The sequence below is a fragment of the Streptomyces megasporus genome, assembly GCF_000718985.1.
Classification (GTDB): Bacteria; Actinomycetota; Actinomycetes; order Streptomycetales; family Streptomycetaceae; genus Streptomyces; species Streptomyces megasporus.
In genome coordinates this window covers 227,717-272,818 of the sequence record NZ_JODL01000003.1, presented here as the reverse complement: position 1 = coordinate 272,818, position 45,102 = coordinate 227,717, and the positions used below count along the sequence as shown (strand labels likewise).

General features: G+C 72.8%; 37 protein-coding genes and 2 pseudogenes (1 of these 39 running past the window's edge). 16 read left to right on the top strand and 23 right to left on the bottom strand.

Annotation, left to right across the window (positions count from 1 at the left end; translation table 11 throughout):
- Positions 1 to 233: 233 nt before the first annotated feature.
- Both IF47_RS0104735 and thpD read left to right on the top strand, forming a co-directional pair.
- On the top strand, positions 234 to 638 hold the full coding sequence (locus tag IF47_RS0104735) for an ectoine synthase (RefSeq protein ID WP_031506871.1): 405 nt from the start codon (positions 234 to 236) through the stop codon (positions 636 to 638).
- Positions 639 to 783: 145 nt separating this feature from the next.
- Positions 784 to 1,683 (top strand): ectoine hydroxylase, encoded by a 900-nt coding sequence (gene thpD, locus IF47_RS0104730; RefSeq protein ID WP_031506869.1) that lies wholly within the window; start codon positions 784 to 786, stop codon positions 1,681 to 1,683.
- A gap of 114 nt (positions 1,684 to 1,797) precedes the next feature.
- Here thpD and IF47_RS0104725 read toward each other — a convergent pair.
- Positions 1,798 to 2,823 (bottom strand): annotated as a pseudogene (locus tag IF47_RS0104725) (glycoside hydrolase family 53 protein); the annotation flags it as partial.
- A 225-nt stretch (positions 2,824 to 3,048) separates the two neighbouring features.
- Entirely contained in the window at positions 3,049 to 5,064 is a 2,016-nt protein-coding gene (locus IF47_RS0104720) for a beta-galactosidase (protein WP_031506867.1), read from the bottom strand.
- A gap of 144 nt (positions 5,065 to 5,208) precedes the next feature.
- Between IF47_RS0104720 and IF47_RS0104715 the strand changes: the two genes are divergently transcribed.
- From IF47_RS0104715 to IF47_RS0104700, 4 genes are all read left to right on the top strand, one after another.
- A complete protein-coding gene (locus IF47_RS0104715) occupies positions 5,209 to 6,501 on the top strand; it encodes an ABC transporter substrate-binding protein (RefSeq protein WP_031506865.1) in 1,293 nt (430 codons plus the stop codon).
- An 86-nt stretch (positions 6,502 to 6,587) separates the two neighbouring features.
- The gene (locus IF47_RS0104710; protein WP_031506863.1) at positions 6,588 to 7,457 is read left to right on the top strand and encodes a carbohydrate ABC transporter permease; all 870 of its coding nucleotides are present in this window, start codon (positions 6,588 to 6,590) and stop codon (positions 7,455 to 7,457) included.
- Entirely contained in the window at positions 7,454 to 8,347 is an 894-nt protein-coding gene (locus IF47_RS0104705; RefSeq protein ID WP_031506862.1) for a carbohydrate ABC transporter permease, read from the top strand. Before IF47_RS0104710 ends, IF47_RS0104705 begins: the two co-directional genes overlap by 4 nt.
- Before the next feature lie 64 nt (positions 8,348 to 8,411).
- A complete protein-coding gene (locus tag IF47_RS0104700) occupies positions 8,412 to 9,443 on the top strand; it encodes a LacI family DNA-binding transcriptional regulator (RefSeq protein WP_031506861.1) in 1,032 nt (343 codons plus the stop codon).
- Positions 9,444 to 9,637: 194 nt separating this feature from the next.
- Here IF47_RS0104700 and IF47_RS0104695 read toward each other — a convergent pair whose 3' ends face one another.
- Together IF47_RS0104695 and IF47_RS0104690 are read right to left on the bottom strand one after the other, a co-directional pair.
- Positions 9,638 to 10,687 (bottom strand): aminotransferase class V-fold PLP-dependent enzyme, encoded by a 1,050-nt coding sequence (locus IF47_RS0104695; protein WP_031506860.1) that lies wholly within the window; start codon positions 10,685 to 10,687, stop codon positions 9,638 to 9,640.
- Positions 10,688 to 10,850: 163 nt separating this feature from the next.
- Positions 10,851 to 12,380 carry an aldehyde dehydrogenase (NADP(+)) gene (locus tag IF47_RS0104690; protein ID WP_245640994.1) on the bottom strand — a complete coding sequence of 510 codons (1,530 nt, stop codon included), beginning with the start codon at positions 12,378 to 12,380 and terminating at the stop codon, positions 10,851 to 10,853.
- Between the two features lie 230 nt (positions 12,381 to 12,610).
- Here IF47_RS0104690 and IF47_RS0104685 point away from each other — a divergent pair.
- From IF47_RS0104685 to IF47_RS0104670, 4 genes and pseudogenes are all read left to right on the top strand, one after another.
- Positions 12,611 to 13,385: pseudogene (locus tag IF47_RS0104685) on the top strand (IclR family transcriptional regulator); the annotation flags it as partial.
- Between the two features lie 97 nt (positions 13,386 to 13,482).
- On the top strand, positions 13,483 to 14,526 hold the full coding sequence (locus IF47_RS0104680) for a hypothetical protein (protein WP_051716976.1): 1,044 nt from the start codon (positions 13,483 to 13,485) through the stop codon (positions 14,524 to 14,526).
- A 5-nt stretch (positions 14,527 to 14,531) separates the two neighbouring features.
- Entirely contained in the window at positions 14,532 to 15,839 is a 1,308-nt protein-coding gene (locus IF47_RS0104675; RefSeq protein ID WP_031506854.1) for a sensor histidine kinase, read from the top strand.
- Positions 15,836 to 16,519 (top strand): response regulator transcription factor, encoded by a 684-nt coding sequence (locus tag IF47_RS0104670; RefSeq protein ID WP_342667218.1) that lies wholly within the window; start codon positions 15,836 to 15,838, stop codon positions 16,517 to 16,519. Before IF47_RS0104675 ends, IF47_RS0104670 begins: the two co-directional genes overlap by 4 nt.
- On the opposite strand, the gene IF47_RS0104665 is transcribed toward IF47_RS0104670, so the two are convergent.
- The 15 genes from IF47_RS0104665 to IF47_RS0104595 form a co-directional block, all read right to left on the bottom strand.
- Positions 16,483 to 17,103: a carboxymuconolactone decarboxylase family protein gene (locus IF47_RS0104665; RefSeq protein WP_245640993.1), complete on the bottom strand. Its 621-nt coding sequence runs from the start codon at positions 17,101 to 17,103 to the stop codon at positions 16,483 to 16,485. The genes IF47_RS0104670 and IF47_RS0104665 overlap by 37 nt on opposite strands.
- A 108-nt stretch (positions 17,104 to 17,211) precedes the next feature.
- Entirely contained in the window at positions 17,212 to 18,633 is a 1,422-nt protein-coding gene (locus IF47_RS0104660; RefSeq protein ID WP_031506850.1) for an NCS2 family permease, read from the bottom strand.
- A 224-nt stretch (positions 18,634 to 18,857) separates the two neighbouring features.
- Entirely contained in the window at positions 18,858 to 19,946 is a 1,089-nt protein-coding gene (locus IF47_RS0104655; RefSeq protein WP_031506848.1) for a pectinesterase family protein, read from the bottom strand.
- Positions 19,943 to 21,301: a pectate lyase family protein gene (locus IF47_RS0104650; protein ID WP_031506847.1), complete on the bottom strand. Its 1,359-nt coding sequence runs from the start codon at positions 21,299 to 21,301 to the stop codon at positions 19,943 to 19,945. Before IF47_RS0104650 ends, IF47_RS0104655 begins: the two co-directional genes overlap by 4 nt.
- Positions 21,302 to 21,371: 70 nt before the next feature.
- Positions 21,372 to 22,217 carry a rhamnogalacturonan acetylesterase gene (locus IF47_RS0104645; protein WP_031506845.1) on the bottom strand — a complete coding sequence of 282 codons (846 nt, stop codon included), beginning with the start codon at positions 22,215 to 22,217 and terminating at the stop codon, positions 21,372 to 21,374.
- Positions 22,218 to 22,440: 223 nt separating this feature from the next.
- Entirely contained in the window at positions 22,441 to 23,787 is a 1,347-nt protein-coding gene (locus tag IF47_RS0104640) for an ABC transporter substrate-binding protein (RefSeq protein WP_031506844.1), read from the bottom strand.
- Between the two features lie 141 nt (positions 23,788 to 23,928).
- A complete protein-coding gene (locus tag IF47_RS0104635; protein ID WP_031506842.1) occupies positions 23,929 to 25,467 on the bottom strand; it encodes a glycoside hydrolase family 43 protein in 1,539 nt (512 codons plus the stop codon).
- A gap of 53 nt (positions 25,468 to 25,520) precedes the next feature.
- The gene (locus IF47_RS0104630) at positions 25,521 to 26,456 is read right to left on the bottom strand and encodes a DUF6807 domain-containing protein (RefSeq protein WP_078591565.1); all 936 of its coding nucleotides are present in this window, start codon (positions 26,454 to 26,456) and stop codon (positions 25,521 to 25,523) included.
- Positions 26,453 to 27,781, bottom strand: coding sequence for a Gfo/Idh/MocA family protein (locus tag IF47_RS0104625; protein WP_078591564.1), 1,329 nt, complete (start codon positions 27,779 to 27,781; stop codon positions 26,453 to 26,455). Before IF47_RS0104625 ends, IF47_RS0104630 begins: the two co-directional genes overlap by 4 nt.
- Positions 27,781 to 28,689 carry a carbohydrate ABC transporter permease gene (locus IF47_RS0104620; RefSeq protein WP_031506839.1) on the bottom strand — a complete coding sequence of 303 codons (909 nt, stop codon included), beginning with the start codon at positions 28,687 to 28,689 and terminating at the stop codon, positions 27,781 to 27,783. The genes IF47_RS0104625 and IF47_RS0104620 overlap by 1 nt, the downstream gene beginning before the upstream one ends.
- Positions 28,686 to 29,633, bottom strand: coding sequence for a carbohydrate ABC transporter permease (locus IF47_RS0104615; protein ID WP_031506838.1), 948 nt, complete (start codon positions 29,631 to 29,633; stop codon positions 28,686 to 28,688). The genes IF47_RS0104620 and IF47_RS0104615 overlap by 4 nt, the downstream gene beginning before the upstream one ends.
- 118 nt (positions 29,634 to 29,751) lie before the next feature.
- Positions 29,752 to 31,497, bottom strand: coding sequence for an L-arabinonate dehydratase (gene araD / locus IF47_RS0104610; protein ID WP_031506836.1), 1,746 nt, complete (start codon positions 31,495 to 31,497; stop codon positions 29,752 to 29,754).
- Complete coding sequence (locus tag IF47_RS0104605) at positions 31,494 to 32,435, bottom strand: dihydrodipicolinate synthase family protein (protein WP_031506835.1); 942 nt, start codon at positions 32,433 to 32,435, stop codon at positions 31,494 to 31,496. Before IF47_RS0104605 ends, araD begins: the two co-directional genes overlap by 4 nt.
- Complete coding sequence (locus IF47_RS0104600; RefSeq protein WP_031506834.1) at positions 32,432 to 33,103, bottom strand: GntR family transcriptional regulator; 672 nt, start codon at positions 33,101 to 33,103, stop codon at positions 32,432 to 32,434. The genes IF47_RS0104605 and IF47_RS0104600 overlap by 4 nt, the downstream gene beginning before the upstream one ends.
- Before the next feature lie 233 nt (positions 33,104 to 33,336).
- Positions 33,337 to 34,548, bottom strand: coding sequence for a hypothetical protein (locus tag IF47_RS0104595; protein ID WP_031506833.1), 1,212 nt, complete (start codon positions 34,546 to 34,548; stop codon positions 33,337 to 33,339).
- 500 nt (positions 34,549 to 35,048) lie between these two features.
- On the opposite strand from IF47_RS0104595, the gene IF47_RS0104590 reads away from it, so the two are divergent.
- The 3 genes from IF47_RS0104590 to IF47_RS0104580 all read left to right on the top strand — a co-directional run bounded on the left by IF47_RS0104590 (position 35,049) and on the right by IF47_RS0104580 (position 37,050).
- Complete coding sequence (locus IF47_RS0104590) at positions 35,049 to 35,321, top strand: GlsB/YeaQ/YmgE family stress response membrane protein (protein ID WP_031506832.1); 273 nt, start codon at positions 35,049 to 35,051, stop codon at positions 35,319 to 35,321.
- Positions 35,322 to 35,414: 93 nt separating this feature from the next.
- Positions 35,415 to 36,605, top strand: a complete 1,191-nt coding sequence (locus tag IF47_RS0104585) for a TerD family protein (protein WP_031506830.1) — start codon at positions 35,415 to 35,417, stop codon at positions 36,603 to 36,605.
- A 253-nt stretch (positions 36,606 to 36,858) separates the two neighbouring features.
- A complete protein-coding gene (locus IF47_RS0104580) occupies positions 36,859 to 37,050 on the top strand; it encodes a hypothetical protein (RefSeq protein WP_031506829.1) in 192 nt (63 codons plus the stop codon).
- Between the two features lie 195 nt (positions 37,051 to 37,245).
- On the opposite strand, the gene IF47_RS0104575 is transcribed toward IF47_RS0104580, so the two are convergent.
- Both IF47_RS0104575 and IF47_RS0104570 read right to left on the bottom strand, forming a co-directional pair.
- Positions 37,246 to 38,718 (bottom strand): alkaline phosphatase PhoX, encoded by a 1,473-nt coding sequence (locus tag IF47_RS0104575; RefSeq protein ID WP_031506827.1) that lies wholly within the window; start codon positions 38,716 to 38,718, stop codon positions 37,246 to 37,248.
- Between the two features lie 85 nt (positions 38,719 to 38,803).
- On the bottom strand, positions 38,804 to 40,207 hold the full coding sequence (locus IF47_RS0104570) for a hypothetical protein (protein WP_031506826.1): 1,404 nt from the start codon (positions 40,205 to 40,207) through the stop codon (positions 38,804 to 38,806).
- 290 nt (positions 40,208 to 40,497) lie between these two features.
- Between IF47_RS0104570 and IF47_RS0104565 the strand changes: the two genes are divergently transcribed.
- The 3 genes from IF47_RS0104565 (at position 40,498) to dapA (ending at position 44,074) form a co-directional block, all read left to right on the top strand.
- Positions 40,498 to 42,324 carry an endonuclease/exonuclease/phosphatase family protein gene (locus tag IF47_RS0104565; RefSeq protein ID WP_031506824.1) on the top strand — a complete coding sequence of 609 codons (1,827 nt, stop codon included), beginning with the start codon at positions 40,498 to 40,500 and terminating at the stop codon, positions 42,322 to 42,324.
- 153 nt (positions 42,325 to 42,477) lie between these two features.
- Complete coding sequence (locus tag IF47_RS0104560) at positions 42,478 to 43,095, top strand: Uma2 family endonuclease (RefSeq protein ID WP_031506823.1); 618 nt, start codon at positions 42,478 to 42,480, stop codon at positions 43,093 to 43,095.
- Positions 43,096 to 43,183: 88 nt separating this feature from the next.
- Entirely contained in the window at positions 43,184 to 44,074 is an 891-nt protein-coding gene (gene dapA, locus IF47_RS0104555; RefSeq protein WP_031506822.1) for a 4-hydroxy-tetrahydrodipicolinate synthase, read from the top strand.
- 23 nt (positions 44,075 to 44,097) lie between these two features.
- Here dapA and IF47_RS0104550 read toward each other — a convergent pair whose 3' ends face one another.
- Positions 44,098 to 44,919 carry an EI24 domain-containing protein gene (locus IF47_RS0104550; RefSeq protein WP_078591562.1) on the bottom strand — a complete coding sequence of 274 codons (822 nt, stop codon included), beginning with the start codon at positions 44,917 to 44,919 and terminating at the stop codon, positions 44,098 to 44,100.
- Positions 44,920 to 45,006: 87 nt separating this feature from the next.
- Positions 45,007 to 45,102, bottom strand: the 3' portion of a protein-coding gene (gene dapD, locus IF47_RS0104545; protein ID WP_031506820.1) for a 2,3,4,5-tetrahydropyridine-2,6-dicarboxylate N-succinyltransferase. It continues 903 nt past the right edge of the window; 96 of the gene's 999 nt are visible here — the last part of the coding sequence; the start codon falls outside the window, past its right edge — the gene reads right to left on this strand; the stop codon is at positions 45,007 to 45,009.

Below are 45,102 nucleotides of genomic sequence, written 5' to 3'. Positions count from 1 at the left end.
ACCTCCGGCCCGGAGAGCGAGGTCGTCAAGCTGCTCCCGGCACTGACCATCTCGCCCGAGGAGCTGGACGAGGGCCTGCGGATCCTGGCCCGCGCGGTCCGCGAGACCGCGTAAGGCGGCGCCGAGCGGCAACTCGGCATCCTCCCGGCACCGCCCGGGACACCACAGGCTTCACCCATTCGGCCCATCCCGGTCCTCCGGGATGGGCCGCCGGAAGAAAGGCACCCAACACCGTGATCGTCCGATCCCTGCAGGACATCGAAGGAACCGACCGCGACGTGCGGTCGGCCTCCGGGACCTGGCGCAGCAAGCGCCTGATCCTGGCCAAGGAGCGCGTGGGCTTCTCGCTGCACGAGACCGTCCTCTACGCCGGTACGGAGACCTCCATGTGGTACGCCAACCACATCGAGGCCGTCTACTGCGTGGAGGGCGAGGCCGAGCTCACCAACGACGAGACGGGCGAGAAGCACTGGATCACCCCCGGCACCGTGTACTTGCTGGACGGGCACGAGAAGCACACACTCCGTCCTAAGACGGACTTCCGTTGCGTCTGCGTCTTCAACCCGCCCGTCACCGGGCGCGAGGACCACGACGAGAACGGTGTCTACCCGCTGCTCACCGAACCGGAAGGGGTCTGAGGGGAGCGCGCCGGGGCCGCGCCCGAGAACGCGGCAGCCGTCACGGAATCCGCCGCCGGCTCCGGCGGCGGATTCACCGGCATCAGGCCGGCGCGGGAAACCCAGCGCAGCGAACAGGGCCTTACGAGAGGAGAGGAGCAACAGCATGACCACCGCACCCGAACGCACCATCGACCTGTACCCGACGCGGGGCGCCACCGAGGTGACCACCCCGCGCCAGGACCCAGTCGTGTGGTCCGAGCCGGGGGCTCCAGGGCCGATCGAGCCCTCCGATCTCGCCGCCTACGAGCGGGACGGCTTCCTGGCGATCGACCAGCTCATCACCCCTGACGAGGTGGAGGTCTACGCCCGGGAGCTGGAGAGGCTGATCTCCGACCCGGCGATCCGCGCCGACGAACGCTCGATCGTCGAACCGAAGTCGCAGGAGATCCGCTCCGTCTTCGAGGTCCACAAGATCAGCGAGGTCTTCGCCGGCCTGGTGCGAGACCCGCGCGTGGTGGGTCGCGCACGGCAGATCCTCGGCTCGGACGTCTACGTCCACCAGAGCCGGATCAACGTCAAGCCCGGCTTCGGCGCCTCGGGGTTCTACTGGCACTCCGACTTCGAGACCTGGCACGCCGAGGACGGCCTGCCGCGGATGAGGACGGTGTCCGTCTCGATCGCCCTGACCGAGAACCACGACACCAACGGCGGCCTGATGATCATGCCGGGATCGCACAAGACGTTCCTCGGCTGCGCGGGCGCCACCCCGAAGGACAACTACAAGAAATCGCTGCAGATGCAGGACGCGGGCACGCCGTCGGACGAGGCGCTGACGCGGCTGGCCGGCGAGTACGGCATCCGGCTGTTCACCGGCAAGCCGGGCTCGGCGACCTGGTTCGACTGCAACTGCATGCACGGTTCGGGGGACAACATCACCCCGTATCCGCGGAGCAACGTCTTCATCGTCTTCAACAGCGTGGAGAACGCCGCGGTGGAGCCGTTCGCGGCGCCCGTGCGGCGTCCGGAGTTCATCGGCGCGCGGGACTTCACCCCGGTGAGGTGAGCCGCGCGGCGTGCGGCCCCGAAGGGGTGTGACACGCCGGAAGGAGGAAGGGGCGGGACCGTCGCACGGCGGTCCCGCCCCTTCTCCTCTCCCGCTCGATGGCCGGGTCGGTCCTCAGCCCCGCCCCAACACCTCCAGCGCGGGGAGGGCGCGGTTGTCGTAGTCGAAGAGCGCCTGGTTCTCCCAGCCGTTGCCGGAGGCCGGATCGGCCGGGTCCCAGCCGTTGCCGGGCACGGCGGTCCAGGTGGGCTCCCAGTAGAACAGGCCCAGCCCGCGCCCCCTCGGGACGGCGGCCACCACCGCCGTGATGTCGCGCACCCAGGCGGCCTGCCCCTCGGGGGTGGCGGGATAGCCGGGGACGAGTTCCGACGGCAGGTCGACGATGTTCTCCAGGAAGTCCTTGCTGTCCAGCCGGAAGGGGTAGGCGGTCTCGGCGACGACGACGTCCTTGCGGTAACGGGCGGAGACGTCGTTCAGGTTGGCCTGGAGGTCGGCGAGCGTGCCGTTCCAGTAACCGTAGAAGGACAGGGCGATGACGTCGAAGGGGACGCCGTGCGCGACCGCGTGATCGAACCACCAGCGGGTGGCCTCGTTCCGTCCGCCCTCGGCGAGGTGGAGGGCGACCCGGACGCCCGGTGAGGCGGCGCGAGCGGCCTCGGCTCCCGCGGTGAGCAGGGCCGCGAGCCGGGGCCAGTCGTCGATGGAGCCGTCGGGCCACAGCATGCCGCCGTTGATCTCGTTGCCGATCTGGACCATGGACGCCGGTGTGCCCTGGGCACGCAGCGCGCCCAGGACGTCGGCTGTGTGCTCCCGTACGGCCTCCTCCAGCGCCGCCCCGTGGAGGTTCTCCCAGGCGGCGGGCTTGTACTGCTTGCCGGGATCGGCCCAGGTGTCGGAGTAGTGGAAGTCGACCAGCAGTTTCATGCCCCGCTCGTGCAGCCGTCGGGCCGTCCGCAGGACGTGCGGTGTGGTGTGGTAGCCGTCGGCCGGGTCCACCCAGACCTTCAGCCGGCCCCAGTTGACGCCGGCGCCCGCCAGGATGCGGACGGCGTCGTCGGTTCGCCCGTCGGCACGGCGGTAGGTTCCGCCCAGGTCCTCGCTCTTGGCCAGGGACGACACGTCGGCTCCGCGGATGCGGAGGCGCGGGGCGGCCACGGCCGTGCCGGGCACGGCCGTGGCCAGGGCGGGAGCGGTGAGAGCGGCTGCTCCCAGCCTCAGGAGGGAACGTCTGCGCATGGGCGGCCCTTTCTCAGGCGGTTTCTCGGGCGTTCTTCGGCGGTGTGCGACGCTCTTGGCGTCCTGTGACGCTCGATGACGTTCTTCGGGGCTCTTTCCGGGCCCTCGGGCCTCCCGGTCCCGCGGCCCTCAGGCGGTCCGGGCGTCGAGGCGGACCACGCGCACCCCGCCCGCCGGCACCGCGAGATGCCCGGTCACCCGCTCGCCGCCGAGGAGCTCCACCCCGGGGCCCTCCACCGGCACCTTGGCGTCGGCGTCGGTGTGGTTGAACGCGAAGAGCCAGGTGCCGCTCTCACCCGAACGGCGCACCACCTCCACGTCGCGCGGGAGGTCGTCGCGCGGTGCCAGGCCCGCGTCGGCGCACGCCGCGGCGAGGACGGTGTCGAGTCCGTCGCGGTCGAGCCGGGTCGAGACGTACCAGGCGGTTCCCTCGCCCAGCCGCCTCCGGGTGACGGCCGGTCCGCCGGCGGCCGGGCCGTCGGCGTACGTCCACACCGTCTCCGCCCCGCGCGTCACCACGGTCTCCGCCCACACGTCGCCCTCCAGCGTCGCGCCGTCGGCGGACTCGATCGTCACCCGCCGGCCGGCCCGCAGCGGCTGGAACTCCTCCACCGTCAGCCCCAGCACGTCCCGCAGCGCTCCCGGGTGCGGGCCTGCATGGACGGCGTCGTGCTCGTCGACGATGCCGGAGAAGTAGGAGACGACCAGGGTGCCGCCGCCCTCCACGTAGGCCCGCAGGTTCTCCCCGGCGGCCTTCGTGGTCAGGTAGAGGGCGGGCACCACGAGCAGCGGGTACTCCGCCAGGCGCGACGGGTCGGTCTCGGGGTGGACGAAGTCCGCGGTCAGGTGGCGGTCGAAGAGCGCGGCGTACCAGGCCTCGGCGCGTTCGCGGGTGTCGAGGTCCTCGCTGGGGCGCCACTCCAACTGCTGCGCCCACCACGACTGCCAGTCCCACGCCACCGCGACGTCCGCGACGGTGCGGGAGCCGCGGATCTCCTCCAACGCGCCCAGGTGAGAGCCGAGTTCGACCACCTCGCGCCAGACGCGGCTGTCGGTGCCGGCGTGGGGGACCATCGCCGAGTGGAACTTCTCCGCGCCGAAGCGGGAGGCGCGCCACTGGAAGAACATCGCGCCCTCGGAGCCCCGCGCGACGTGCGCCAGGGAGTTGCGGGCCATCTCGCCGGGACGCTTGGCGATGCCGCGCGGCTGCCAGTTGACGCCGCTGGTGGAGTGCTCCAGCAGCAGCCACGGCGCGCCGCCGGCGACCGAGCGGGTCAGGTCCGCGGCCATCGAGAGGTTGACGTGGTTGCGGTCCTCCTCGGCCACCAGGTAGTGGTCGTTGGTGACGATGTCGACCTCGCGGGCCCAGGCCCAGTAGTCGATGGTGTCGCACTGGGTGGGCGAGACCATGAAGTTGGTGGTGACGGGGACGCCCGGCGACAGCTCGTGGAGGATGTCGCGCTCGCGGCGGAAGTTCGCCAGGGCGCTGTCGCCCGCGAAGCGCCGGTGGTCCAGGCGCTGGGCGGGGTTGCAGACGGTGGGGGTGAGCCGGGGCGGCCGGATCTCCTCCCAGTCGTGGTAGGTCTGGCCCCAGAAGGCCGTTCCCCAGGCGGCGTTGAGGGCGTCCAGGGTGGTGTAGCGCTCCCGCAGCCACCGGCGGAAGGCCGCGGCGGAGGTCTCGCAGTAGCACTCCAGGACGGGGACGCCGTACTCGTTGTGGACGTGCCACATCGCCACCGCCGGGTGCCGCCCGTAGCGTTCGCCCAGCGCGCGGGTGACGCGGGCCGCCGCCTCGTGGTAGGCGGGCGCGTTGTGGCAGATCGCGCCGCGCGAGCCGAACTCCCAGCGCACCCCCTCCCGGCTGACGGGCAGCGCCTCGGGGTGGGCGCGGTAGAACCAGGCCGGCGGCACCACCGTGGGGGTGGCCAGGTCGACGCGGATGCCGTTCTCGTGGAGCAGGTCGACGATCCGGTCCAGCCGCTCGAAGTCGTACTCGCCCTCGCGGGGTTCGATCATCGCCCAGGAGAAGATTCCGACGCTGACCATCGTCACCCCGGCCTCGCGCATCAGCGCGACGTCCTCGTGCCAGACCTCCTCGGGCCACTGCTCGGGGTTGTAGTCGCCGCCATAGGCGAGGCGCACCATGCGAACTCCTGACGTCAATCTGGGAACGTTCACAGCCTTCAACGGACTGCTCTTCCCCAGGAAACCGTAGGACCGCAACCATTGACAAGGGTCGGTTCTGTTTCTCTACTGTGCACGTTCACAGAAACCCGCCAGGGAGGAACCATGAACAACCGCACCGTCGCGACGTGCGCCGCGGCCGTACTGGCGACCGCGGCCCTCACCGGCTGCGGCTCCTCGGGGGGCTCCGGCTCCTCCGGTCCGGTCGAGTTGACCTACTGGTCCTGGGCCCCGGGCATGGACAAGGTCGTCGCGCTCTGGAACGAGGAGCACCCGGACGTCAAGGTCACGGTCAAGAAGCAGGCCAGTGGCGACGACCTGGTGACCAAGACCATCACCGCGGCCAAGGCGGGCGAGGCGCCCGACCTGGTGCAGGCGGAGTACCAGGCGCTGCCCACCCTGGTCGGCAACGACGTCCTGGCCGACATATCCGGCGAGGTCGGCGACGCGGAGCGGGAGTTCGCCCCCGGCGTCTGGCAGCAGGTCACCCTCGGCACCGACGCCGTCTACGCCCTCCCCCAGGACTCGGGGCCGATGATGTTCTTCTACCGCGAGGACCTCTTCGAGGAGTACGGCCTGACCGTCCCCACCACCTGGGAGGAGTTCGCCGAGACCGCCCGCGCGCTCAAGGAGAAGGCCCCGGAGAAGGCCCTCACCACCTTCTCCAGCAACGACGCGGGCCTCTTCGCCGGCCTCGCCCAGCAGGCCGGCGCACGGTGGTGGACCACCGAGGGCCAGAAGTGGAAGGTCGCCATCGACGACGCCGCCACCCGGAAGGTCGCCGACTTCTGGGGCTCCCTGGTGAAGGAGGGGGCCATCGACAACCAGCCGATGTACACCCCGGCCTGGAACAAGGCCCTCAACACCGGCAAGCAGATCGCCTGGGTCAGCGCGGTGTGGGCCCCCGGCACGCTGACCACCGCCGCTCCCGACACCCAGGGCAAGTGGGCGATGGCGCCGCTCCCCCAGTGGGAGAAGGGCGCGAACGTCACCGGCAGTTGGGGCGGCTCCACCACGGCCGTCACGAACGACTCCGAACACAAGGAGGCCGCGGCCGAGTTCGCGACCTGGCTCAACACCGACCCCGAGGCGCTGGCCGCGCTGGTGCGGGAGAGCGGCGTCTACCCCGCCGCGCAGGCCGCCCAGACCGGTGACGCGCTGAAGGAGGCGCCGGAGTTCTTCTCCGGGCAGACCGACTTCCACGAGCGGGCCGCGAAGATCGCCGAGGGCACCGCGCCCGCCGCGTGGGGGCCCAACGTCAACGTCGCCTACAGCTCCTTCAAGGACGCCTTCGGCGCGGCGGCCAAGAAGCGGTCGGACTTCGGCGCGGCGCTGCGGACCGTGCACGAGACGACCGTCGCGGACCTGGAGAAGCAGGGCTTCGAGGTCGCCAAGTGACACGTCGGACCCCCGCGGCGTCCGCGCCGCGGGCGACCCGTGCGGCACGGAAGGGGCACGGCGAGCGGCGCGCGCCCCACCTCTTCCTGCTGCCGGCCGTCGCCCTGTTCCTCCTCTTCTTCGCCCTCCCCATCGGCTACGCCCTGTACCTCAGTCTGCGTTCGGTCCGAGTCCAGGGGCTCGGCCTGGGCAGCGGGGCCCGCCGGGAGGTGTGGGCCGGCCTGTCCAACTACGCCGACGCCCTCACCGACCCCGAACTGGCCTCCGGTGCGCTGCGGGTGCTGGGCTACGGACTGATCGTCGTCCCCGTCATGCTCGGCCTGGCCCTGGTCTTCGCCCTGATGCTGGACGCCGACCGGGTCCGGGGCCGCTCCGTCGCCCGGCTCGGGATCTTCCTCCCGTACGCCGTCCCCGGGGTGATCGCCGCGCTGCTGTGGGGCTTCCTCTACCTGCCGGACGTGAGCCCCTTCCACTTCGTGCTGGCCGAGGCGGGCCTGCCGCGACCGGACCTGCTCGACGGCGGACCGCTGTACGGCGCGCTCGCCAACATCGCCGTCTGGGGCGGCACCGGCTTCAACATGATCGTCATCTACACGTCGCTGCGCGCGATCCCTCCGGAGATCCACGAGGCCGCCCGGCTCGACGGCTGCTCGCAGGTGCAGATCGCGCTGCGGATCAAGATCCCGATGGTGGCGCCGTCCCTGGTGCTGACCTTCTTCTTCTCGGTCATCGCCACGCTCCAGGTGTTCAGCGAACCCACCACGCTCAAGCCGCTCACCAACGGCGTCTCCACCACCTGGAGCCCGCTGATGAAGGTCTACCAGGACGCCTTCGTCAAGGGCGACGTCCACGCGGCCGCCGCCGGCGCGGTGGTCATCGCCGTGGTGACGCTCGTGCTGTCCTTCGGCTTCCTGAAGGCCGTCGGCTCCCGTACCAGGCAGGGGGAATCCCGATGACCGCCACCGCTCCCACGCTCTCCCCCGCCCCGACCGGCGCCGCGCCCACCCCGCGCGCCCCGCGCCGGACCGCGCTGGTCCCCACCGCGGTGCTGGCGCTGGGCACCCTCTACTGCCTGCTGCCGGTCGCCTGGGTGCTGGTCGCGGCGACCAAGTCCGGCCGCGAGCTGTTCTCCACCTTCACCTTCCTGCCCGGCACCGGCCTGACGGACAACCTCGCGGACCTGTCGGCCTACCGCGACGGGGTCTACTGGCGGTGGATGGCCAACTCCGCCCTCTACGCCGGGCTGGGCGCCCTGCTGTCCACCGCGGTCTCCGCGCTCGCCGGCCACGCCCTGGCGGTCTACCGGTTCCGCGGCCGGGAGACGGTCTTCAACGTCCTCCTCACCGGGGTGTTGATGCCCCCGGTCATCCTGGCCGTGCCGCAGTACCTGCTGCTGGCCGAAGCCGGGCTGGCCGACACCCACCTCTCGGTGCTGCTGCCGCAGATCCTCTCCCCGTACGGCGTCTACCTGGCCCGCGTCCACGCCGACGCCGCCGTGCCCGCGGACGTGATCGAGGCGGGCCGGATGGACGGCGCCGGCGAGTGGCGGATCTTCCGCACCCTGGCGCTCCCGATGATGCTGCCGGGCCTGGTGACGGTGTTCCTCTTCCAGTTCGTCGCGGTCTGGAACAACTTCCTGCTGCCGTACATCATGCTCGGCGACGACGAGAAGTTCCCGATCACCGTGGGGCTGTTCACCCTGCTCCAACAAGGGGCCGGCACCCCCGCCCTGTACACCCTGGTGATCACGGGCGCGCTGCTGGCCATCGTGCCGCTGATCGCCGTGTTCCTGGTGATCCAGCGATTCTGGAGTCTGGACCTGCTGTCCGGAGCCGTAAAGTCCTGAGCGGCCGATCCCTGTGAACGGGATCGTGATGGGGACGCGGGAAGAGAGCGGGGAGACACACCGCATGAGCAGCACCGAGCGGCGACGCCCGCCGACGATCCACGACGTGGCACGGGAGGCCGGGGTCTCCCGGGGCACGGTCTCGCGGGTCCTCAACGGGGGCCACAACGTCAGCCCCGCCGCGGCCGAGGCGGTCAGGGCGGCGATCCGCAAGACCGGCTACGTCGTCAACCGGCACGCCCGCAGCCTCATCACGGGCCGTTCGGACTCGGTGGCCTTCCTGCTCACCGAGCCCCAGGAGAAGCTCTTCGAGGACCCCAACTTCAACGTGTTGCTGCGCGGTTGCACCCAGGCGCTCGCCGCGCACGACATCCCGCTGCTGCTGATGATCGCCGGCACGCCCGCCGAGCGGCGCCGCGTCATGCGCTACGTCACCGCCGGGCACGTCGACGGCGTCCTGCTGGTCTCCAGCCACACCGGGGACCCGATCGCCGAGCAGCTCGTCGAGGCCGGGATACCGGTCGTCGCCTGCGGCAAGCCGATCGGTCGGAAAGGGCGTGCCGCCAGGCTGTCGCACGTGGCCGCCGACGACCGGGACGGCGCCCGGGAGATGGTGCGGCACCTGGTCTCCCTCGGCCGGCGCCGGATCGCCACGGTCGCCGGTCCGATGGACACCCCCGGCGGCGTGGACCGTCTGGCGGGCTGGCGCGAGGTGCTCACCGAGACCGGGCTGCCGGCGGGCGACGACCTGGTCGCCCACGGCGACTACAGCCGCGACGGCGGTGAGCGGGCCACCGCCGAGCTGCTGGAGCGGGTCCCGGACCTGGACGCGCTGTTCGTCGCCTCCGACCTGATGGCGCGCGGCGCGCTGGCCGCGCTGGATCGGGCCGGTCGCCGGGTGCCGGAGGACGTGGCGGTCGGGGGCTTCGACGACTCCCCCGCCGCCGTCGCCGGCCTCCCGGAGCTGACCACCATCCGCCAGCCGTGGGACCGGATCAGCTCCGAGATGGTGCGGGTGCTGATGGGCCTGCTCGGCGGCGAGGAGTCCTCGGCGGTCATCCTGCCGACCGAGCTGGTGCGCCGGGGCTCGGCCTGAAACCGGCCCCGCGGGGTATACCCCTTGGACGAATGTTCGAGATCACGGGTCCGGGCGGCGGGACGACACCCACGATCGCCCTGACCTGGGCGAACCGCCGGCGATCGGCGACCTGGCCGAGCGGGCCGCCCGCCTCGACGAAGTGCTCGCGTCCCGGACGTGATCCCGGGTTCGCGCGCGGCCGGGTCGAGCCGTCACGCCCCGGCCAACGCCGCCAACAGTCGGTCCACGTCCTCGACCGTGTTGTACAGGTGGAACGCCGCGCGCAGGTTCCCCGCCCGCACCGAGACCTCCACACCGGCCTCCCGCAGCGACGCCGCGGCGTCGCCCAGACCGGGCACGGCGACGATCGCCGAGTCGCCCGGCACGGGACGCCGCCCCAGCTCGGCGGCGCCGGTGCGGAAGCGGTCGGCCAGCGCGCGGTCGTGGGCGCCGATCGCCTCCGGGCCGATCTCCTCGATCAGGGCCAGGGAACGCTCGGCGCCGAGGTAGGGCAGGAACGCCGGGGCGGTGTCGAACCGGCGGGCGGAGTCCGCGAGTTCCTCGACCACCCCGTAGCAGCTCTCCCAGGGGCGCTCCCCCGCGACCCAGCCGGCCTGGAGCGGCACCAGGCCGCCGCCGTCCTCGGGCACGGTGAGGAAGCAGACACCGCGCGGGGACACCAGCCACTTGTAGGCGCCGCACACCGTGTAGTCGAAGGCCCCCTGGTCCAACGGCAGCCAGCCGGTGGACTGGGTGGTGTCGACGAGGGTGCGGGAGCCGTGCTCCCGAGCCGCCTCGGCGAGCGCGGCGAGGTCCGCGACACGGCCGTCCGCCGACTGCACGGCGCTGACCGCGACCAGCGCGGTGCCGGGGCGGACGGCGCCCGGCAGCTCCTCCAGAGGGGCGGTGCGCAGCTTGAGGTCGCCGCGCACGGCGAAGGGGTTGACCAGGGAGCTGAAGTCGCCGTCCGCGACCAGCACCTCGGCGCCGGCCGGCAGCGCGCCCGCGATCAGCGCGACCTGCTGCGCCACGGCCGAGCCGAGCGCCACCCGGGTGGGAGCCACGCCGGCGAGCCGGGCGAAGCGGGCCCGCGCCCCCTCGACCGCGGCGAACCAGCGCGTCATGTCGATCCGCCCCTCGACCGTCTCGTCGACCGCCGTCCGGACGGCGTCGGCGGTACGGGCGGGCAGCAGGCCGTGCGAGGCGGTGTTGAGGTAGGTGGTCTTCGGCGCGAACTCGGCGCCCGACAAGGGGTTCTCCATGGACGCCACTGTCCCGCCCCGATTCCTTGCTGTCCATCCCGAATTGTCTTTGGTCGAGGCCAAGGCGGTCTTATGCCCGCCCCGCGCGGACCGTCCGCCGGACGCCCGTGGGGGCGGCCGGCGGACGGGGTTCATCGGGCGTTTGTCGGGTGTCCGGCGGGTGTCAGCCCTCGCGGCGGCCGTCGACCCGGCGCGGCAGACCGAGCGGGTTGTCCTCCCGCAGCTCCGGCGGCAGCAGCGCCGGAGGGGTGTCCTGGTAGACGACCGGGCGCAGCCAGCGCTCGATGGCCGTGGCGCCGACCGAGGTGGAGGTGGAGGTGGTCGCCGGGTAGGGGCCGCCGTGGTGCTGGGCGGGGGCGACGGCGACGCCGGTGGGCCAGCCGTTGACCAGGACGCGCCCGGCCAGCGGGGTCAGCTCGGCCAGCAGCCGGGCGGCGGTGCCGTCCTCCCGCTCCCCCTCCTCCTCGCCGAGGTGGAGGGTGGCGGTGAGGTTGCCGGGCAGCTTCGCGAGCACCTCGCCGACCTCGTCGGTGTCGCGGTAGCGGGCGACGACGGTGACCGGGCCGAAGCACTCCTCCAGCAGCACCTCGTACGGGCCCCCGGAGACCAGCCGCTCGGCGTCGACGGTGAGGAAGCCGGCGCCCACCGTCCGTCCCTCGCCCTCGACCGCCATGACCGGGGCCGTCACGCCCTCCAGTTCGGCGCGGGCCCGGACCCCGGCGAGGAACGCCTCCCGCATCCGGCCGTCCAGCAGCGGCCCGGCGGCGGCCTCGGCGACGGAGTCGGCCAGGGCCTTCAGCAGACGGTCGCCCGCCTCGCCCTCGGGCGCGAGGACCAGTCCGGGCTTGGTGCAGAACTGCCCGCACCCCATGGTCATCGACCCGGCCAGACCGGCGCCGATCGACTCGGCGCGCTCCTCGGCCGCCGCCTCGGTGACGACCACCGGGTTGAGGCTGCCCAGCTCGCCGTGGAAGGGGATGGGGTTCGAACGGGCGGCGGCGGCGTCGAACAGGGCCCGGCCACCGCGGACGGAGCCGGTGAAACCGGCCGCCGCGACCAGCGGGTGCTTCACCAGTTCCACGCCCGCGTCGAAGCCGTGCACCACGGTGACGACGTCCTCGGACAGCCCCGCGCGGACGGCGGCGCGGCGCAGCACGGCGGCGCACAGCTCGGAGGTGGCCGGGTGGTCCGGGTGCGCCTTGACCACGACCGGACAGCCCGCCGCGAGCGCGCTGGCGGTGTCGCCGCCGGGCACGGAGAAGGCGAGGGGGAAGTTGGAGGCGGCGTAGACGGCCACCACGCCCAGTGGGATCTTGTAGCGGCGCAGGTCGGGTCGGGGCGGGGTCAGCGAGGCGTCGGCGTGGTCGATGACGACGTCCAGATAACCGCCGTCGGCCACCTCGTCGGCGAAGGCCCGCAACTGGTAGGCGGTACGGGCCAGTTCGCCGTTCAACCGGACCTCGCCCAGGGCCGTCTCGGCGTCCGCCGCGGCCACGACCTCCTCGCGGGCCGCCTCCAACTCCTCGGCCGCCGCGCGCAACAGGGCGATGCGGGCGGCGCGGTCGGCCAGCCCGGCACGGGCGGCGTGGGCGGCGCGGACGGCCGCGTCGACGTCGGCGGCCGTGGCCTCGACGGCGACCTGCTCGCGCTGCTTCCCGGTCCTGGGGTCGACACTCCACACTGGTACTGCCACCGCTGAACTCCTCCTGCCGGCCGGCCGGCTGCGTAACGGGTCGATCGACGGCCGACGCTTCCGTCGGCTTCCGTCGGCGGGACACCACGTCCGGTCTTCGGACACCGAGGGCTGTCCCCCGGGAACCTTGTTCGATATGCTGAACAGCGTCCCGCAGTGTGAATAACTGTCCGGGACTCTATGGCCGGTCGAGCGAAAGGGTCAAGGTCGATGCCGTCAGCGCGCGGGGGCGCCCCCGGTCGGAAACCGGAGGCGAGCGGGCAGGTCAAATCGGCTGTGCGCACGGTGGAACTGCTGGAGTTCTTCGCCGGGCAGCCCGGCATGCACTCCCTGGCCGCCGTCCAGGAGGCCGTCGGCTACCCCAAGTCCAGCCTCTACATGCTGCTGCGCACCCTGGTGGACCTGGGCTGGATCGAGACGGACGCCACCGGCACCCGCTACGGCATCGGCGTACGCGCCCTGCTGGTCGGCACCTCCTACATCGACGGCGACGAGGTCGTGGCCGCCGCCCGCCCCACCCTGGACCGGCTCTCCGACGACACCACCGAGACCATCCACCTCGCCCGGCTGGACGGCACCAACGTCGTCTACCTGGCCACCCGCCAGTCGCAGCACTACCTGCGCCCCTTCACCCGGGTGGGACGGCGACTGCCCGCCCACTCCACGTCCCTGGGCAAGGCGCTGCTGGCGACGTACGACGACGACCACATCCGCGCGATGCTCCCGGAGACCCTGACCCCGCTGACCGAGCACACCATCACCGACCGCGAGAAGCTCATCGAGGAGCTGCGCCAGGTCCGCGAACAGGGCTACGCGGTGGACCGCGAGGAGAACACCCTGGGGCTGCGCTGCTTCGGCGTCGCCATCCCCTACCGCACCCCCGCACGGGACGCCATCAGTTGCTCGGTGCCGGTGGCGCGCCTGACCCCCGCCCACGAACAGACCATCAAGGAGGCTCTGTTCGACGCACGGGACCGGCTGACGCTGGCCACCCGGAGGCTCTGACGCCATCCGCCGGTCGTAGGGCGTCTCCCCCGCACGGGGGAGACGGTTCACCGGCGAGCACGATCCCGCCGCACGCTTTCGGCGGGAACGTGGAGGCATGACACCCACACACCCCGCCGAGCCCCCGGCGACCGCCGTGGCCGCTCCCCGCACCACCGCCCCGCGCAGGGCGCTGCGCGCCGTCGCCATCGCCGCCTGCCTGCCCTACCTGGCGCTCAAGACCGCCTGGCTGACCGGCTTCCACATCGGCATCCCCGAGGGCAGCGAACTCCTCACCACGGAGGGCGAAACGGCGCTGTTCCTGCTGAACGCCCTCACCGTCGCGATGGACGCCGCGGTCGTCGCGCTCGCCCTCGCCCTGACCCTCCCCCGGGGCAGACGACTGCCCGCCTGGCTGATGCTGCTGCCCCTGTGGATCGCCACCGGACTGCTCGCCCCCATCGTCCTGGGCTTCCCCTTCAGCGTGCTGCTCGGCGTGCTCGGCGGGAGGGACGGGAACGCCGGCCGGGAGTCCGCCGACTTCCTCGACGACTGGGTGTTCACCCTCGTCTACACCGGCTTCGGCGTCCAGGCGCTCGCCCTGGGCGCCCTGTTCGCCCTCTACGTGCGCGACCGCTGGGGCCCCCTGCTGGGCGGACGCCTCGCGGACCTGCCCGACACCCCCACCGCCCCCGCCCGCCGGACGGGCGCCGTGGCCGCCGCCGTGCTCGCCCTGGTGCCGGCGGCGCTGCACCTGACGTGGGCGGCCGGGGCGACGGCCGGACTCCCCCCGGGGCAGGCCGGACAGCGCGACGCGGTCTTCCGCCTCACGGAGGGCATGGACGCGCTGTTCGCCGCCGCCGCGGCGGCCGGCGTGCTGCTGCTCGCCTTCCGCACGGGCGCCGCGGGAGGCGTGCGGTTGCGCACGGCCACCGCCCTGGCCTGGACCGGAAGCGCGGCACTGACCGCCGGGAGCGGCTGGATGCTGCTGGCGGACCTGGCCAACGAGGGACACGTGACGCGGGCCCAGGAGACCACCGCGCCGATGGCGCTGGCCTACGCTGTGGAGATGGTCGTCGGGGTCCTCGTCCTCACCGTCGGAGCCCACCTGTTCGCCGAACGGTCGGCCGAGCGGTCGGCCGAACGGGCCGCCGGGAGGTGAACCTGATGGGCGGGGAGGCCGTGCGACGGCTGCGGCTGCGCTGGGTCCACCTGCTGCTGGGCGGCGCGCTGCTGATGCCCTACTTCCTGCTGACGACGGTCGTGTTGAGCGTGACCGTGCCCGACGCCGACCCCTTCCGCCACCTCGGTTGGCAGTTCGCGGCCTACGGACTCTCCCTGCCGGCCGTCGCCGTCACCGCCCTCTTCCCCCTGGTGCGGACGGTGCAGGGCGCCTGCGCCCGGGCGCTGTGCCAGGTGCCGGGCCAGGAGCCGGTCACCGCGCCGGCCGACTCCTGGGCGGCCCGCCGGCGCACGGCGGCCTGGTCCACCCTCCACGTCGGCCTGGGCGCACTGGTCAGCGGCGCGACGCTGGCCGTCCCGCCCGCGGCGGTGGTGCTGGTGGCGCTGCCGTTCTCCGCACGGTCGCGGGAGACGGACGGACACCGGTACTCGCTCGACGTCCCGCCGTGGGCGGCTCCGATCGTCGGACTCGCCCTGCTCGCCGCCCTGGTGACGACGGCCTGGGCGGCCGGCGCCCTGCTGGCCCGCTGCGCCCCGGCCCTGCTGGGACCCACCCCCGCCGACCGACTGGCCGCCGCCGAGGCCCGGGCCGCCGCCCTCGCCGCCCGCAACCGGCTCGCCCGCGAGCTGCACGACTCCGTCGGCCACGCGCTGAGCGCCGTGGCCCTCCAGGCGGGCGCGGCCCGCACCGTGCTCGACTCCGACCCGGCGTTCGTCCGTCGGGCCCTGACCGCGATCGAGGAGACCGCCCGACGCACCACCGGCGAACTCGACGCCGTGCTGGGGGTGCTCCGCGACGGCGAGGAACACGGCGAGGACCTCTCCCGCGCGCCCGCCGGGCCGACCCTGGCGGACCTCGACGACCTGCTGGAACGCACCCGCGCCGGCGGCGTCCCGGTCACCCTCGACTTCCCCGGGCCGCGACGGGAACTCCTCGACGCCCTGCCCGAGACGGTCTCCCGAGAGGCGTACCGCATCGTCCAGGAGGGCCTGACCAACGCGCTGCGGCACGCGGGCCGGGAGCCCGTCGCCGTGTCCCTCGCGCCCGGCGACCCCGGCGACCCCGGCGACAGTGACGATCCCGATGGCAGAGACGATCCCAGGGAGTTGGTGATCACCGTGGAGAACCCGGTGCGTGCCGAACGCCGCCCGCGCCGCCCCCGACCCGGCGGCGGCGCGGGACTGCGCGGAACGGCGGAACGGGCCGCGGCACTGGGCGGCTCGGCCGAGGCCGGTCTGCGCGACGGCCGCTGGCGACTGACCGTCCGCCTCCCCCTGCGAGGCGACCGGTGAACGGACCGGAGGACGGGGCGGACCGGCCGCTGCGGATCGTCCTGGCCGACGACGAGATGCTGGTGCGCACCGCGCTGCGGGTCATCCTCGGCGCCCAGGCCGACATGGAGGTCGTCGGCGAGGCCGCGACGGGCGCCGAGGCGGTCTCGGTCGTGCGCGCCCGGCGCCCGGACGTCGTCCTGATGGACGTGCGGATGCCCGAGGTGGACGGCATCCGCGCCACCGAACTGCTGCTGGAGACGATGGGGGACGAGGCCCCGCGGATCGTCGTGGTGACGACCTTCGAGAACGACTCCCACGTCTGGGACGCGCTGCGGGCGGGCACCGCCGGCTTCCTCCTCAAGCGGTCCGCCGCCGAGGAACTGGTGGCGGCCGTACGGCTGGTGGCCCGCGGCGACAGCCTCCTCTTCCCCGCCGCCGTGCGCTCCCTGGCCGCCCGCCGCGCCCCGGCCCACGACGAGCGGGGACCGGCGACGCGGCTGACCGGACGGGAGGCGGAGGTGCTGCGCCTGATGGCGCGCGGCCTGTCGAACGCCGAGATCGCCGACCGGATGGCGGTGGGGGCGGCCACGGTCAAGAGCCACGTGGCCGCCGTCCTCGCCAAGCTCGGCGCCCGCGACCGCACCCAGGCGGTCGTCACCGCCTACGAGAGCGGCTTCGTCACCCCCGGCCCCGGCTGAGCCCCCGGACCGGCCGGCGGACGGGCGGACGGCAGGGGCGGCACCTCGCACTCGTCCGAGAACCCCTGCCCGACCAGCCCGAAGGCGCTGTTGATCCGCGACCGCAGGTTCTCCACGGCGACCATCATCGTCAACTCCACGAACGCCTTCTCACCCAACCGACGGACCAGCCCGCTCGCCATCTCGTCGGTGACCGCGGGCTCGGTCTCGGTCATCGCCTCGGCGTACTCCATCACCCGCTGCTCCAGGTCGGAGAAGAGGTCGCGGTGCTCCCGCCAGACGGGCGCGTACCGGACCTTCTCCATCGGCAGCCCGAGCTCCCGCGCCTCCCAGTGGCCGAAGTCCAGACACCACGAGCAGCCGATGCGGGCCGCGGACACCATCACGGCGAGGTGCTTCAGGCCCGGGTCGAGGGCCTTCCACCTCGCGACCCCCAACTCGAAGAGGCTTCCGGTGAGCAGCGCCCGCGGATGGTGCCCCATCGCCATCAGCGGCTCCATCGTCCGACCGTACCGACGGCGCGAGTACCACCGGGCGACGCGCACCACCGGGTTGCGGGGCGGGTCGAGGGAGATGCGGGCCATGTGTGCCTCCTGAGTGTGTCGTTTCCCTGACACCCATGGGACGGATCGCGGCCCGCGTTCCGTGACATCCGCCGGCCCCGAGACCCGCGGGGCACGTCCAGGCCCGCGTCAGCTCACCCCCAAGAGCTGTTCGATCGGGTCGATGGCGAAGTAGACCACGAACAGCCCGGCCACCGCCCACAACAGCGGCGGCACCTCGCGCGCCTTGCCCACGACGGTCTTGAGCACCACGTACGCGATGAAACCCGCGCCGATGCCGTTGGTGATGGAGTACGTGAAGGGCATCACGACGATGGTGAGGAAGGCCGGGACGGCGATCTCGATGTGCGTCCAGTCGATGCTCCGCACCTGGGCCATCAGCATGAAGCCGACCGCGACCAGGGCCGGGGCGGCGGCCTGGGCGGGGACGATCGTGGCCAACGGGGTGAGGAAGAGGGCCAGGGCGAACAGGGTGCCGGTGACGACGTTGGCCAACCCCGTGCGGGCGCCCTCGCCCACCCCGGCGGCGGACTCCACGAAGCTGGTGTTGGAGGAGGCGGACGCCGCTCCGCCCGCGACCGCGGCGAGGCCGTCGACGAACAGCAGCCGGCCCAGGTGCGGCACCCGGCCCCGCTCGTCCAGCAGTCCGGCCTCGCTGCTGACGCCGACCGCCGTGCCCATGGTGTCGAAGAAGTCGGTCAGGAAGAGCGTGAAGACCAGCAGCACCACGGTCAACACGCCGACCTGCTCGACCGCCCCGAGCAGGCTGAACTCCCCCACCAGGCCGAAATCGGGGAACGCCACCACGTCGTCGGGAATGGCCGGCACCGTCAACCCCCACCGCTCGGGGGCGATGTCGGCGATCTCGTTGACGACGATCGCGACCACCGTCATCACCACGATCCCGACGAGGATGGCGCCGTTCACCCCGCGGGACAGCAGGGCCACCGTCAGCAGCACCCCCAGGCAGAAGACGAACACCGGCCAGCCCGAGAGGGTGCCGTCGTCGCCGAGCTGGACGGGCACCGAACCGGTCTCCCCGGGGACCCGGGTGGCGAAGCCCGCGTCGACGAAGCCGACGAAGGCGATGAACAGACCGATGCCGACGCTGATGGCCTGCTTCATCTGCCGGGGGACGGCGTACATGATCGCCTCGCGCACACCGGTGACGACCAGGACGCAGACCACGATGCCGGAGAGCACCACCAGACCCATCGCGTCGGCCCAGCTCATGGTGGGCGCGATCTGGTAGGCCACCAGCGCGTTGATGCCCAGCCCGGCGGCGAGCGCCAACGGAATGTTGGCCGTCAGCCCCATCAGCACGGTCATCACCGCGGCCACCAGCGCGGTGACGGTGACGAGTTGGGCGGCGGAGAGCTGGTGACCGAACTTGTCCTCGGCGCCGCCCAGAACGATGGGGTTCAGCACCAGGATGTAGGCCATGGCGAAGAACGTGGTGATACCGCCGCGCACTTCCCGGCCGACGGTGGACCCTCGCTCGCTGATCTTGAAGAACCGGTCGAGAACCGGGGGGACGGGTGGTGCGGACATGACGCTCCTCGGTGATGCGGACGGCGCTGCGGGGGCGATTGTGCCCATCCGTCGGGTCCCCCGGTCGGACCCTTCCAACGGACCGCGTGGCGCGGAAAGGGCTTCCCCACCCCACCGGGGAGGCGTGGGCGCGCACGGAGAAGCGCGGAGAGCGCGAGCAGGGCGCGCGAACGCCCGAGCCCGCCCGGCGCGGGCCGGGCGGGCTCGGGTCTCATCGGTGTCCGTCAGGAGACGGCGGGACGCCAGTCGCCGAGGTAGCGGTCCGGGGTGTGCTCGACGACCTCGGCCGCGGTCAGCCGCGGACGGTTCGCGGGATCGCCGACGACCGCTCCGGGACCGCGGTTGGCGTGCTCCCGGAAGAAGAAGCCCTGCCAGGGGTACTGCTCGCGCATGTTCGCGTACGGTTCCCCGGCGTCGATGCCGGCGCCGATCACGCTGTCGCGCACCACCAGACGCGGACGGGCGGTCGGGTCGCCGCCGGGCACCCAGGGTCGGGCCAGCTTGTACGCGCCCGCCGGGGCGGTGGTGGTGAAGCGGCAGCGGTGGGCGAGGATGCCGTACCGGGTGCCGGCCGCCGTCGACGGGGCGAAGACGAACCCCTGGGGACGGAAGTCCACACCCCGGTCGAGAGTGCGCAGTTCGCAGCCGCTCAGGACGGCGGTGGCCCGCCCGAACACGAAGTCCACGTCCCCCTCCACATGGCAGCGGTGGAAGAACTGCCGGGCGGTGAGGGAGGCGTCGCGGGTGTCGGTGTAGAGGGTGTCCTGGTGACCGAGGAAGCGACAGCGGTCGAAGAACGAGCGGTCGCCCATCACCTTGATCGCCACCGCCTGGGTGCCGCCGGTGATCTCCGGGTGGTCGGCGCGGAGCCAGTCGTTGGCGAAGGTGATCCGCCGAGCGGTGAACCCGTCGGGTCGGGCGGTGACCGTGGCGCTGCCGGAGGTCCCGTAGGTGCCGGAGCCGTCCGGCTTCGGCGTGCCCGCGGCGTTGTCGTAAACGATCACGGTGTCGCGCGGGTCGCCCGTGCCGCCCAGCAGGGTCAGTCCGGTCTTGGTCTCCGGGATGTGCACCGTCCCGCGGTACACACCGGGGGCCAGGACGACGGTCCAGGGCACCTCGGGGCGGTCGGGCGTGGCGTCGACGGCGGCCTGCACGGTGGTGAAGTCGCCGCCGCCGTCCCTCGCGACGGTCAGTCGGGTCCCCTTCGTCCGGCCCGCGCGGCCGGTGGTTCCCGCGTGGGCCCGGCCCGCCGGGGTCAGGGAGAGGGCGGCGCCCGCCCCGACCAGGAGGGCGCCGCGGCGGGTGGCGCTCACTTCCGCCCCTTCCCGCCCTTGTCCCCGCCCTTGACCTCCAATTTTCCGGCGCCGGCGTGCCGGTCCACCAGATGCGGGACGGCCAGGGGGTGGTGGACGTGGGGACGCAGGACGGGGGTCCAGCCGGCGTCGTCGCCCAGGAGTCTGTCGGGGTTGGCGGTGTTGTGGGCGGCCAGCAGGTCCACGTACCGGCCGTTGACCCGGTTGTTCCGCTCGGTCATGGAGGTGCCGGGGGTCCACTGGCGGATGGTGTCCGCCGGGGCGATGCCCTTGTGGAGGGTGAAGGCGTTGTGCTCGGCGACGAGCGCGGCCTCCTTGCCGATGCCCCAGGTGTAGCCGTACTTGGCGTCGGCGTTCTGCTTGAAGTGGTTGTTGTAGACGTCCACCTTGCCGAAGCGCACGCGCGGGGCGCGCTCGTTGACGTCCTCGAAGAGGTTGTGGTGGAAGGTGACGCGCAGCTTGCCCCGGTCGTCGGCCGTGGCGCTGTCGCTGTTGCCGATCAGGATGGTCTTGTCGTGCTCGGTGAAGACGTTCCAGCTCACCGTCACCAGGTCCGCGCCGCGCACGATGTCCAGCAGCCCGTCGTGCTGCTGGAAGAGCTGCCCGAAGTAGTGGGGTTGGGCGCTGTCGGGACGGCGGCCGTCGGTGAAGGTGTTGTGGTCGAGCCAGACGTGGCGGGAGCCGTACACCACGACGTTGTCGTACTCGGAGTTCCAGGCGCCGTTCTCCCCGTCGGTGGGGTCCCACTGCGGGAAGCAGTCGTAGGTGTCCTCGAAGGTGATGTTGCGGACGATGACGTTCTCCACGCCCCGGATCTGGAGGCTGAGGCCGAGGACGGTGGCGTCGTCGCCCACGCCGATCAGGGTGGTGTTCGAGCCGACGGCGAGCTTGACGCGCTTGTTCTGCTCGGCGGCGGAGGCGGCCCGGGCGTCCTCCATCGGGCCCGAGGGCTCGGCCTTCCCCCAGGTGGCGGGGTCGTACGCCGCGAGGTACTTCTCCAGGGTGTAGCCGTCGCGCTGGTAGTCCTCGCAGGTGAGCGGGTTGCCCCGGTCGTCGGCGTTGCCGTGGATCGTGCCCTTGATCTTGATGATCTTCGGGGTGTCGTCGCCGTTGTTCAGTGCCGCGGCCAACTCGGCACGGTTGGTGACGGTGAAGACGTGGTCGGCGTCGGCCGCCGCGCCGCCGGTGGTGCCGCCCTCGGTCGAGGCCCAGCCGTCCCCCGTGGGGAGGACGGCGCGGGCCACGTCGCCGCCGGAGCGCGGGGCGGCCTGGGCGGGGACGGTGAGGGTCGCCAGGGCGAGCGAGGCGCATCCGGCCAGTACCGCGATACGTGCTTGGCACACTTTTCTTCTCACTGTGGCTCCTTCGGAGGATGTCGGGGAGGGGGTTGGGTGGTGGGTGGGGGGTGTCCGGTGTGGCGGGGTGTCAGCCGGCCGGCCAGGTGATCGCGCTCTCCGGGACGGTGTCGTCCAGCCGTCGGACGGTGCCGGGCGGCAGCAGCCTCGACTCCTTCAGGCCGCGGGCGACCATGCGGGCCACCTCGATGGCGCCGTGGGGCCGGAAGTGCGTGTTGTCCTGTTTGCCGTCGGGGTGGTTCGGGTGTTCGCCGGGGGCGAGGTGGAGGAAGATCCTCAGGGTTCCGTCCGGGCCCAGGCGGTTCCATGCGGCGAGGCTCGTGGCCTGGATGTCGATCAGCGGCACGTTCTCGGCGGCGGCGAGGGCGCGCATCGCCTCGGGGTACTCCCCGTGGGTGGGTCTGGCGTGTCCGTCCGCGTCGAAGCGGCGTCTTTCGACGGGGGTGAGCAGGACGGGGCGGGCGCCGCGTGCGCGGGCGCCGTCGAGGTAGCGGCGCAGGTACTGCCGGTAGGTGGTGTGGGGGTGGGTGCCGCGGGTCGGGTCGTCGGTCTTCTCGTCGTTGTGGCCGAACTGGACGAGCAGCAGGTCGCCCGGTCCGATGGCCTCCAGGATCGGGGTCAGTCGGCCCTCGTCGTGGAAGCTCTTGGAGCTGCGGCCGTTGACCGCGTGGTTGGCGACCGTCCGGGCGCGGTGCAGGAAGAGCGGCAGGGCCATGCCCCAGCCGGTCTCGGGTGCGGCGTCGGCGGTCTTGGGGGCGGCGGTGGAGTCTCCGGCGATGTACACGGTGCCTCCACGGCCGGGTCGTTCGGGTTGTCCGGATCGTTCGGGTCCGTGGGCGAGCGCGGTGTGGGCGCCGGTCAGGGCGAGCGGGAGCGCGGCGAGCGCCGCAGCCGCGTGGCGGCGGGTGACGGGCACGGGATACCCCCTCGGTTCGGGTACCGGGTGTGGGTCGGGCGTGCGTGTGTGGGATGTGGAGGTGGAGGCGGGTGCGGCGGGGCGGGTGCGCCCCGCCGCGGTGCGCTGCCGCGGCGGTCCGCGGCGGGGTCTTCCGTGGGGTCTTGCGTGGGGTCTTGCGTGGGGTCTTGCGTGGGGTCTTCTGTCGGGCCGGTCGGGCCGGTGAGGCCGGTCGTGGGGCCGGTCAGCCCATCTGTTCCTTCCACTCGGCCTGCGCCGCGTCGAGCCTCTTGGCGAGGTCGTCGGCGAACTCCTTGGCGGTCATCTGGCCCAGGAGCAGCTTCTGGAAGTTGGGTTCGGTGTCGGCCTTGCTGATGCTGTTCCAGTCCGGCAGGTAGTACGGGAGCTGGACGATCCTGGTGTCCGGGTCGTCCAGCGACTCCATGGCCGTCTTGGTGGGCTTGGCCTTGCCGATCCACTCGTCGTCCGCGGCGTCGGTGTGGGCGGGGATGGCGCCGGCCGACTCGTTCCAGAGGCTGTTCATCTCCGCCGACGCGGCGAACTCGATGAACTTCCAGGCCGCGGCCTTGTTCTTGCCGGCCTTGAACAGCCCCAGCCCGTCGACCGGGTTGGAGACCATGGTGCGCGGGCCGCCGTCCTCGGAGGGCGGCATCGGCAGTCCGTCGATCTTCTCCTCGCCGAACGCCTTCACGTGGTCGGTGTAGGAGCCCAGGTTGTGCTGGAGCATGCCGACCTCGCCGCCGGTGAAGGTGGCGACCATCTTGGTGAAGTCGTTGTTCAGGTCGGCCTTGGGCGTGACCTTGTTGTACAGGGCGGCGTACTTCTCCAGGGCCTTGACGTTCTCGGGGGCGTTGACGGTGGTCTTGTCGCCGTCCCAGAAGCTGTCGATGCCGGACTGGGCGTACATCATCTCCAGCGCCTGGGCGATGGAGCCCGCGCCGCCTCGGATGGTGAAGCCGAAGCGGTTGTTCTTCTTGTCCGTCAGCTCCTCGGCGGCCTTGTAGAAGTTCTCCCACGTGGTGGGGGGCTCCAGGCCGGCCTTGTCGAACAGGTCGGTGCGGTACCACAGCACGCCCTGGTTGGCCGAGGTCGGGACGGTGAACAGTTCTCCGTCCTGACCGCCGGCGGCCTCGACGCTGTCGACCATGCCCTTGACCAGCTTGCCCTTCAGCGAGCTGTCCTCGATCCGGTCGGTGACCGGTTCGAGCGCCCCCTGGGCGACCATGTTGGCGAGGTAGGCGGTGCCGACCATGCCGACGTCCGGCAGGCTGTCGCCGCCGCCCTGGATGGCGGTGTCGTACTTGGACTGCACGTCGGCGATCGGTATGCCGACGTACTCGACGTCGATGTCCGGGTTCTCCTTCTCGAACTCGGCGATGATCTTCTTCCAGACGTCGGTGCGCACGCCACCGTTGTTGTCCCAGAAGACGATCTTGCCCTTGCCGTCTCCCTCGCTGCCGGCCTCGGTGCCCGAGTCGCCGCAGGCGGTGGCGGTGAGGGCGAGGGTCGCGCTGACGCCCAGGGCCAGCAGGGAGCGGATGCGGGCTCTGCGGCGGAGGTCTTGGTTCATCGTCGGCTCTTCTCTCGGTTCTCGGTCGTGCGGTTGCGTGGGTGCTGTGGGTCGTGTGAGTGCCGGGGTGGGTCGTCCGTACGGGTGGTGCGGGTGGTGCGGGATGGGTCGGTGGGTCCTCGTCCCCGGGACCCGGCGATCTCAGGTGACGCGGAAGCCGGTGAAGGCGGCGGTTCCGGCCGGGCCGCCGCCCTGGGGCGCGGTGGCGAACAGGCCGAGCTGGGCGCCGACCCAGCGCCAGGGAGTGGCGGCGAAGGGCGGACCGGAGGGGAGGAAGTCGGTGTCCTCCCCCGTGCGTGCGGAGAAGCGGCAGCGCGCGCCGGGGAGGATCTCCACGCGCAGCCGCGCGCGGCCGTTCGGGGCGGGCCGGGGGTGCGCGGCGTCCCGCTCGTGTTCGGCGACCGACTCGGCGAAGCGGTGCACCAGTCGGATGCCGGAGTCGTCCCGCTCCAGTCCGATCCAGGAGAACGCGTCGCCCAGGACGGCGAGTCCGGCCTTGGCGCCGGGCTCGTCGCTGTCCAGCCGCAGCTCGACCTCGACCACGCACGGGTCGCCGGGCAGCCGCTGGACCAGCACGTTGGGCAGTGCGCGCAGGTCGTGGGCGTCGGCGGTGCGGCGGCAGACCAGCCACAGGCCGTCGCCGGAGTGGGCGACCGTCCAGCCTTCCCCGTGGTTTCCCCGGTCGGATGCCAGGGGAGGGTTGGCCGTCCACGACCACTGGCGGCCGAAGCGTCCACCGGGGAAGTCGTCGTCGCGGGCGGGGACGGTGGTCTGCTCCACGGGGACGGGTCCGGTGTGGGCGGCGACGGGCTCGCCGTCGTTCCCGATCACCGGCCAGCCCGCCTCCTCCCCTTCGCCCTCGTCGGTCCAGCGCATCGGCTGGAGGTGCACCACCCGCCCGTAGGGGCCGCGGTGTTGGAAGTGGAGGAACCAGTCGCTGCCGTCGGCCGCCCGCACCCACGCGCCCTGGTGGGGTCCGTTGACGTCCGTGTCTCCCTGTTCGAGGACGACGCGCCCCTCGTAGGGGCCGAGGACGTTCCGCGAGCGGAAGGCGCCCTGCCAGCCGGTCTCCACTCCTCCGGCCGGGGCGAAGATCCAGTACCAGCCGGCGTGCTTGTAGAGCTTGGGGCCCTCCAGGGTGAACCAGCCGGGCAGCGCGTCGCCGTCCACGACCGTGCGGCCCGTGTCGAGGAGTTCCCGGCCGTCGGGGCTCATCCGGTGGCCGGTCAGCCGGTTCTTGATCCCGGAGCGGGACTTGGCCCAGGCGTGCACCAGCCAGGCGCGGCCGTCGTCGTCCCACAGCGGGCAGGGATCGATCAGTCCCCGGCCCGCCTTCAACAGGTGCGGTCTGCTCCACGGGCCGCGGACGTCCTCGGCGTTGACCTGGTAGATGCCGTGGTCGGGGTCGCCCCAGAAGATCCAGAAGCGGCCCGCGTGGTGCCTGATGGACGGTGCCCACACGCCGCAGTCGTGGCGCGGCGAGGTGAACGCCTGCTCGGGTTCCAGCCGTTCCAGGGCGTGGCCGATGATGCGCCAGTTCACCAGGTCGCGGGAGTGGAGGATCGGCAGTCCGGGCGCGCGGCCGAAGCTGGACGCCGTCAGGTAGTAGTCGTCGCCGACGGCGATGACGTCGGGGTCCGACCAGTCGGCGTTCAGCACCGGATTGCGGTACACCGGCACGCCGGTCTCGGGGGCCGGCGGGCCGGCGGGGGCGGGGGTCTTGGGGAGGGCCGTCACGGGGTCGTCTCCTCTCCGGTGAGGCGGGCGGCGATCCGGGCCGCCGCGGCGCGGTCCAGCCGGCCGTCGACGACCGCGGTGACCACGCGTCGGACGAGCCTCCCGCCCGGCGGCAGCGGCAGTCTGCGGTCCCAGGCCGGCGCGGAGCCCACGCCCGGGTACTCGGCGGCGCGCACGAACCACGGGTCGTGGCGGCCGGCGGCGTCCGCGCAGGCGAAGACCAGCGTCCAGGTGTCGGAGGCCATCGCCAGCCAGGGCGCCGGCGAGCCGTGCACCGCCTCCTCTCCGGTGGCGTCGGCGGTGAACACCTCGGGCGGGCGGGGGCCGATCGGCGGGCGCCAGAAGAAGCCGCCGTAGCCGGCGCCGGGCCGGCCGTTGGTCGCCGGGCTGCCGATGGACAGCGTCTCGGCGCGGACGTTGGTCAGTTCGGTGGTGAAGTCCAGCGCCCAGCAGGTGTCGTCCAGGGTCCGGGCGGTGACGGTGCGGCGCTCGGTGAGCAGCCGCGTGCCGTCGCGTTCCCAGGCGAGTTCCTCGGTGAAGCCGTCCTCGCCCCGGTGCAGCCACGCCAGGTGCCGTTGGCGTCCGTGGTTGTCCAACTCGGTGGGGCCCCGGCCGCGGACGAAGGTGCGTCCGCCCCAGAAGTTGGTGCCGGAGACGTCCGGGACGGCCATGCTCACCCCCAGGTGGTGCACGTGGTCGGCGGGCCGCAGTTCGGTGACGACCGTGCCGCCCAGGGTGCGGACGGGGTGGAGGTAGGGGCGGGGGGACTCGCGCTCGGCGAGGCGCGGCCGGTGCTCGTAGTGGGCCACGGTCCGTCCGCCGCAGCGCAGCGCCACGGTCTCGTCCGTTCCGGCGGGAGCGTCGGCCCGGGAATCGGCGTGGGGGTCGGCGTGGGGATCGACATGGACGGTGTCGGTGCGCGGCTCGGTCATGCTCCGGCCCCCTCTCCCCCGGGCTCCCCCACCGCTTCGCCCACCGCTTCGCCCACGGACACCGCGGGCACGGCCCAGTCGGCCCGCGGGCCGGCTTGGCCGGTCGGGCCGCCCTCGCCGGACAGTTCGGAGTACAGGGCCAGCCGCTCGGCGCCGGCGGCGACCAGGTCGTCGATGCCGGTGACGATCCGCCGCGCGGAGCCGACGCCGCCCCCCTCGGGCTCGGTCCGCCAGGCGTCCGCGGGCAGCGGTCGCGGATCGGGGGCGGTGCGGACGGCCTCCACCAGCCGCATGAAGGCGCCGGTGCGCTCGGGCGGCACCAGCAGCTCCTCCCCCTCGACCAGGTGGGCGACGAGGTTGCGCAGCAGGTCGGTGCGGGCGTGCTCGGTGGTCTCGGGCTCCCGGCCGCGGCGTTCCAGCCGGACGCGGTCCTCCTTGTACCAGAAGGTGATACGGCCCTCGGTGCCGTGGACGACGACGTACGGTTCGCCGGGCCGCTCCGCGCACAGTGTCACGGCGGCGGTGATCTCTCCCGCCTTGCCGTCGTGCGTGGTGCGGATGCGGACGCAGGAGGTGTCGTCGGCCTCGATGGCGTTGGCGCGGTACAGCTCCAACTCGATGCCGGCGACGTCCTCGGCACGGTCGCCGCCGTCGATGCGCAGCGCGGTCGCGACGGCGTGGGCGAGGGGGTTGGTGAGGACTCCGTCCACCACGTCCCGGCCGTCCAGTCTGCGCCGCCCGGCCCAGGGGGAGCGGGCCCAGTAGGCCAGGTCGCGGGACCACGCCCCGGCCGCTCCGATGCCCCGCACCTCGCCGATCGCGCCGTCGGCGACCAGGTCGCGGATGGCGGTGACGGCGTGCGAGCCCAGGGACTGGAAGCCGATCTGGCAGGCGACCCCGGCGGCCCGCAGCCCCTCGACCATCCGCTCGAACTCGGCGTAGGAGGGCGCGGGCGGCTTCTCCAGCAGCACGTGGACGCCGCGTTCGGCGGCGGTCAGCGCCAGGTCGACGTGGGTGTGGATCGGGGTGCAGATCACGGCGACGCGTGCGCCGGTGCGTTCCAGCAGGGCGGCGAGGTCGGTGGACTGTTCCAACTCGCCGAAGCCGTCCAGTTCCTCGGCGGTGAGGGGGTTCACCTCGCAGATCCCGACCGGTTCGACCAGGCCGCGCTCGGCGAGGAGGCGGATGTTCTCCAGGTGCCGGCGGCCGTGGCCGCGGGCGCCGGCGAGGACGACGGGCAAGGGGGTTCGCAGAGGAGGACGCGGAGAGGTCGGCAGGGGGGTTCGCAAGATGGTTCGCGAGGGGGTGGGAGCGGAGGAGGTCATCAGCCCTTCACCGCCCCCGCGCTGAAACCGGTGATCAGCCACTTCTGGATGAAGGCGAAGATGATCACCACGGGCACCGCGGCGACCACGCCGCCCGCGGCGAGCGCGCCGAGGTCCACGCTGTCCGCGCCGATGAGGGTGTTGAGGCCGACCGGGATGGTCTGCTTGTCCTGGGAGGAGAGGAACATCAGGGCGAACAGGAAGTGGTTCCAACTGTGCACGAAGGCGAAGGAGCCCACCGCGATCAGTCCGGGCCGCAGCATCGGCAGCACGATGGCCAGGAAGGCGCGTATCCGGGAGCAGCCGTCCACCCAGGCGGCCTCCTCCAGCGACTCGGGGACGTTCTTGATGAAGCCGCTGATGAGGATCATCGACAGCGGGAGCTGGAAGACCGTCTCCGCGATGATCACGCTCCACACGGAGTTGATGAGCTGGAGGTTGCGGAAGGTCTCGAACAGCGGGACGAGCATCAGCGCGCCGGGGATGAACTGCGAGCACAGCAGCGCCAGCATGAAGGCGTTCTTCAGGCGGAACCGGAAGCGTGCCAGGGCATACCCGCCGGCCAGCGCCACCACCGTGGTCATCACCATCGAGGCGATGCCGACATAGGTGCTGTTGAGGAAGTAGGTGCCGAAGCTCCGTTCGTTCCAGACCTTCTCGAAGTGCTCGAAGGTGACCGGCCAGGGCACCAGCGAGGTCGAACCGGCGGGGCGCAGCGCGAACAGCAGCATCCAGTAGAAGGGGATGAGCGTGAACAGCAGGTAGAGCCCCAGGGGGAGGAAGATCTGCCAACGCGGCGGCTGGTCGGCCGGCCGCCGCCGGCGCGTCCTCCCCTCGACCGGAGGCGGGGTCTCGCCGTCGGCCGGGGCGGGCACGTGGGCGCCCTTCTCTGCGAGTGCGGCGGTCACTTGTCGTCGCCTCCGAACTTGCTCAGGCGCAGGTAGAGGATCGAGCAGAACAGGAGGATCACGAAGGCCACGGTGGTCAGCGCGGAGGCGTAGCCGAAGTCGTGGCCCTCGATCCCGGTGTTGGCGACGTAGAGCGGGAGTGTCGTCGTCACGCCCGCCGGGCCGCCGCCGGTGAGGGTGTAGAGCAGGTCGACGTTGTTGAACTCCCACACCGCGCGCAGCAGCGTGGAGAGGATGATCGCGTCCTTCAGATGCGGCAGGGTGATGTGCCAGAACTGCCGGAAGCGGCTCGCCCCGTCCACGGAGGCCGCCTCGTACAGGTCCTTGGAGACGGACTGCAGGTCGGCCAGGATGAGGATCGCGAAGAAGGGGACGCCGCGCCAGAGTTCGGCCAGGACGGCCGCCCAGAAGACGGTGCCGGTGTCGGAGAGCACCGAGGTGCCGTACTCGCCGATGCCGACGTCGGCCAGGTAGCGGCTCAGGCCGGTGGAGGGGTTGTAGAGCAGGATCCAGATGGTGGTGGTGAGCACGCCGGACACGGCCCAGGGCGAGAAGACCAGGGCCCGGGCGATGCCGCGTCCCACGAACGTCTGGTTGACGATCAGCGCGAGCGCCAGCCCGAAGACGAGTTGGAGGGAGACCTCCACGACGACCCACTTGGCGCTGAAGGCGAGGGTCTGCCAGAACAGCGGGTCCTCGAAGAAGACCTCCCGGAAGTTCTCCAGACCCGCGTAGCCGTTCCGCCAGGGCTTGGTGACGTTGTAGTGCTGGAGGCTGTAGTAGATGACGCTGAGCATCGGGTAGGCGATGAAACCCAGCATCAGCAGGCCGGCCGGTGCGATCAGCAGATACGGCAGGCCGCGTTTCCCTGACGTGCCGGGTGTGCCGGGTGTGCCTGGCCTCCCTGACAGGGCGCGCTTCTTCGGCACGGCGGTGAGGGCCATTGCCGGGGCTCCGTTCTGTCGTCGAATGACTGTCGAACGTCGTTCGAGATGTCGGTGGGGATCGTGGGGCGCGTCGTGCGGTGCGGTGGCGGACGGCGCGGTGGCGCGCGTGCGCGGATCAGCCCGCGTAGGGCTCGGGGACCTCGCCGGGCCGGGCGAGGAAGGCGAAGTCGCAGCCGGTGTCGGCCTGGGTGATGTGCTCCTCGTAGAGCGCCCCGTAGCCGCGTCCGTAGCGCGCCGCCGGCGGTCGCCACCGGTCCCGGCGCCTGGCCAGCTCCGCGTCGTCGACCTCCAGGCGCAGGGTGCGCGCGGCGACGTCGAGGGTGATCAGGTCGCCGGTCTCCACCAGGGCCAGTGGCCCGCCCACGTGTGACTCGGGGGCGACGTGGAGGACGCAGGTGCCGTAGCTGGTGCCGCTCATCCGGGCGTCGGAGATGCGGACCATGTCGCGCACGCCCTGCTTGAGCAGGTGGTCGGGGATGGGCAGCATCCCGTACTCCGGCATGCCGGGTCCGCCCAGCGGGCCCGAGCCGCGCAGCACCAGCACGCTCTCGGCGGTGATGCCCAGCGCGGGGTCGTCGATGGTGGCCTGCATGGTGCGGTAGTCGTCGAAGACGACCGCGGGGCCGGTGTGCCTGAGCAGGTGCGGCTCGGCGGCGATGTGCTTGATGACGGCGCCGTCGGGGGCGAGGTTGCCGCGCAGGACGGCGATGCCGCCCTCGGTGGCCAGGGGGTCGTCGGTGGTGCGGATGACGTCGTCGTCGTGGACGAGCGCGCCGGCGATCTGCTCGCGCAGCGTGTCGTGGGCGACGGTGGGACGGTCCAGGTGGAGGTGCTCCCGCAGCCGGGAGAGGAAGCCGGGCATCCCGCCGGCGTGGTGGAAGTCCTCCATCAGGTACGCCCCGCCGGGTCTGAGGTTGGCCAGCACCGGGGTGGTGCGGGCGATCCGGTCGAAGTCGTCCAGGGTGAGGTCGACGCCGGAGCGTTTGGCCATGGCGATGAGGTGGATGACGGCGTTGGTCGAGCCGCCCAGCGCGCACACGCACGCGACGGCGTCCTCGTACGCCTCGCGGGTCAGGACGGTGGAGAGCCTGCGGTCGGTCCACACCATCTCCACGATCCTCAGCCCGGCCGCGGCGGCCATCCGGGCGTGCCCGGAGTCGACGGCGGGGATGGAGGACGCGCCGGGCATGGTGACGCCCAGGGCCTCGGCGGCGCCGGTCATCGTCGAGGCGGTGCCCATGGTCATGCAGTGGCCGGGCGAGCGGGCCAGGCCGCACTCCAGCTCGGCCATCTCGCAGTCGCCGATGAGTCCGGCGCGCTTGTCGTCCCAGTACCGCCACATGTCCGTGCCCGAGCCCAGGGTCTCGCCGCGCCAGTGGCCGCGCAGCATGGGTCCGGCGGGGACGAAGACGGTGGGCAGGTCGGCGCTGGCCGCTCCCATCAGCAGGGCGGGGGTGGTCTTGTCGCAGCCGCCCATCAGCACCGCGCCGTCCACCGGGTAGGAGCGCAGCAGCTCCTCGGTCTCCAGGGACAGCAGGTTGCGGTAGAGCATGGGGGTCGGCTTCTGGAAGGTCTCCGAGAGGGTGGAGACCGGGAACTCCAGCGGGAAGCCGCCGGCCTGCCACACCCCGCGCTTGACGGCCTCGGCGCGCTCGCGCAGGTGCTGGTGGCAGGGGTTGATGTCGGACCAGGTGTTGAGGATCGCGATGACCGGCTTGCCCAGGTGTTCCTCGGGGAGGTAGCCGAGCTGACGGGTGCGGGCGCGGTGGCTGAAGGAGCGCAGCCCGTCGGTGCCGTACCACCGGTGGCTGCGCAGTTCCTCGGGGGTCCGGCGGGGCCGCGGGGTGTGGTCGGTCGTCATGCCGGCCCCCAGGCGCGGACGATCTCGGCGATCCGCTCGCGCCGCTCGGCGGGCAGCGTCCTGCTCGGCGGGCGGACGTCCCGGCGGCACAGGCCCAGGGCGGCCAGGGCCTCCTTGACGACGGAGACGTTGTCGGCCGACTGCCGCTCGGCCCGCATCTCCTCGAAGGCGCGGATCCGCTCCCACACCTTCATCGCGGTGGTGTAGTCCCCCTCGCGCAGGGCGCGGAGCATCTCGACGGACACCTCCGGCGCGACGTTGACCAGGCCGGAGGTGAAGCCGGTGGCGCCGCAGGCGAAGTAGGAGGGGGCGTACAGCTCGGCCAGCCCGGCCACCCACACGAAGCGGTCCAGTCCGGCGTCGCGGGCGAAGGCCGCGAAGCGCGCGGCGTCCGGGACGGCGTACTTGACGCCGATGACGTTGGGGCACTCCTCGCCGAGCCGGGCGAGGGAGGCGCCGTCGATGAGGGGGTTGCGCAGGTAGGGCACGACGCCCAGGTCGGGGACCGCCTCGGCGACGGTGCGGTGGTAGTCCACCCAACCGCCTTGTGACATGTAGGGGTTGACGGGCTGGTGGATCATCACCATCCGCGCCCCGGCGTCGCGGGCGTGCTCGGCGGCGGCGATCGCGGTGGCCGGGTCGTGGCCGATGCCGACGACGATCTCGGCCGGCCGGTCGTCGCCGGAGGCGGTGTTCCCCGCGGCCTCCGCGACCTCGGCCACGGTCAGTTCCACCTCCAACCGCCGCTCCTCGGGCGTGAGGGAGTAGAACTCGCTGGTGTTGCCGTTGGGGGTGACGGCGCGGACCCCGGCGTCCAACAGCCGGCGGAGCAGGGCCCGGTAGGTGTCCGCGTCCAGGCGGCCCCGCTCGTCGAACGGTGTGACGGGGATGGCCACGACGTCGGCGAGAGCCGCTCGCAGGGGTGAGAAGTCCGTCATGCCTGACCTTCCTCGTTCTCTTCGGCCGGGAACGCCCGGCGGACGAATCCCTCGATGTGGTCGTGCAGCAGGCGTGCCGCACCGTCGGCGTCGCCGTCCAGGGCCCGGGCGAGGATCTCCCGGTGCTCCGCGGCCTCGCGCTCCCAGGAGGGCACGGCCTCCCAGGCGACGGTGGAGACCAGGGCCGCCTGGTCGCGCAGGTCGTCGAGCATCCGCGCCAACAGCGGGTTGTCGCAGGGCAGGTAGAGGGCGCGGTGGAAGTCCCGGTTCGCCAGCGACCGGTCGGCCCGGTCGGCGGCGGCGTCGGCCCGCTCCAGCGCGGCCCGGGCCCCGGACAGGTCCGCCTTCCCGGCGATGGTGCGGCGCAGCGCCTCCGGCTCCAGCAGCAACCGCACCTCGTAGACCGAGCGGGCCATGGCGGCGTCAACGGCGCGCACGGTGGCGCCCTTGTACTCGCTCATCACGACCAGCCCGCGACCCGCGAGGGTCTTCAGCGCCTCGCGGACCGGGGTCTTGGACACGCCGAACCGCGCGGCCAGCTCCGTCTCCACCAGTGGCTGCCCCGGCGGGAGTCGGCCGGTGAGGATGGCGTGGGTCAGGTGCTCCATGACGTACTGCGTCCTGGAGGGGACGGGTACCGGTGCGACACCGGTCAGGGGGGCTCTCATGCAAGCGGCTCTCAGGTCGGCTCTGGCTTGCGGCATACGGCACCGCGTCATATACGGCGTCTCGTATATGACGTATGACGTACGACGCGCGGTGGGACGAAAGTAGGGCGGCCCCCGGGCCCCGTCAACGGTTGTGACAGAACTTTCGGGGACCGCCCTGAAAGCGCTTACCGAGTGCGACGAACGACGGGCCCGCGGTCACGCGGAGCCGCCCCCGCCGTCCTCGCGCCGGGTCAGCCGAGCCGGGAGAGGGCGTCGCGGACCGCCTCCAGCTCCGCCGTGGAGGCCAACCCGACGTGGTAGAGGCGCAGTTCGTCGGCGCCCGCCTCCCGCGCGTGCGCGGCGTCCTCGGCCAGCCTCTCCGGGTGCCCGCCCATCCCCCGCACCACCGTCAGGTTGGCGGCGAGGACGGTGGAGGGGGTCCGGTGCGGGAGGAACGGCGCGAGCACCGCGGCCCGTTCGGCGTCTCCCCCGGTGCACGGCAGCACCACGCCGTCGGCCAGGTCGAGCGCCTCGGCGGGGTCCACCCCGACGTTGGCGCCGCAGCGGTGGGGGGCGGGATCGGCGTGCAGCAGCACCCGGAAGTCCGCCGTCGATCGGGCCTCGGCGGCCTTCCGCACGGCCGTGACGACCTCGTTTCGGAAAGCGCTCGCTGCCCGGTCGCGCCAGCTCGCCACCACTGCCGCGGCCTCCGCTCCCAGCAGTTCGACGACCGTCTCCCACTCCTCCTCGCGCCCTCCGGCGACGTCCGCGCGCTCTCCGGCCCACAGCGGCGCCAGGGCTTTGGCGACGGCGCGCCGCAGCCGCTCGGGATCGGCGCCGAGCGAGGCGTAGCCCGCCTCGCAGGTCGAACAGAAGCACAGCGACATCAGGTAGTGGCCGGCGCCGCCCAGCGGCACCCCGCCGATCTTGTCGTGGGCGTGCAGATGGGCCAGGCCGTACCAGCCGCAGGACTCCAGCTCCACACCGCGCGCGCCGGGACGCACGGCGGACTCGGCCGCCAGATCGGCGGCGTAGGCGCGCACCTCCTCCCGGGCGATGCAGGGCGCCCAGGGGTAGCGGTCGCCGTAGGCGTTGCGCACCGAGGTGTGGGGGTGCTCGGTGCCGAGCCGGGTGTTGTGGGCGAGGATCACCCAGGAGTGGACCTCCAGCCCGGCGTCGGCGAGCGCGGCGGCGGCCTCGCCGAACGGGTCGTCGCCCGCGACCCAGTCCTGCGCGTACGGGCGCAGCTCCCGGCCCTCCCAACGGGCCGGGTCCACCGGGTGGTAGACGGCGGAGTGCCGGGCCGTGACGATCCGGTGGCGCGGGTGGCGGGGGGTGAGCGCCCGGGTGGAGTGGTAGGCGGAGGCGAGGGTGACCCGGTGGACGCCGAGGTCGGCGATCCGGCGGGCGGCGTCCGGGTCGCCCACGACGTCCCAGGGGTAGACGAAGGCGGAGGCACGCATCGGCAGCTCCTTGATCGAAGGGTTCGAAGGTTTCGAAGGGTTCGAAGGGTGGATTCGGATGCGAGAAGGTCGGGCGAAGCGTAGAGCAGACGCCGAAGCGGCGGCAGGCGCCTCGGTCGCCGGGGTCCGGGTTCACGATGGTGGTGCGGATGCGCTCCGTTGAACACCGTCGCTGAACCCCGTCGAGCGTCCCCCGCTCCGGTCGACCTGGGAAGACGCGGCACACGACCTTCCGACCCGGTTCTGGTCAACCGCCCGATGCGGTCTCGTATGTGAACACCATTCACCCATCGATGCGTCGATGTCCGCCCCCGCGCCGTCCTGCCCACCCCGACGCGCGAGCCGCCGCCGACGTGCGACCACGCTCCGGACGGCCCGGAGTCCGCCGGGCGGCTCCCTCCCCGATGCCCCGGCCACCCGGCCGGGCCTGAACGTCCGTGCGGAAGGGCATGATGGTCCCCGAACGATCATCGAGGGGTATCGACGGGGAGGGGTCCACCATGGACGTCGTCAGCTGGCTGGTCCTGGGGCTGATCACGGGAGTCGTCGCCAAGGTCCTGCTGCCGGGCCGGGATCCGGGCGGACTGGTGGGCACGACGCTGATCGGCATCGCGGGGGCCTTCGTGGGCGGTTGGCTCTCGGCGACCTGGCTGGACCGTCCGGTGGAGCGCGACTTCTACGACCCGGCGCTGTGGGTCTCCGCCGTCGCCGGCTCGCTGGTGCTGCTGATCGCCTACCGCCTGCTGTTCGGCCACTCGCGCCCGCCCCGCTGAACGGGGCCGCCGGACGGGCCGGCGACACGCCAGGGAAGGCAAAGGTAATGGAACCGCAAAGCCGCTTCGTCCGTTAATCGGACCATGACTGCGATGACCCCCGGTTCCAACCTCCCCCTCTCCACGGCGCGCGTCGCGGTGGACGTCACCGCGCCGGTCCGGCTCGACGTGTCGGGCCTGCTGCTGGGCTCCGACGGCAAGGTCCGCTCCGACGACGACTTCGTCTTCTACAACCAGCCCTCCGGGCCCGGAGTGACCCACGCCGGCACCGGTGACGCCGACACGATCACCGTGGACACCGCGGCGGTGCCCGCGGACGTCCAGAAGGTGGTGGTCACGGCCAGCCTGGACGCCCCGGGCGCGACCTTCGCCGGGACCGAGCCCACCGCGACCGTCCGGGACGCGGTGAGCGGCGCGGTGGTGGCCACCTTCACCCCACCCCGGCTGGGGCCGGAGACGGCGCTGGTGGTCGTGGAGATCTACCGCCGGGGCGATGCGTGGAAGGTGCGGGCGGTCGGCCAGGGGTACGCCAACGGGCTGGCCGGCATCGCGACGGACTTCGGGGTGACGGTGGAGGAGCCCGCCGCGCCCGCCGCCCCGACGCCGGTCGCCCCTCCGGTCGCGCCCCCCGCACCGGCTCCCACACCGGCTCCCACCGCCCCGATGCCGCCCGCCGCGCCGGCGCAGGCCCCCGCTCCCGCGGGCGGGAGGATCAACCTCGACAAGGGCCGGGTGAGCCTGCGCAAGCACGAGACGGTCTCCCTGGTCAAGGGCGGCAAGCCGCTGCTGACCTCGGTACGGATGGGGCTGGGCTGGGAGCCCGCCTTCCGCGGCAAGAACATCGACCTCGACGCATCGGTCATCGCCTACGACCCCAACCGGAAGAAGATCGACAACTGCTACTTCGGCAAGCTCGCCATCCTGGGCGGGGCGATCCAGCACTCCGGCGACAACCTCACGGGCGAGGGCTCGGGCGACGACGAGACCATCACCGTCCACCTGGGTGGGCTGCCTCCCCAGGTCACGGGCCTGGTCTTCACCGTGAACTCCTTCTCCGGGCAGAAGTTCACCGAGGTCGCCAAGGCGTACTGCCGACTGATGGACGCCACCACCGGCGAGGAGCTGGTCCGCTTCGACCTCACCGACTCCGAGCCGCGCACGGGCGTGCTGATGTGCAAACTGATCCGCCAGTTCTCGGGCGAGTGGGAGATGACGGCGCTGGGCGACTACATCGACTCCCGCACGGTCCGCGGCATGGTCAAGCCGGGGGCGGCCGCGCTGTAGGGGCCGTGGACGGGTGGGAGCGGCCGAGAGCGGCTGGGAACGGGAGCGCCGCGGCGCGTCACCGTGTCCTGACGGCGTGATATCGGTCGCATCCGTGAACGGGAACCACGCCCCTCCGCACCGCATCCGGGATGGATGTTCGCAGGTCAGACACAATGTTGGCGATCCGTGACAAACTTTATGTTTGAATTACGCGGGTTGAGGGCATGGAAAGTGACCTGCCACTGTCATACCCAGCGCCTAGGCTGGTTCCATGTCCACCACTCCCGAGCAAGGAACCACTCAGCCCCGGCGTCAGACCCCTGCCCAGGCGAACGAGGCGCTTCGCGCCTTCGTACGCGCCCACGGCGACCGTCCGTGGACGCGGAAGGAACTGGCGGAGCTGGACAGGCTGCGGGTCCTGTGGCGGGAGGCCGAGCAGGAGGGGATGATCACCGCGGCGTGAGCCGCGTGTGACGACGGGCCCGCGGGGAAACCCCGCGGGCCCGCTCCGTGTTCGCTCCGCCGCGCCGAGGGAGGGCCCCGGCCCGGCGCCTCGGCCGCGTCCCGGTGACGCTCCGACCGCGGTGACGTCTGGGGCGCGTGTGGCGTCTGGGGCGTGTGACGCCCCGGCCCGCGTGCGGGGACGCCCGGCGGCGTCTCAGTGGCGCCGCCAGGGTCCGGTGACGGCGAGCATGATCCCCGGCTCCTGGATGCAGGCGAACAGCGTGCTGCCGTCGGCCGAGAAGCAGACGCCGGTGAACTCGCCGTACTCCGGCTCCTCCTCGGTGCCGATGTTCACCTCGTTGCGGGCGATCGGGAAGGTCCGGCCGCGGTCGTCGGCGCCCACCAGGTGCTGGAGACCCTCGCCGTCCTCGGCGATGATCACGCCGCCGTGCGGCGAGACCGTGATGTTGTCGGGGCCGTCGAACCCGCCGGGGGCCTGCGGGTCGCCGTTCAGTCCGAAGCGCAGCTTGAGGGTGAGGGTGCGGTGGCGGGGGTCGTAGAACCACACCTGGCCGTCGTGCGGCTGCCCGGGGCTGTCCATGTCACGGGCGTAGGAGGCGACCACGTACGCGCCCCCGTCGGCCCACCACATGCCCTCCAGCTTGCGGGCCCGGGTGACCTCGTCCCCGGTGAACTGCCGGCGGACGGGCACCTCCCGCGCGTCGCGGTCGGGGACGTCCACCCAGTCCACGCCGTAGACCGTGCCGGGCCGCACCGCGCGGGAGAGGTCGTCGACGAACCGGCCGCCGGAGTCGAAGCAGCGGAACGCCTGGAGGGTGCCGGCGTCGTCGGCGAGCGTGCGCAGCCGCCCCCGCCCGTGCCGGAACCCCTTCGGCGGCACCCAGCGGAACAGCAGGCCGTTGGGGTCGGAGTCGTCCTCCGTCAGGTACATGTGGCCGCGCCCGGGGTCCACCACGACGGCCTCGTGGTCGAAGCGGCCCAGCGCCTTGATCGGCCTCGGGTCGCGGTTGGCCCGCCGGTCGTGGGGATCGACCTCGAAGACGTAGCCGTGGTCCCGGGTCATGCCGTTCTCGCCGGCCCGGTCGGAGTTCTCCTCGCAGGTCAGCCAGGTGCCCCACGGGGTCACCCCGCCCGCGCAGTTGGTGGAGGTGCCGGCGATGCCGACCCACTCGGCGATCCTCTCACCGTCCTTGGAGACCTCCACGACCGTGCAGCCGCCCGAGGCGGCCGGGTCGTAGACCAGCCCCTCGGCGAGCGGGACGGGGTGCTCCCAGTCGCTCCGGGGCCCCTTCAGCTCGTGGTTGTTGACCAACAGCGTCCGGCCCCGGGGCCCGGCGAAGGCCGCGGTGCCGTCGTGCTTGGCGGGCGTGTACTCGCCGCTCTCCAGCCGGGTGACGCCGCAGTGGGTCAGGACGCGGTAGGTGAAGCCCGCGGGCAGGGCGAGCACCCCGTCCGGGTCGGGCAGCAGCGGGCCGTGGCCCAGGGGGCCGTCGTGGCCCGCCCCGCCGTCCTCTCGGTCCTTCCGGTCCGCCGCGCGCTCCTGGGTGCCGAACGCACCCGTTGCCCCGGCCAGGATGCCCGCACTGCCCGTGAGGGCGATCCCGGCACCGGCGACGACGGACCTCCTGCTGGGACTCACCCGGCTGACTGCGCTGCTGGTCGGCATCGTCTCTCCCGTCGGCTCGGATCGATGCCGACCACGATCCCGCTCCCCGGCGAACGCGAGTTGAACGCCGCCCGAATCCGTCCGCTCAGCCGCGCGACCGCGCCCTGTACGCCGCCCTGCGGGCGTCCTTGGCCACCCGCCGGTCGGGGTGGAAGCGGCTCATCGCCTCCAGCACCTCGCCGGTCGCCGGGTGGTCGACGCGCCAGGCCTTGTCGAAGAAGCCGCTGTGCTGGTCGACCAGACCGCGCATCAGGTCGCGCAGCTCGTCCGACCCGTCCCCGCCGCCCTCGGCCGCCAACTGCGCGGCCAGGGTGTCCACGGTGAGCCAGAACACCATCCCCTCGGACGGCGCCGGGACGTCCCCGAAGCCGCGCTCGGAGAGCCAGACCCGGGCCAGCCCTCCCAGGTGGTCGTCGTCGAGGACCTCGCGCAGGGCGGGTTCGGCCTCCACCCCGACGAGCGAGAGGGCCTGCTGGCAGGCCAGTCGGCGGCGCGGCGCGTCCGCGTCGTCCCCGCGGGCGGCGGCGAGGAGTTCGCGCGCGGCGTCCTGGGAGGTACGCCGGGCGAGCCACAGTTCGATCTCGGACCGGGCGGCCTCCTCGCCGTGCCCGGGCAGGGCGGCCAGCAGCGCCTCGGCGCTCTCCCCGGCGAGGTCGCCCACCACGGGGGCCGCCACGCCCGCGTCCAGCATCCGCCGCCGTACGGCGTACAGGCCGAGCGGGGTGAGCCGCACCATGCCGTAGCGGGCCACCTCCTCCTCGCCGAGGCCGCCGGACGGCGCACCGGTGTCCGCGTCGCCGTCGATCAGGGCGGTGTCCACGGGCCGGTGGGCGACGATCCCGGTCGGCTCCAGCGCCCGGAACCGCTCGTCCAGCCCGACCATCAGCGCCGAGATCTCCTCCAGGACGGCGTCGGTGGGGTGGTCCATGCCCACGGGGACGACCATCGAGGCGGCGAGCACCGGCAGCGGGACCATCGCCCCGGCCGTCACGGCGGGGTCGCCGGCGGTCATGAGGTAGAGGTTGCCGAGGGCGCTGTCGAGGTCGACGGCGCCCTCGGCACCGTCGGCGAGGACCGTCTCCAGGCCGTCGCGCCAGATCCGCAGCACGTCGGCGGGGGAGCCTCCGGTGAGCAGGGCCAGTCCCGCGCCCGGGGAGACCGGGCGCGGCGCGCCCGCCGCGTCCTCGGCGTCCCCGGTGCCCCCGGTGTCCTCGGGCAGCTCCACCAGGCCGGTGCCGACGGCCACCTCCCACGCCCGGGCGGCGTGCCTCGGGCCGTCCTCGTCCCCGGCGAGACCGAGGAGGGTCACGGCCTCCTCCAGCCGCTCGGCGGGGAGTCGGCCGCCGGCGCCGACCCGGACCCGTTCCCCCGCCCAGCGCGCGAGTCGGGCGGCGCGGGACACCATCGGCGAGGCGAGGGCGTCCCGCGCCAGTTCGGCTTCGGCGGGCAGCCGTACGGGGGGCACGGTGGGGCGGTCGTCACCGGTCATCTGAGGGGCGCTCCTCGGTGGGGGCGTTCGGGCAAGCACGCTGCCCCAGCGTAGACCGCTTTCACCACCGGCGTCCGGTTCACCGGATCTTCTTTCCCCGTACACCGGGGTCGCTTGACAAGTTCCCGCCGAAGACGGCACGTTACGCGCGTAGAAATCGTACGGTCCGAACGCTGTGCGAGCACCGTGCGACCAGCGCCACCAGCCTCGCCGACGACGGCCGGAAACGGGCCGCCGCCATCTCCCTCGCTCTCCTCGCCCGGCACCACCGCACCGCCCCGGAGGATCCTTTGAGAAGACCCTCGGCCCGTACCGCCGCGCTCACCGTCGCGGCCCTGACCTCGATCCTGCCGGCCGTTCCCGCCGTCGCGGCGGACGGGGGCGGCGACACCGTCCGCGTCCACGACGTCCAGGGCACCACCCGCGTGTCGCCCCTGGCGGGCGAGTGGGTGTCGGAGGTCCCCGGGGTGGTCACCGGCGTCCGCGCTCACGGCTCGCGCGGCTTCTGGATCCAGGACACGGCTCCCGACGACGATCCGGCCACCAGCGAGGGCGTCTTCGTCTACACCGGATCGGCCCCGACGGTGTCCGTCGGCGACCTGGTGAGGGTGTCGGGCACGGTCGACGAGTACCGTCCGGGCGGCGACTCCTCCGGCAACCAGACGGTCACCCAGATATCCCGGCCCCGGGTGACGGTGGTCTCCTCCGGCCACGCCCTGCCCGAGCCGGTCGTCCTGGACTCCGACACCGTTCCCGCCGCGTACGCGCCCCAGGGCGACCCGGCCGCGGGCGGCGGCGTCGAGGGTCTCGAACTGCGCCCCGACACTTACGCGTTGGACTTCTACGAGGCGCTGGAGGGCATGGCCGTCCGGGTCCGCGACGCCCGTGTGGTCGGCCCCAGCACCGCGCACGCCGAACTGTGGGTGACCGTCAGGCCCGAGGACAACCCGACCCGGCGCGGCGGCACGGTCTACGGCGACTACGCGCGGCCCAACCCCGGCCGCGTCAAGATCGAGTCACTGGTCCCCCTGGCCCAAGAGCCCTTCCCCACCGCGAACACCGGCGACGTCCTCTCCGGCGCCACCACCGGCCCCCTCGACTACGACCAGTACGGCGGCTACCTGGTGGCCGCCCGTGAGCTGGGCGCCGTGGTCGACGGCGGTCTGGAGCGGGAGCGCACCCGTCCCCGGCGCCCCGGCGAGCTGGCCGTCGCCACCTACAACGTGGAGAACCTCCACCCGGGCAACGACCAGGTGAAGTTCGACCGGTTGGCGCGCGGCGTGGTGGAGAACCTCGCCTCCCCCGACATCCTCGCCCTGGAGGAGATCCAGGACGACAACGGGCCCGAGAACGACGAGGTGGTGTCCGCCGACCGGACGGTGAGCCGGTTCGTCGAGGCGATCGTGGCCGCGGGCGGACCGCGCTACGACTGGCGCTCGATCGACCCGGTCGACGACGCCGACGGCGGCCAACCCGGCGGCAACATCCGCAACGTCTTCCTCTTCGACCCCGAGCGGGTCTCCTTCGTGGACCGGCCCGGCGCCGACGCCGGCACGGCGGTCGGCGTGCGGCGCGAGCGCGGCCGGGCCGTGCTGACCCACTCCCCCGCCCGGATCGCGCCGCACGACGCCGCGTGGGAGGACAGCCGCAAACCGCTGGCCGGCGAGTTCCGCTTCCGCGGCCGGACGGTCGTCGTGATCGCCAACCACTTCGCCTCCAAGGGCGGCGACCAGCCCCTCCACGCGGCCGTCCAGCCGCCGAACCGTTCCTCCGAGGTCCAGCGCGTGGCGCAGGCGAAGGTGGTCAACCACTTCGTGCGGCAGGTGCTGGCGGTGGAGCGGAAGGCGAAGGTGGTGGTCCTCGGCGACATCAACGACTTCGAGTTCTCCGCCACCACCCGCGCGTTGACCGCGGGCGGCGCGCTGCGCAGCGCGGTGCTCTCGCTGCCGCCGTCCGAGCGCTACACCTACGTCTTCGACGGCAACTCCCAGGTGCTGGACCAGACCCTGGTCTCCCCCGGCATCCGCCGCTTCGACTACGACATCGTCCACGTCAACGCGGAGTTCGCCGACCAGGCCAGCGACCACGACCCCCAGGTGATCCGCTTCCGGCCCTGACGCCCGCGCGACCGGCGGACCTCGGCCGTGCCGCTCCACGGGGGGAGCGGCACGGCCGACACGGTGCGCGGGCAAAGGCACGGCCGGTCGGACACTCGTATCGTTGGACCGTGCGGCTGCGCCGCCCGGCGCGCCGGGGAGGAGCGGCACACGATGACCGTCGAGCTCACCGACAGGATCGAGATGCCCGACAGCGGCGAACCCGGTCTGGACGAACTCTTCGACCTGCTGGAGCGGATGCCCGTCCCCGAGGGTTACAAGGCCGAAATCGTCGGGGGGGCCGTCCACATGTCGCCGCGGCGGGACGCGCACTGGGAGATCATCCGCAGGATCGTGCGTGCTCTGGAGGATCGGTTCGGCATGGACGTGAAGGTGAAGTCGGATGTGCGCATCGACTTCCCCGGTCATCTGAACGGCTTCGCCCCCGATGTCGCCAAACTCGGCGACGGAGCGGAGATGGTCCGCGAGAACGGGCGCCGCCGCTGGCGTCACCAGGACGTCGAGTTCGTCGCCGAGGTGATCTCCGAAGCCACCCGCCACAACGACTACGGCAGGAAGTGCGAGGCGTACGCCACCGCCGAGGTCCCCGTATACCTGATCGTCGATCCCTACACGGCGCGGTGTCACGTGTTCACCCGCCCCAAGGGAAGCGACTACCTCCGCCACACCACCGTTCCCTTCGGGGAGCCGGTCGACCTGACGGGCACCCCCGTCGACCTGGTCCTGCCCACCGGGGATTTCCCTCGGGAGGGAGAGGACGTCCGGCGCTGAGAGAGCTCCCGCCCCGGCGCCCCGCCCATGGAACCCGCCCATGGAATCGGTTGGACCGCCCGCGCCGGCGTGGGTCAGACTCGCCCCCATGTCCGACTCCCCCTTCGGCCGCGTCGCCGCGGCGATGATCACCCCGTTCGACTCCGACGGCTCCCTGGACCTCCCCGGCGCCCGGCGGCTCGCCGCCCACCTGGTGGACCGCGGCGGCTGTGACGCTCTGGTGCTCAACGGCACCACCGGCGAGTCCCCGACCACCTCCGACGAGGAGAAGACCGCGTTGGTGCGGGCCGTGGTCGAGGAGGTCGGCGACCGGGCCCGCGTCGTCGCGGGCGTCGGCACGAACGACACCCGGCACAGTACGGAGCTGGCGCGGGCGGCCGAACGGGCGGGCGCCCACGGCCTGTTGGTCGTCACGCCGTACTACTCCCGCCCCACCCAGGAGGCCATCGCCCACCACCTGTCCACCGTCGCCGACGCCACCGCCCTGCCGGTGATGCTCTACGACATCCCCTCCCGCACCGGCGAGGGCACCGCGCTGACCGTCCGGACGCTGACGCGGCTGGCGGAGCACCCGCGCGTCCGCGCCGTCAAGGACTGCGCGTACGACCTGATGAAGACGGCGACGGTGCTGGGCTCCACGGGGCTGGCGTACTACTCGGGCTGCGACGAGCTGAACCTGCCGCTGCGCGCGATCGGCGCCCACGGCTGCGTCAGCACGGTCGCCAACGTGGCCGGTCCCGCCGTACGCGGCGTCCTGGACGCCTTCGACGCCGGTGACCACGCCGAGGCCGCCCGGCGGCACCGAGCGCTCGTCCCGCTGGTCGACGCGATGATGTCCGAGGTGCCCGGCACGGTCGCGGTGAAGGCGCTGTTCGCGGCGGCGGGGCTGCCGGGCGGTCCGGTGCGTCCGCCGCTGCTGCCGGCGGACGAGGCGCTGACGCTGCGGCTGGCGGACGCTCTCCGGGAGGCCGTGGGGTAAGGCCGCGGGGCCGGTCCTCGGGGTCAGTCCGTGCCGTCCGCCGCGGGTGGGGTCGCCGTCGCGGGGCCCGCGCTCCCGTCGCCCGGCGCGCCGGCGTTCCCGTCCGCCCGGTCGTCCACCAGGTCCCGCGCCAGGAGGGTGGCGCCCGCCACCGCGCCCGGCATCAGGAAGACCGCGACCAGCGGCAGCAGGAAGGCCAGGACCAGCGGCACCCCGAAGCCGAGCGCGAGGGCCTTGCGCCCGCGCAGCAGCCGCAGCCGCTCCCGGACGGGGATGTCGCGGCGCTGGAGGGCGACGGAGGTGAGTTCCGCGGTGAGGAAGAAACCGGAGACGGCGAAGCCGAGCGCCGGGACGATCGTCTGGCCGATGACGGGGACGAAGCCGAGCACGAACAGCGGCACGGTGAGGACGGCCACCCGGAGCAGGATGTGGAGGCTGTCGCGGAGCGAGATCCACAGCTCGCGCCAGAGGGGGCGGTCGGGCCCCTCGGGGCCGCCGCCCTCGGACTCCTCGACCTTCTCCGACAGCGCCTCGTAGAAGGGGTCGCCGACGAGCAGGGCGACGGCGGTGAAGGTGAGCGCCGCCAGCAGCAGTCCCCCGGCGAACAGCACCACGGTGAACGTGCCGCGCAGCAGCCCCGGCCAGGGCGACTCCCAGTCGTCGGCGAACGGTGTGGCCCAGGCGGCCAGGTCGTCGGCCCAGAAGGCGAGGGCGGTCAGGGCCGCCGCGTACAGCACGAGGGTGATCAGCGCGGGCAGCAGCCCGAACCCGAACCACCGCCCGTTGCGCAGGACCCACTTCTGGCCCCGCCCCAAATACCGTACTCCGCTTCCGAGATCGCCCATGGCCGGAAAGGGTAACGGGCCCGCCACCCGGTGCGGGCGGCGGGCCCAAGGCCGCGGTCGAGCCGCGGTCGCGCGACCGATCGCGTGTCAGTTGTGGCTGTGGAGCGCCTCGTTGAGACCGCCCCAGGAGCCGGAGCGCTGGATGGCCTCGACGATCCCGGTCGTGGAGTTGCGGCGGAAGAG

Excerpts from the sequence above, each read along its gene's own strand:
- thpD (WP_031506869.1), top strand. The coding sequence starts at position 784 with ATGACCACCGCACCCGAACGCACCATCGACCTGTACCCGACGCGGGGC.
- IF47_RS0104720 (WP_031506867.1), bottom strand. The coding sequence starts at position 5,064 with ATGGTGCGCCTCGCCTATGGCGGCGACTACAACCCCGAGCAGTGGCCC.
- IF47_RS0104715 (WP_031506865.1), top strand. The coding sequence starts at position 5,209 with ATGAACAACCGCACCGTCGCGACGTGCGCCGCGGCCGTACTGGCGACC.
- IF47_RS0104705 (WP_031506862.1), top strand. The coding sequence starts at position 7,454 with ATGACCGCCACCGCTCCCACGCTCTCCCCCGCCCCGACCGGCGCCGCG.
- IF47_RS0104700 (WP_031506861.1), top strand. The coding sequence starts at position 8,412 with ATGAGCAGCACCGAGCGGCGACGCCCGCCGACGATCCACGACGTGGCA.
- IF47_RS0104695 (WP_031506860.1), bottom strand. The coding sequence starts at position 10,687 with ATGGAGAACCCCTTGTCGGGCGCCGAGTTCGCGCCGAAGACCACCTAC.
- IF47_RS0104680 (WP_051716976.1), top strand. The coding sequence starts at position 13,483 with ATGACACCCACACACCCCGCCGAGCCCCCGGCGACCGCCGTGGCCGCT.
- IF47_RS0104675 (WP_031506854.1), top strand. The coding sequence starts at position 14,532 with ATGGGCGGGGAGGCCGTGCGACGGCTGCGGCTGCGCTGGGTCCACCTG.
- IF47_RS0104665 (WP_245640993.1), bottom strand. The coding sequence starts at position 17,103 with ATGGCCCGCATCTCCCTCGACCCGCCCCGCAACCCGGTGGTGCGCGTC.
- IF47_RS0104660 (WP_031506850.1), bottom strand. The coding sequence starts at position 18,633 with ATGTCCGCACCACCCGTCCCCCCGGTTCTCGACCGGTTCTTCAAGATC.
- IF47_RS0104640 (WP_031506844.1), bottom strand. The coding sequence starts at position 23,787 with ATGAACCAAGACCTCCGCCGCAGAGCCCGCATCCGCTCCCTGCTGGCC.
- IF47_RS0104630 (WP_078591565.1), bottom strand. The coding sequence starts at position 26,456 with ATGACCGAGCCGCGCACCGACACCGTCCATGTCGATCCCCACGCCGAC.
- IF47_RS0104625 (WP_078591564.1), bottom strand. The coding sequence starts at position 27,781 with ATGACCTCCTCCGCTCCCACCCCCTCGCGAACCATCTTGCGAACCCCC.
- IF47_RS0104615 (WP_031506838.1), bottom strand. The coding sequence starts at position 29,633 with ATGGCCCTCACCGCCGTGCCGAAGAAGCGCGCCCTGTCAGGGAGGCCA.
- araD (WP_031506836.1), bottom strand. The coding sequence starts at position 31,497 with ATGACGACCGACCACACCCCGCGGCCCCGCCGGACCCCCGAGGAACTG.
- IF47_RS0104605 (WP_031506835.1), bottom strand. The coding sequence starts at position 32,435 with ATGACGGACTTCTCACCCCTGCGAGCGGCTCTCGCCGACGTCGTGGCC.
- IF47_RS0104600 (WP_031506834.1), bottom strand. The coding sequence starts at position 33,103 with ATGAGAGCCCCCCTGACCGGTGTCGCACCGGTACCCGTCCCCTCCAGG.
- IF47_RS0104595 (WP_031506833.1), bottom strand. The coding sequence starts at position 34,548 with ATGCGTGCCTCCGCCTTCGTCTACCCCTGGGACGTCGTGGGCGACCCG.
- IF47_RS0104590 (WP_031506832.1), top strand. The coding sequence starts at position 35,049 with ATGGACGTCGTCAGCTGGCTGGTCCTGGGGCTGATCACGGGAGTCGTC.
- IF47_RS0104585 (WP_031506830.1), top strand. The coding sequence starts at position 35,415 with ATGACCCCCGGTTCCAACCTCCCCCTCTCCACGGCGCGCGTCGCGGTG.
- IF47_RS0104580 (WP_031506829.1), top strand. The coding sequence starts at position 36,859 with ATGTCCACCACTCCCGAGCAAGGAACCACTCAGCCCCGGCGTCAGACC.
- IF47_RS0104575 (WP_031506827.1), bottom strand. The coding sequence starts at position 38,718 with ATGCCGACCAGCAGCGCAGTCAGCCGGGTGAGTCCCAGCAGGAGGTCC.
- IF47_RS0104570 (WP_031506826.1), bottom strand. The coding sequence starts at position 40,207 with ATGACCGGTGACGACCGCCCCACCGTGCCCCCCGTACGGCTGCCCGCC.
- IF47_RS0104560 (WP_031506823.1), top strand. The coding sequence starts at position 42,478 with ATGACCGTCGAGCTCACCGACAGGATCGAGATGCCCGACAGCGGCGAA.
- dapA (WP_031506822.1), top strand. The coding sequence starts at position 43,184 with ATGTCCGACTCCCCCTTCGGCCGCGTCGCCGCGGCGATGATCACCCCG.
- IF47_RS0104550 (WP_078591562.1), bottom strand. The coding sequence starts at position 44,919 with ATGGGCGATCTCGGAAGCGGAGTACGGTATTTGGGGCGGGGCCAGAAG.